53 protein-coding genes (2 of these 53 only partly in view) are annotated in these 57,671 nt (G+C 62.0%); 27 read left to right on the plus strand and 26 right to left on the minus strand.

Annotated features, from left to right (window positions below; genetic code table 11):
• On the minus strand, positions 1–383 hold the 5' portion of the coding sequence (locus DYST_RS07485) for a LacI family DNA-binding transcriptional regulator (RefSeq protein ID WP_239951057.1). 694 nt of this gene lie to the left of the window's left edge; only the first 383 of its 1,077 coding nucleotides appear in the window; it begins with the start codon at positions 381–383; its stop codon lies off the left edge, out of view.
• A 443-nt stretch (positions 384–826) separates the two neighbouring features.
• On the opposite strand from DYST_RS07485, the gene DYST_RS07490 reads away from it, so the two are divergent.
• From DYST_RS07490 to DYST_RS07525, 8 genes are all read left to right on the plus strand, one after another.
• Positions 827–2,023, plus strand: coding sequence for a Gfo/Idh/MocA family protein (locus DYST_RS07490; protein ID WP_239951059.1), 1,197 nt, complete (start codon positions 827–829; stop codon positions 2,021–2,023).
• On the plus strand, positions 2,020–3,237 hold the full coding sequence (locus DYST_RS07495) for an MFS transporter (protein ID WP_239951060.1): 1,218 nt from the start codon (positions 2,020–2,022) through the stop codon (positions 3,235–3,237). The genes DYST_RS07490 and DYST_RS07495 overlap by 4 nt, the downstream gene beginning before the upstream one ends.
• 46 nt (positions 3,238–3,283) lie before the next feature.
• Positions 3,284–4,159: a sugar phosphate isomerase/epimerase family protein gene (locus DYST_RS07500; RefSeq protein WP_102302339.1), complete on the plus strand. Its 876-nt coding sequence runs from the start codon at positions 3,284–3,286 to the stop codon at positions 4,157–4,159.
• A gap of 46 nt (positions 4,160–4,205) precedes the next feature.
• On the plus strand, positions 4,206–5,897 hold the full coding sequence (locus tag DYST_RS07505; protein ID WP_239951062.1) for a GMC oxidoreductase: 1,692 nt from the start codon (positions 4,206–4,208) through the stop codon (positions 5,895–5,897).
• A 9-nt stretch (positions 5,898–5,906) separates the two neighbouring features.
• Positions 5,907–6,500: a gluconate 2-dehydrogenase subunit 3 family protein gene (locus tag DYST_RS07510; RefSeq protein WP_102302341.1), complete on the plus strand. Its 594-nt coding sequence runs from the start codon at positions 5,907–5,909 to the stop codon at positions 6,498–6,500.
• Positions 6,501–6,746: 246 nt separating this feature from the next.
• Positions 6,747–7,802 carry a sugar phosphate isomerase/epimerase family protein gene (locus DYST_RS07515; protein ID WP_102302342.1) on the plus strand — a complete coding sequence of 352 codons (1,056 nt, stop codon included), beginning with the start codon at positions 6,747–6,749 and terminating at the stop codon, positions 7,800–7,802.
• A gap of 42 nt (positions 7,803–7,844) precedes the next feature.
• Positions 7,845–8,747, plus strand: coding sequence for a hydroxypyruvate isomerase family protein (locus tag DYST_RS07520; protein ID WP_239951064.1), 903 nt, complete (start codon positions 7,845–7,847; stop codon positions 8,745–8,747).
• 19 nt (positions 8,748–8,766) lie between these two features.
• Entirely contained in the window at positions 8,767–9,552 is a 786-nt protein-coding gene (locus tag DYST_RS07525; RefSeq protein WP_239951065.1) for a 3-keto-disaccharide hydrolase, read from the plus strand.
• Positions 9,553–9,801: 249 nt separating this feature from the next.
• Here DYST_RS07525 and DYST_RS07530 read toward each other — a convergent pair whose 3' ends face one another.
• Positions 9,802–10,035 (minus strand): GDCCVxC domain-containing (seleno)protein, encoded by a 234-nt coding sequence (locus DYST_RS07530; RefSeq protein ID WP_102302345.1) that lies wholly within the window; start codon positions 10,033–10,035, stop codon positions 9,802–9,804.
• Here DYST_RS07530 and DYST_RS07535 point away from each other — a divergent pair.
• The 3 genes from DYST_RS07535 to DYST_RS07545 all read left to right on the plus strand — a co-directional run bounded on the left by DYST_RS07535 (position 9,925) and on the right by DYST_RS07545 (position 15,105).
• Positions 9,925–11,382: a GGDEF domain-containing protein gene (locus tag DYST_RS07535; protein ID WP_239951068.1), complete on the plus strand. Its 1,458-nt coding sequence runs from the start codon at positions 9,925–9,927 to the stop codon at positions 11,380–11,382. The genes DYST_RS07530 and DYST_RS07535 overlap by 111 nt on opposite strands.
• A gap of 249 nt (positions 11,383–11,631) precedes the next feature.
• A complete protein-coding gene (locus DYST_RS07540; RefSeq protein WP_239951070.1) occupies positions 11,632–13,002 on the plus strand; it encodes a phenylacetate--CoA ligase family protein in 1,371 nt (456 codons plus the stop codon).
• A gap of 126 nt (positions 13,003–13,128) precedes the next feature.
• Positions 13,129–15,105: an oleate hydratase gene (locus tag DYST_RS07545; RefSeq protein WP_239951072.1), complete on the plus strand. Its 1,977-nt coding sequence runs from the start codon at positions 13,129–13,131 to the stop codon at positions 15,103–15,105.
• A gap of 68 nt (positions 15,106–15,173) precedes the next feature.
• On the opposite strand, the gene DYST_RS07550 is transcribed toward DYST_RS07545, so the two are convergent.
• Positions 15,174–15,584, minus strand: coding sequence for a hypothetical protein (locus DYST_RS07550; protein ID WP_239951073.1), 411 nt, complete (start codon positions 15,582–15,584; stop codon positions 15,174–15,176).
• A 202-nt stretch (positions 15,585–15,786) separates the two neighbouring features.
• Between DYST_RS07550 and DYST_RS07555 the strand changes: the two genes are divergently transcribed.
• On the plus strand, positions 15,787–17,766 hold the full coding sequence (locus tag DYST_RS07555; protein WP_239951074.1) for a S9 family peptidase: 1,980 nt from the start codon (positions 15,787–15,789) through the stop codon (positions 17,764–17,766).
• Between the two features lie 41 nt (positions 17,767–17,807).
• Here the strand turns inward: DYST_RS07555 and DYST_RS07560 are convergent, their stop codons facing one another.
• The 6 genes from DYST_RS07560 to DYST_RS07585 all read right to left on the minus strand — a co-directional run bounded on the left by DYST_RS07560 (position 17,808) and on the right by DYST_RS07585 (position 26,448).
• Positions 17,808–18,395 (minus strand): hypothetical protein, encoded by a 588-nt coding sequence (locus DYST_RS07560; protein WP_239951075.1) that lies wholly within the window; start codon positions 18,393–18,395, stop codon positions 17,808–17,810.
• 99 nt (positions 18,396–18,494) lie between these two features.
• Positions 18,495–20,648, minus strand: coding sequence for a putative bifunctional diguanylate cyclase/phosphodiesterase (locus tag DYST_RS07565; RefSeq protein WP_239952086.1), 2,154 nt, complete (start codon positions 20,646–20,648; stop codon positions 18,495–18,497).
• Between the two features lie 423 nt (positions 20,649–21,071).
• Positions 21,072–23,324 (minus strand): catalase/peroxidase HPI, encoded by a 2,253-nt coding sequence (katG, locus tag DYST_RS07570; protein ID WP_239951076.1) that lies wholly within the window; start codon positions 23,322–23,324, stop codon positions 21,072–21,074.
• A 425-nt stretch (positions 23,325–23,749) separates the two neighbouring features.
• Positions 23,750–24,136 carry a hypothetical protein gene (locus DYST_RS07575; protein WP_239951077.1) on the minus strand — a complete coding sequence of 129 codons (387 nt, stop codon included), beginning with the start codon at positions 24,134–24,136 and terminating at the stop codon, positions 23,750–23,752.
• Positions 24,126–24,692 (minus strand): hypothetical protein, encoded by a 567-nt coding sequence (locus DYST_RS07580; protein WP_239951078.1) that lies wholly within the window; start codon positions 24,690–24,692, stop codon positions 24,126–24,128. Before DYST_RS07580 ends, DYST_RS07575 begins: the two co-directional genes overlap by 11 nt.
• A gap of 295 nt (positions 24,693–24,987) precedes the next feature.
• Positions 24,988–26,448, minus strand: a complete 1,461-nt coding sequence (locus DYST_RS07585) for a phytoene desaturase family protein (RefSeq protein ID WP_239951079.1) — start codon at positions 26,446–26,448, stop codon at positions 24,988–24,990.
• A 139-nt stretch (positions 26,449–26,587) separates the two neighbouring features.
• Between DYST_RS07585 and DYST_RS07590 the strand changes: the two genes are divergently transcribed.
• The gene (locus DYST_RS07590) at positions 26,588–27,190 is read left to right on the plus strand and encodes a TetR/AcrR family transcriptional regulator (RefSeq protein WP_239951081.1); all 603 of its coding nucleotides are present in this window, start codon (positions 26,588–26,590) and stop codon (positions 27,188–27,190) included.
• A gap of 36 nt (positions 27,191–27,226) precedes the next feature.
• On the opposite strand, the gene DYST_RS07595 is transcribed toward DYST_RS07590, so the two are convergent.
• The 7 genes from DYST_RS07595 to DYST_RS07625 all read right to left on the minus strand — a co-directional run bounded on the left by DYST_RS07595 (position 27,227) and on the right by DYST_RS07625 (position 35,110).
• Complete coding sequence (locus tag DYST_RS07595; protein ID WP_102302354.1) at positions 27,227–28,378, minus strand: hypothetical protein; 1,152 nt, start codon at positions 28,376–28,378, stop codon at positions 27,227–27,229.
• Between the two features lie 151 nt (positions 28,379–28,529).
• Positions 28,530–29,177 (minus strand): DUF2894 domain-containing protein, encoded by a 648-nt coding sequence (locus DYST_RS07600; RefSeq protein ID WP_239951083.1) that lies wholly within the window; start codon positions 29,175–29,177, stop codon positions 28,530–28,532.
• Positions 29,170–29,817, minus strand: coding sequence for an OmpA family protein (locus tag DYST_RS07605; protein ID WP_239951084.1), 648 nt, complete (start codon positions 29,815–29,817; stop codon positions 29,170–29,172). Before DYST_RS07605 ends, DYST_RS07600 begins: the two co-directional genes overlap by 8 nt.
• Positions 29,814–32,189, minus strand: coding sequence for a DUF802 domain-containing protein (locus DYST_RS07610; protein ID WP_239952087.1), 2,376 nt, complete (start codon positions 32,187–32,189; stop codon positions 29,814–29,816). The genes DYST_RS07605 and DYST_RS07610 overlap by 4 nt, the downstream gene beginning before the upstream one ends.
• 37 nt (positions 32,190–32,226) lie before the next feature.
• Positions 32,227–32,934 carry a DUF3348 domain-containing protein gene (locus DYST_RS07615; RefSeq protein WP_239951086.1) on the minus strand — a complete coding sequence of 236 codons (708 nt, stop codon included), beginning with the start codon at positions 32,932–32,934 and terminating at the stop codon, positions 32,227–32,229.
• A gap of 76 nt (positions 32,935–33,010) precedes the next feature.
• Positions 33,011–33,886, minus strand: coding sequence for a LysR substrate-binding domain-containing protein (locus DYST_RS07620; protein WP_239951088.1), 876 nt, complete (start codon positions 33,884–33,886; stop codon positions 33,011–33,013).
• Positions 33,887–34,288: 402 nt separating this feature from the next.
• Entirely contained in the window at positions 34,289–35,110 is an 822-nt protein-coding gene (locus tag DYST_RS07625; protein WP_239951090.1) for a helix-turn-helix domain-containing protein, read from the minus strand.
• A gap of 398 nt (positions 35,111–35,508) precedes the next feature.
• Here DYST_RS07625 and DYST_RS07630 point away from each other — a divergent pair, with 398 nt between their 5' ends.
• On the plus strand, positions 35,509–35,892 hold the full coding sequence (locus tag DYST_RS07630) for a hypothetical protein (RefSeq protein WP_102302361.1): 384 nt from the start codon (positions 35,509–35,511) through the stop codon (positions 35,890–35,892).
• Between the two features lie 72 nt (positions 35,893–35,964).
• Here the strand turns inward: DYST_RS07630 and DYST_RS07635 are convergent, their stop codons facing one another.
• Positions 35,965–36,138, minus strand: a complete 174-nt coding sequence (locus DYST_RS07635; RefSeq protein ID WP_239951092.1) for a hypothetical protein — start codon at positions 36,136–36,138, stop codon at positions 35,965–35,967.
• On the opposite strand from DYST_RS07635, the gene DYST_RS07640 reads away from it, so the two are divergent.
• From DYST_RS07640 to DYST_RS07660, 5 genes are all read left to right on the plus strand, one after another.
• On the plus strand, positions 36,137–36,985 hold the full coding sequence (locus DYST_RS07640; protein WP_239951094.1) for a hypothetical protein: 849 nt from the start codon (positions 36,137–36,139) through the stop codon (positions 36,983–36,985). The two genes, DYST_RS07635 and DYST_RS07640, sit on opposite strands and share 2 nt — an antisense overlap.
• 366 nt (positions 36,986–37,351) lie before the next feature.
• A complete protein-coding gene (locus DYST_RS07645) occupies positions 37,352–37,804 on the plus strand; it encodes a fasciclin domain-containing protein (RefSeq protein ID WP_239951095.1) in 453 nt (150 codons plus the stop codon).
• 1,052 nt (positions 37,805–38,856) lie between these two features.
• Positions 38,857–39,114, plus strand: coding sequence for a hypothetical protein (locus DYST_RS07650; RefSeq protein WP_102302365.1), 258 nt, complete (start codon positions 38,857–38,859; stop codon positions 39,112–39,114).
• A 106-nt stretch (positions 39,115–39,220) separates the two neighbouring features.
• Entirely contained in the window at positions 39,221–39,442 is a 222-nt protein-coding gene (locus DYST_RS07655; protein ID WP_102302366.1) for a hypothetical protein, read from the plus strand.
• Positions 39,443–40,260: 818 nt separating this feature from the next.
• The gene (locus DYST_RS07660) at positions 40,261–40,455 is read left to right on the plus strand and encodes a hypothetical protein (protein WP_239951097.1); all 195 of its coding nucleotides are present in this window, start codon (positions 40,261–40,263) and stop codon (positions 40,453–40,455) included.
• A gap of 122 nt (positions 40,456–40,577) precedes the next feature.
• On the opposite strand, the gene DYST_RS07665 is transcribed toward DYST_RS07660, so the two are convergent.
• Positions 40,578–41,423: a VOC family protein gene (locus DYST_RS07665; protein ID WP_239951099.1), complete on the minus strand. Its 846-nt coding sequence runs from the start codon at positions 41,421–41,423 to the stop codon at positions 40,578–40,580.
• 329 nt (positions 41,424–41,752) lie between these two features.
• On the opposite strand from DYST_RS07665, the gene DYST_RS07670 reads away from it, so the two are divergent.
• Together DYST_RS07670 and DYST_RS07675 are read left to right on the plus strand one after the other, a co-directional pair.
• Positions 41,753–43,711: a M61 family metallopeptidase gene (locus DYST_RS07670; RefSeq protein ID WP_239951101.1), complete on the plus strand. Its 1,959-nt coding sequence runs from the start codon at positions 41,753–41,755 to the stop codon at positions 43,709–43,711.
• A 215-nt stretch (positions 43,712–43,926) separates the two neighbouring features.
• Entirely contained in the window at positions 43,927–44,754 is an 828-nt protein-coding gene (locus DYST_RS07675; RefSeq protein WP_239951103.1) for a GAF domain-containing protein, read from the plus strand.
• Here the strand turns inward: DYST_RS07675 and DYST_RS07680 are convergent.
• From DYST_RS07680 to msrA, 3 genes are all read right to left on the minus strand, one after another.
• Complete coding sequence (locus DYST_RS07680) at positions 44,751–45,689, minus strand: LysR family transcriptional regulator (RefSeq protein ID WP_239951105.1); 939 nt, start codon at positions 45,687–45,689, stop codon at positions 44,751–44,753. The genes DYST_RS07675 and DYST_RS07680 overlap by 4 nt on opposite strands.
• 118 nt (positions 45,690–45,807) lie before the next feature.
• The gene (locus tag DYST_RS07685; protein WP_239951106.1) at positions 45,808–46,581 is read right to left on the minus strand and encodes an SDR family oxidoreductase; all 774 of its coding nucleotides are present in this window, start codon (positions 46,579–46,581) and stop codon (positions 45,808–45,810) included.
• Between the two features lie 180 nt (positions 46,582–46,761).
• A complete protein-coding gene (msrA, locus tag DYST_RS07690) occupies positions 46,762–47,280 on the minus strand; it encodes a peptide-methionine (S)-S-oxide reductase MsrA (RefSeq protein WP_239951108.1) in 519 nt (172 codons plus the stop codon).
• 420 nt (positions 47,281–47,700) lie between these two features.
• Between msrA and DYST_RS07695 the strand changes: the two genes are divergently transcribed.
• Positions 47,701–48,162: a hypothetical protein gene (locus tag DYST_RS07695; protein ID WP_102302372.1), complete on the plus strand. Its 462-nt coding sequence runs from the start codon at positions 47,701–47,703 to the stop codon at positions 48,160–48,162.
• Between the two features lie 163 nt (positions 48,163–48,325).
• Here DYST_RS07695 and DYST_RS07700 read toward each other — a convergent pair whose 3' ends face one another.
• Positions 48,326–49,243, minus strand: a complete 918-nt coding sequence (locus tag DYST_RS07700) for a JmjC domain-containing protein (RefSeq protein ID WP_239951109.1) — start codon at positions 49,241–49,243, stop codon at positions 48,326–48,328.
• Positions 49,244–49,417: 174 nt separating this feature from the next.
• On the opposite strand from DYST_RS07700, the gene DYST_RS07705 reads away from it, so the two are divergent.
• The 4 genes from DYST_RS07705 (at position 49,418) to DYST_RS07720 (ending at position 53,392) form a co-directional block, all read left to right on the plus strand.
• On the plus strand, positions 49,418–49,801 hold the full coding sequence (locus tag DYST_RS07705) for a lysozyme inhibitor LprI family protein (RefSeq protein ID WP_239951111.1): 384 nt from the start codon (positions 49,418–49,420) through the stop codon (positions 49,799–49,801).
• A gap of 177 nt (positions 49,802–49,978) precedes the next feature.
• Positions 49,979–50,671: an alpha/beta hydrolase gene (locus DYST_RS07710; protein WP_239951112.1), complete on the plus strand. Its 693-nt coding sequence runs from the start codon at positions 49,979–49,981 to the stop codon at positions 50,669–50,671.
• A 363-nt stretch (positions 50,672–51,034) separates the two neighbouring features.
• Complete coding sequence (locus DYST_RS07715; protein WP_239951114.1) at positions 51,035–52,042, plus strand: hypothetical protein; 1,008 nt, start codon at positions 51,035–51,037, stop codon at positions 52,040–52,042.
• Positions 52,043–52,414: 372 nt separating this feature from the next.
• The gene (locus tag DYST_RS07720) at positions 52,415–53,392 is read left to right on the plus strand and encodes a GGDEF domain-containing protein (RefSeq protein ID WP_343214863.1); all 978 of its coding nucleotides are present in this window, start codon (positions 52,415–52,417) and stop codon (positions 53,390–53,392) included.
• A gap of 117 nt (positions 53,393–53,509) precedes the next feature.
• Here the strand turns inward: DYST_RS07720 and DYST_RS07725 are convergent, their stop codons facing one another.
• Complete coding sequence (locus tag DYST_RS07725) at positions 53,510–53,764, minus strand: hypothetical protein (RefSeq protein ID WP_239951117.1); 255 nt, start codon at positions 53,762–53,764, stop codon at positions 53,510–53,512.
• A gap of 525 nt (positions 53,765–54,289) precedes the next feature.
• Here DYST_RS07725 and DYST_RS07730 point away from each other — a divergent pair.
• Positions 54,290–55,669, plus strand: coding sequence for an Hsp70 family protein (locus DYST_RS07730; RefSeq protein ID WP_239951119.1), 1,380 nt, complete (start codon positions 54,290–54,292; stop codon positions 55,667–55,669).
• Positions 55,670–55,754: 85 nt separating this feature from the next.
• On the opposite strand, the gene DYST_RS07735 is transcribed toward DYST_RS07730, so the two are convergent.
• The 3 genes from DYST_RS07735 to DYST_RS07745 all read right to left on the minus strand — a co-directional run.
• Positions 55,755–56,891, minus strand: coding sequence for an SRPBCC domain-containing protein (locus DYST_RS07735; RefSeq protein WP_239951121.1), 1,137 nt, complete (start codon positions 56,889–56,891; stop codon positions 55,755–55,757).
• Positions 56,888–57,271, minus strand: a complete 384-nt coding sequence (locus DYST_RS07740) for an ArsR/SmtB family transcription factor (RefSeq protein ID WP_239951123.1) — start codon at positions 57,269–57,271, stop codon at positions 56,888–56,890. Before DYST_RS07740 ends, DYST_RS07735 begins: the two co-directional genes overlap by 4 nt.
• 87 nt (positions 57,272–57,358) lie before the next feature.
• On the minus strand, positions 57,359–57,671 hold the 3' portion of the coding sequence (locus DYST_RS07745) for a glycosyltransferase family 4 protein (protein WP_239951125.1). Its footprint extends 800 nt past the window's final position; 313 of the gene's 1,113 nt are visible here — the last part of the coding sequence; the start codon falls outside the window, past its right edge — the gene reads right to left on this strand; the stop codon is at positions 57,359–57,361.

A 57,671-nucleotide genomic window follows, 5' to 3' on the forward strand; every position in this document is an offset into this window, starting at 1 on the left:
ACCAGACTGCCCTGCGTTTCGCCCAGCAGCACGGAATAGCCACTCTCGTGCGCCACCTGCTCGATGCCGCGAATCACCTCGGAGAAGAACGGGTTGGCGATGTCGGGCAGCAGCGCGATGATCAGGCGCGTGCGTGCCGTGCGCAGGTTGCGGGCCAGGGCGTTGGGCGTGTATCCCAGCCGCTTCACCACTTCATGAATGTGCTGGCGCGTGGTCTCGCTGACAATCTCCGGCCGTTGTAGCGCACGCGAAACGGTAGCGACCGATACGTTGGCGGCGGCGGCGATCTCCTTCACCGTCCGGACGCGCGCCGGCTGCGCCGCCGGGGTGGACGGTTTGCCCTTGGTACCCGGTCGTTTGCGCCTGGATCCGTCCCCACTCACGGGCTCACGCCTCCCTCTTTGCTGCATTGCTCACGACCATACCACTGGCCTTGGGGCCGGCAAGCACGCGAATAGCGCAGCCATCCCAGCGACCATTCCCTCGCGCATTGGTGCGATGCAATGTAATGGATTACATGAAATCGTTGCGCAGGCATTTGGGCATCTGTTACATATTTCGCCCAGTTTATAGCAGCAAGCCATCCGGAAGTGGCAACAACGCTCCCGGACTCGATGTGGATACCCAGTATCCATAAGGATGTAATCGAATACATTTCCGATTGCACCCATACACCGGGAGGGGACATGGCAAGCCAGAGGACATCGACAGACATTCGAGCGCCATCGGGCGCTGCGCCCCTGCGTGCGCAGCGAACTGATCGCGAATACGAACGGATAGGCGCTCCCGAATCACCCTCATGGTGTTGCGTCATGGGGGCGCCTTGATGAAGCGGCTTGGCATGGGCCTCATCGGCCCGGGCTTTATCGCCACGCATCACATCGATGCCGTGCGCCGCCTGGGTGACGTGGACGTGATCGGCGTCGCCGCTTCCAGCCATGACTCCGCCAAGAAGCGAGCCCGCGAACTGAACGCCGGGCACGCCTATGCCAGCTATGTGGAACTGCTCGCCGACCCGGCCGTGCAGGTGGTGCACAACACCACGCCCAACCATCTGCATAGAGAAATCTCGCTGGCAGCCTTGCGCGCCGGCAAGCACGTGATCTCGGACAAGCCGCTCGCCAGCAGCGCGGAGGAGAGCCGCGAGCTCGTCGAAGCCGCGCGTGCTGCCGGCGTGGCACACGTAGTTACCTTCAACTACCGCGGGCATGCACTGGTGCAACAGGCGCGCGCGATGATCGCCAAAGGCAAACTAGGCGCACCTGTGTTTGTGCATGGCCGATACCTGCAGGATTGGCTGACCGACGAACGGGCTTACACCTGGCGACTCGATCCCAAGTTGGGCGGCGCAAGTTCTGCGCTCGGCGATATCGGATCGCACTGGTGTGACCTCGCCGAGCACGTCACCGGTTCGCGCATCACCGCGGTGCTCGCTGACCTGCATACCGTCGTGCCGATCCGTCAGGCGCCCGCTACGTCGGCAAAAGCATTCGCCAAGCGAGGCAAAGCCGCCGCGCAACGCGAAATCGCGATCACCAGCGAGGATCTTGCCAGCGTGCTGCTGCGCTTCGACAACGGCGCGCGCGGCTGCCTCATCGTTGGCCAGGTACTGCCCGGCCACAAGAACGACCTGCGGCTGGAAGTGAATGGCCGACTTGCCTCCGTGGCATGGCAACAGGAGCAACCGAACGCACTGTGGGTCGGCCACCACGCACAGGCGAACACCCTGCTGGAACGGGACCCTGCCCTGCTGGATCCGTCCGCTCGCAGCTACGCCCACCTGCCCGCCGGCCACCCGGAAGCCTGGGCCGACGCCTTCCGCAACCTGATCGCCGACGCCTACACGTGGATACGCCAGGGCGGATCGCCGGAAACGCGCCCACCAGCCCTGCCCACGTTCGAAGACGGCTACCGCAACAGCCTTGTGATCGACGCCATGCTCCGCAGCCATGCGGCGGGCGGCATCTGGCAGGCCGTCGATGACGGTCACGAGCCACCACGCAAAAAGGGGAAACGGGGATGAAGTGGCGCCTTCGCTTGATGATGTTGTTCGAATACGCCATCTGGGGCGCCTGGTACGTCACCGTTAGCACCTGGCTGGGTAAGACACTGCACTTCAGCGGCCAGGAGATCGGCGCGGTCGCAGGTACCACCGCCATCGGCGCATTGATCTCGCCACTGTTCGTCGGTCTGCTGGCCGATCGCCTGTTCGATACACGCGGCGTGCTCGCCGTGCTGCACATCCTCGGTGCCGTGCTGCTGGTGGTCGCCGCACAGCAGCATACGTTTGCGGTGATCTATGCGGTGCTGCTGGTCTACAGCCTCTGCTACATGCCGACACTGGCGCTGACCACCTCGCTTGCCATGCGGCACATCAGCGATCCGCGCGAGGAATTCGGCGCCATCCGCGTATTCGGCACGCTGGGCTGGATCGTGGTCGGCCTTGCCGTGGGCACCTGGGGCGTGGAAGCCACCGCGTCGCCGCTGCTGTTGGCCGCTGCTTTGTCGGTAGTCATGGCCGTGTACTGCCTCAGTCTGCCTGCAACGCCGCCGTTGGCGCGCAATCAGCGCTTTGAACTGCGCCATGCACTTCCGCTGGAATCGCTGCACTTGCTGCGCGACCGGTCGATGGCGGTGTTCGCCCTCGCCTCGTTCCTGATCTGCATTCCGCTGCAGTTCTACTACGCATTCACCAACTTGTTCCTCAACGAGATCGGCGTCGTCAACGCCGCCGGCAAGATGACTGGCGGGCAGATGTCGGAGTTGTTCTGCATGCTGCTCATCCCGTGGTTCTTCCGTCGCCTGGGCGTGAAGTACATGCTGGCCGTCGGCATGCTGGCGTGGGTAGTGCGCTACGCCATGTTCGCTTTCGGTGGCACCGATCAGCTGATGTGGATGCTGTGGCTCGGCATCATCCTGCACGGCATCTGCTTCGACTTTTTCTTCGTCGTCGGCCAGATCTACATCGACCGCGAAGCACCGTCCGCGCTGCGTGCCGCCACGCAAGGGCTGATCACCTTTCTCACCTACGGCCTGGGCATGTTCGTCGGCTCGTGGCTATCGGGTTGGGTGGTGGATGTGAATTCCAGCACCGTCGCGCAAGGCATCGTCGTGCACGACTGGCATGCCATCTGGTTGATCGCCGGCGGATGCGCCGCCGTCGTCCTCGTTCTGTTTGTACTGCTGTTCAAGGATCGCCGGGCGGAGGCGAGCAGCCCCGTCGCCACCACCGCCTGATCCATCACCTTCAACGCCTCCACCTGGACACCCGGGAGAAATATTCATGTTGACCCGTAGGCAGTTCCTGGCTCGATCCGCTCTACTCGGTGGCGCTGCGTGGCTTGCCGCCAACGCACCCGGCCGACTTCTTGCCGCCGCGGCACAAAAGCCGCTCGGTATCCAGCTCTACATGGTGCTCAAGGCCTATCAGGATGACCCGATGGGCACGCTCAAGACGCTCAAGGCCATCGGCTATGCCGAGATCGAAGCCATTATCACCTCCACCGCACAGACGCTGCGTGACCAGCTGAAGGAGGCGGGCCTTGCCTGCCCCAGCCTGCACTTCGATAGCCTGGGTATCGACCCCGGTATCGAAGCTGCCCATGTGCTGGGCACGCAGTATTTCGTCAGCAGCATGCTGCCGTCCTTCATGGCGAAGATGAAAGGCGGCAAGGGCGAGGCCACCTACACGCTCGACGACGCCAAGCGCACCGCGGCATTCGCCAACCAGATCGGCGAGAAGGCGAAGCAAGCCGGCCTGCAGTACGCGTATCACAACCATCATAAGGAATTCACCGATGTCGGCCAGGGACAGACGTTCTACGACGTGCTGCTCAAGGAAACCGACGCCAACCTTGTGAAGTTCGAACTCGACTGCGGTTGGGTTCACGCGGGCGGCAAGAACCCCGCCGACTATTTCAACGCGAACCCGGGCCGCATCCCGCTGATGCACGCCAAGGATTTCCTGCCCTCCCCTGCACCCAACGATTATCCCGGCGCCGAACTTGGTCGCGGCACGGTGGACTACAAGCCGATCATGGCGGCGGCGGAACGTGCCGGCCTCAAGCACTGCTTCGTCGAGCAGGAAGGCCCCTTCAGCCGCGTGAGCCAGCTAGAGGCCGCGCGCATCGACTACGCCTACCTGCGTCCGCTGCGTTGAGCAGCGTCTCCCCCACTCACCGATAACCTTGCTTCAAGGGATCATGATGGAAAAGAACACATACGATGCCATTGTCGTCGGCACTGGCGTCAGCGGCGGATGGGCAGCCAAAGAGCTCACCGAAAAAGGACTCAAGACGCTAGTGCTCGATCGCGGCCGCATGGTCAAGCACGGCGACTACCCCACCGCCATGAAGGCACCGTGGGAGCTTCCCTACGCGGATGAGCCGACGCGCGAAGATGTGGCGCGCCACCCGGTTCACACGCGCCCCTCGTTCTACGGCATCACGCAGTCGACCAAGCATTGGTTTGTCGATGATCTCGATAATCCGTATGTGGAAACCAAGCCGTTCGACTGGTTTCGCGGTTACCACGTCGGCGGCCGTTCGCTCATGTGGGGACGCCAGAGCTACCGGCTCAGCGAAATGGACCTGGAAGCGAATGGCAAGGAAGGTGTGGGTGTGGATTGGCCCATTCGCTACGCCGATCTCTCACCCTGGTACGACTACGTCGAAAATTTCATCGGCGTGAGTGGATCCATCGAACATATGGCGCAGCTTCCGGACGGCCAGTTTCTGCCGCCGATGGAACTCAACTGCGTGGAGACGGAATTCAGCGGTCGGCTGGCTGACAAGTTCAACCGCAAGCTCATCATCGGCCGCACCGCCAACCTTTCCGGGCCGCTCAAGCACGACCAGAGCCCGCAGCGCGCCACCTGCCAATACCGCAACTTGTGCATGCGCGGCTGCCCCTTCGGCGCGTACTTCAGCAGCAACTCGTCGACGCTGCCCTCGGCCGAGCGCACAGGCAACATGACCATCGTGCCCAACGCGATCGTCTACGAAATGATCTACGACAACGCCAAGGGCAAGGCGACCGGCGTGCGCGTGCTCGACGCCGAAACCGGCAAGCAGACGGAATACTTCGCGCGTGTGATCTTCCTATGCGCGTCGACCTTCGGCACCACGCACATCCTGCTGAATTCCGTCTCCAGCCGCTTCCCCAACGGCTTTGGCAACGACAGCGGCGAAGTCGGCCACAACATCATGGATCACCTGTTCGGTGGTGGCGTGTCGGCATCGGTCGAAGGCCACGAGGATCGCTACTACACCGGCCGGCGCCCCAACGGCTTCTACATCCCGCGCTACCGCAATATCGGCTCGAACACGCGCCCCTACCTGCGTGGCTTCGGCTATCAGGGCAGCGCCAGCCGCCGCAACTGGACGCGACTGGTCGACGAGCCGCTGCTCGGTGACGACCTGAAGCGTGCGGCGGAAGATCCAGGCCCGTGGCGACTGGGCATGTCGGGCTTCGGCGAGATGCTGCCCTCACACGAGAACTACGTGAAGCTGGATCGCGACCGCAAGGATATTCACGGCCTGCCGATACTCAACTTCAACGTAGAGCACAAGCAGAACGAAATCCTGATGCGCAAGGACATCATCGAGGATGCCGTCGAGATGATGACCGCCGCCGGCTACAGCGACGTGCAGTCGTACCAGATCGAGGCCAACGTGGGCGCCGCCATCCACGAGATGGGTACGGCGCGCATGGGCCGCGATCCGAAGACCTCGGTGCTCAACGGCTGGAACCAGATGCATGCCTGCAAGAACGTCTTCATCACCGACGGTTCGTGCATGACATCCTCCGCCTGCCAGAACCCGTCGCTCACCTACATGGCCCTGACCGCCCGCGCGGCCAGCCACGCCGTGGACGAACTCAAGCGCGGCAACATCTGAGGACATGCCATGAATCGTCGCGAATGGTTGAAATGCGTTTCTGCACTGGCCGTGGGCGTGGTGGCTGCGCCCTCGCTACTCGCCGCCTTCGATGCACACGCCGCCGCCCAGGCCGCTATTGGCTCCACGCCGCAGTTCTTCACCTCGCCACAAGGTGATCTGCTGGCCGCCGTGGTCGACATCATCCTGCCCCGAGGCAAGACGCCGGGTGCGATCGACGCAGGCGTTCCCGCCTTCATCGACCAGATGTTCAAGGACGTCTATACGCCCGCCGAGCAGCAGCGCTATCTGGGTTCGCTGGCCGCGTTCGACCGTGCCGGTGGCAAGCCCTTCCTCCAGCTGGACGATGCGCAACGCAAGGCGCTAGTGACGAAACTACATCGCGAGGCATTGGCGCACCCCGGCGACAACGAGGCAACCTCGGCCGCCAACTTCGTCATGATGACCAAGAAGCTGACCATGATGGGTTTCTTCTTGTCCGAGCCTGGCTGCACACAGGTGTTGCAGTATTCGGCCGTACCCGGCGGCTACCAGGCGGACGTCCCGCTGTCGAAGGCAGGCAACGGCAAAGCCTGGGCCGTCGAAACTGTGTTGACGCTTTAATTCATGAGCCCAAGAGCCTTTTCAAAACCTGGCTTGAGCGCTCGCTGCCCTCACCGTCATTCCGGCGCAGGCCGGAATCCAGTGACAGACGCAAACGGTTGTCGTGTGACGTCAAAGCGTATGGCTCTTCCGCGAAAGCCGAACTACGACGCTACTGGATTCCGGCCTGCGCCGGAATGACGGTGAGCATGAGACGTCCAGGCGAGATTTCGAACGAGGCCTAAAGCGAAGACAAGGACATTATCCATGAAGACCCTCAAGGGCCCCGGCATCTTCCTCGCCCAGTACGCGGGTGATGAAGCACCGTTCAATACACTGCCCGATATCGCCCGCTGGGCGTCGTCGCTGGGCTTCGTCGGCGTGCAGATTCCCTCGAACGATGCACGCCTGTTCGATCTCGCGCAGGCGGCGGCGAGCAAGACCTACTGCGACGATATCGCCGGCATGCTCGCGGAACACGGCCTTGCGGTGACGGAATTGTCCACACACCTGCAAGGACAACTGGTGGCGTCGCATCCCGCGTATGACCGCCTGTTCGACGGCTTCGCGCCACCCGCGCTTCGCGGCAACGTAGAAGCGCGACAGGCCTGGGCGGTGGAACAGCTCAAACTTGCGGCGACCGCCAGCAAGCACCTGGGACTCTCGGCACACGCCACGTTCTCCGGTGCACTAGCGTGGCACCTTTTCTATCCGTGGCCACAGCGCCCGGCAGGATTGATCGACGAGGCCTTCGCCGAACTGGGCCGTCGCTGGCGTCCGATCCTCGATGCCTTCGACGATGCTGGTGTGGACGTCTGTTTCGAACTGCATCCAGGCGAAGACCTGCACGATGGCGCCACCTTCGAACGATTCCTCGACGCTGTCGATCACCATCCACGCGCCAACATCCTGTACGACCCCAGCCATATGGTCCTGCAGCAGATGGACTATCTGGCTTTCATCGACATCTACCACGAACGCATCCGCGCCTTCCACGTGAAGGACGCCGAGTTCCGCCCCAACGGACGCGCTGGCGTGTACGGCGGTTACCAGAGCTGGGTTGATCGTCCTGGGCGTTTCCGTTCGCTGGGTGATGGGCAGATCGATTTCGGCGCAGTGTTCAGCAAGTTCGCGCAGTACGACTACCCGGGTTGGGCCGTGCTCGAATGGGAGTGCGCCCTGAAAGACCCGCAGGTGGGCGCGCAGGAAGGTGCCGCATTCATCCGCCAGCACATCATCAAGGTTACCGATCACGCGTTCGATGATTTCGTCGCCACCAAGACGGACCCGAACTTCAACCGCCAGCTACTGGGACTCAAATAGCCCCATGCATCACTACCCGCTTGCGCAGGAGACGCCCAGGCCATGACCGATCACTCCCTCGGCCTCTCCCGCCGCGCCGCGCTCGGCCGTATCGCCGCACTGGCGGTGTTGGGTGCGGCGTCGCCGCTAGCCTTCGCCGGAACAACAGCTGGCAACGGCGTATCGCCAACGTTGCCAGCAGGACGCCTCCGGCAATCACTGAGCCGCTGGACCTCCGATGCGCCACTGCCCGACCTATGCAAACGCCTCAAAACCATTGGCTTTGCTGGTGTTGACCTGCTGCACACGGATGAGTGGTCGGTAGTCAGCGACCACGGCCTGGCGGTATCGATGGGCTATCCGAGCCGCCGCGACAATTTCATCGCCATGGGCTTCAACGACCCGGCCAACCACGCAGTGCTGTTGAAGGAGTTGGAAACCACCATCCCGCTCGCGAAACAAGCCGGCGTGAACAACCTGATCACCATGTTCGGCAACCGCAAGAATGGCATCGACGAACAGCAGGCCATCGCAAACTGCGTGGCAGGCCTCTCGAAGATTGCGCCTTACGCTGCGGAGAATGGCATCACCCTCTGTGTGGAACTGCTCAACAGCAAGGTGGACCATCACGGCTACCAGGGCGACAGCACGGCATTCGGCGTCGCGGTCATGAAGGGCATCAACTCGCCGCACGTGAAGCTGCTCTACGACATCTATCACATGCAGATCATGGAAGGTGATGTCATCCGCACCATCCGCGACAACATCGCCTGGATCGGCCACTTCCACACCGGCGGCGTGCCCGGCCGCCACGAGATCGACGGCACGCAGGAACTCAACTACCACGCCGTCGCCAAGGCCATCGCCGATCTGAACTACAACGGGTTCATCGCGCATGAATTCGAACCCGCGGGGCCCGATCCGTTCGCTTCCTTCGCGGATGCGGTGCGGATCTGCACGGTCTGAACTTCTAACGAGAACACCCATGACACAGCGACTCAACGCCGCCATCCTGCTTGCACTCGCCACGCTCGTCACGTCTGCCGCGTGGGCGCAGACGGCCGAGCCCACCGATCCCAAGGCCACCGAACAATGGGAGCCCGTACCCAAAACGGTGACACCAGGAAAACAGGACGACGCCCCGCCTTCGGATGCCATCGTGTTGTTCAACGGCCACGACCTCAGCCAGTGGGAAACCGCCAAGGACCGTTCACCGGCGCGCTGGAACGTGCACGACGGCGTGGTGACGGTGGACAAGGCCACGGGCAACATCCAGACCAAGCAGCATTTCAGGAACTATCAATTGCACCTGGAATGGCGCGTGCCCAAAGACATCACTGGCGAAGGTCAAGCGCGCGGCAACAGCGGCCTGTTCCTGGCATCCACCGGGCCGGGCGACGAAGGCTACGAGATCCAGATCCTCGATTCGTACAACAACAAGACCTACGTCAACGGACAGGCCGCCAGCATCTACAAACAGTCCGCGCCACTGGTGAACGCCATGCGGCCGCCCGGCGAATGGCAGACCTACGACGTGGTGTGGACCGCACCGGTATTCGGCGCCGATGGCGCACTCAAGTCACCGGGCTACGTCACCCTGTTCCACAACGGCCTGCTGGTGCAGAACCACACCCAGCTCACGGGCGAGACGTTCTACATCGGCAAGCCGAAGTACAAGGCGCATGCGGACGCAGCCATCAAGCTGCAGGCTCACGGCGACCCGTCGCCTGCGATCAGCTTCCGCAATATCTGGGTGCGGCCGCTCGATTGAGCGGTCTTGCCTCAGCAATCAGGCCAGCAGTCGCCAGATCAGAATGCAGGCAATGAGAAATAGCCCGACGTATTGCGCCTTCCTGTTGCGCGTGGTTCCGGAAGCCGCCCCTAGCGTCATGACCAACGCCAGCCACATCGGTACGCAATGATCCACACCCACACTCCCTGATCCATTCTTCCATCATCGGAGATTCCACTCCGATCCGTGTGCCGCCGGTTAGATAACCGGTGGCCCATCACGCCGCTTTCAGTGCCCGCAGCAGGACCGCCCTTGCTGCTGGATCGGCGGGCATGGCACCGAGCCGTACGAGCAGAACACGCAGCAGTCGCCTTCCTTGGGCTTCAGCAACGCGCCGCACGCGGCGCATTCATGGAAAAACACGCAGGCGTTGGTTGGCATGACTTCCATGCTCTGGTGATCGCACTGGGGGCATGTGAGCCGCGACTCCAGCACCAGCGTCCTGACATCCGTACTCGCCATGTTCCATGCCCCTTTCCTGATCTTACGGTCAGCCGTGGCCCATCCAGCCACGGCAGTCACGGGACATCCCTACTGACGCCATCGCCCCGAAACGTAGGGATTTATACTCAGGCCCAGGGCGGCAACGTCGCCACTGTCTGGTCGGGGAACACCGTGGAATGGATTGCAAGGCTGGCCCACGCCGGCACCCTGCTGATCGTCAACGCCTTGCTGGCAGGCCTTTCCTCGGCGATTTTCCTGACCCTCTACGCCACCGGCCCAAAGGGGCGGCGCCTGCATGGCGTGCTGCTCTGGGGTCTCAGCTATGCCGCCTTCGCCGTCGGCTTCGCGGTCCTGATCCTGCCCGGCTTCCACATCGACTTTGCTTACCTCCAGCTGACGGGCAACCTGATCATCGACGTCGGCGCCGTGCTGACGTTGCTCGGCGTCACCGCCTACCTGGAGCTGCCCCGGCGCCGGCTATGGGTGCTGGTGCCCGTTGCCCTGCTCGCGATAGTGGAGATCGGCAGCGTCATCGCCGGAGGCGAGAACTTGCGACTCATGGTGATACTGGGCAACGCACTGACCGCCCTGCTCACCATCGCCACCGGCGATGCCTTGTGGCATTGCGTGGACAAACCGCGGCGCGCTGTAGCACGCGTCGCTGCCGCCTTCCATTTTCTGTGGGCCATCATGTTGCTCCTGCGCGGCGCGTGGTGGTGGTTTCATCCATTTGCCGATGTCACCGAAGATCCGACGTCGACCTTCGGCCTGCTCTCGCGCCTCATCCTGACCTGGGTGATCACGCCGAGTTTCTTGTGGATGCTTACCCGCGAACTCGATGCAGAACTGATCCGCCAGGCACATCAGGATCCATTGACGGGTGTGCCCAACCGCCGCGTTATCTGGGAACAAGGCGAACGCATGGCCGCTCAGGTGGACCGACAAGAAACGAGCATGGCCGTGCTGATGATCGACGTGGATCACTTCAAGGCGATCAACGACCGCTGGGGACATGACGGCGGCGACCAGGTGCTGGTAGCCATCGCGCAAACACTGCAACGATATGTGCGCGACGAAGATCTGCTGGCACGCGTCGGCGGCGAGGAGTTTATGGTGCTGATACGCCACGGCGATGAAGCCACCGTGGGCGAGATCGCGGAAAGACTGCGCAGGGCCATCGAAAGCCACCCCATCGCCCTGCCATCCGGCGAAGCGCTGAACTGCACGGCCAGCATCGGCTACTGCCTGTTGCCACGCGGACAGGGCCATTGGCGCGATATCGTAATTTCTGCCGATCAAGCGCTTTATGCCGCGAAGCGGCAAGGACGAAACCGCGTCGTCGGATCACGACGTCAGCCCACCTGATCCCGGCCGGCGCATTCCGTAAAACGGCGGCGATCGTTGCAACGGCGCGCTTTTGGACGTCCATCTCTATCCACTTATATAGAACTTTTTTCCGATGCCCGAGGACAGCTCGGTGCAAGCGTTGTGCTATGCAACGGGCAGATAATCGATCGAGTGCAAGACGCGAGATCGCATATAAGAACTTGCGTTTTCTCAGGGGCGTTGTTGAAGGAAATCGACCGGCGACCAGAACACGGGAGGCGCGCAGTCATGAGCCTTTGGTACGAAACAACCTTTCGACGGGTGTTGTTTCCCGCCTATGAATCCGGCCTTCGCCACCGCGACACGCTGTCGTGGCTGGATCGTTACGAGCACGATCAGTGGCTGTCGCCCGAGCAGATGGCGCAACTGCAATGGACGCGCCTCAAGCAGTTACTGGAGCACTGCCATCGCGAGGTGCCCTACTACCAGAAGCAATGGCGCGAGCTTGGCGTCACGCCAAGCGACATTCGCACCATGGATGATTTCGCGCGACTGCCGCTGCTCACCAAAGCAGACATCCGCGCGAATCTGGACGATCTGAAAGCCGTTTCACTGCGCGATCAACTGCTCTACAAGGCCACCGGCGGCTCTACCGGCGAGCCCATGCGCTTTGGCTACACACGCGAAAGCAACAACCGGCGCCATGCCGTGATGTGGCGCGGCTACGGCTGGGCGGGTGCACCGCTGGGTGCGCGCAGTCTGTTGCTATGGGGAGCCGGCGTCGGCAACCCGCCGTGGCGGCAGCGTGTAAAGGATCACCTCTATCACGCCGCATTCTCTCGTCGCGTCATCAATAGCTTCCACATGACCGAAGCGAACATGGCCGAGTTCGCCGATGCCATCGATGCCTTCCGGCCGCGCGTGTTGCTCGGCTACACCGGGCCGCTGATTCGTCTCGCGCAATGGATGCTCGACACCGGACGCCATGTGTATCGCCCACAGTCTTTCATTTCCTGCGGCGAGGCGCTTCACGAATTCCAGCGCGAGATCATCGAGAAAGCATTCGGCTGTCCCGCATTCAATACCTACGGATGCCGCGAGTTTATGCTGGTAGCTTCCGAGTGCGAGCGACACGAAGGCTTGCACGTCAACAGCGATCACCTGTTGGTGGAGTTGCCCAAGACGCCCGATGCGCCGCCGGATGGCGAGACGGGCGAAGTGGTGGTCACCGACCTGTCCAACTACGGCATGCCGTTCATCCGCTACGCCACCACCGACCTCGCCACGCCCGCGCACCACACGTGCAGTTGCGGCCGGGGATTACCGCTGATCAAGCAGGTGGACGGCCGTGTGCTCGACGCCATCCACACGCCGGATGGTCGCGTGCTTCCAGGCATGTTCTTGCCGTTCCTGTTCAAGGAAACCAAGGGCGTGAGTCGCTACCAAGTGGTGCAGCGGCAGTTGGATCGTCTGGATATATCCATCGTGCGCGGCGCCGAATTCAATGACGATTCACTGGCGTTCATCCGCCACGAAATCCACAAAGTGCTGGGTGACAGTCTGCAATTGCACTGTCATTTCGTGGACACGATTCCGCTGACCAGCAGCGGCAAGACGCGGCTGACCATCTCGGAACTGGCCAACCACATCACCCACTGAGGCGCGCAGCGAACCGCGCCCCTGCGGCAATCGACCCGAGCCTATTTCACGGCGATTTTCCTGTGCGTCCGCGAAGCTCTTGGTTTTGGCGACGTTTTGTTGCCTTTGCGACCAAGGAGCCAGGCCGTGACCCACGACAACACCCCGACTGCCGACACCCAGAGCTTCGAGCATGAGCCCGATGCCTCCCACGGCTACTGGCACAACCGCCCGGAGAACGCCCTGCCGCCGCCGGACATGATGGGTGCCTACATGCGCAACAAGACGCTGCCCGGGGCGGGTATCGAGCAGCGCAAGGCGATCATCATCGGTAGCGGCATCGCCGGCCTTGCCGCTGCGTTCTACCTGATCCGCGATGGCCGCATGCCTGCCGGCAACATCACCATCATCGAGAGCATGGATATCGAAGGTGGCTCGCTGGATGGTTCGGGCAACCCGCAGGACGGCTACATCGTCCGTGGCGGCCGCGAGATGAACTGGAACTACGACAGCCTATGGGACATGTTCCAGGACGTGCCAGCGCTCGAATTGCCCGAAGGCTACAGCGTGCTGGACGAGTACCGCTTGGTCAACGACAACGACCCGAATTATTCCAAAGCCCGCCTGATGCACAAGCAGGGCCAGATCAAGGATTTCTCCACCTTCGGCCTGAACCGCGCGCAGCAGTGGGAATTGATCCGGTTGATGCTGAAGCCCAAGGAAGAACTCGACGACATCACCATCGAGGACTATTTCAGCGAAGGTTTCCTGCAAAGCAACTTCTGGTTCTTCTGGCGTTCGATGTTCGCCTTCGAGAACTGGCAGAGCCTGCTGGAGATGAAGCTGTACATGCACCGCTTCCTGGATGCGATCGACGGCCTGAACGACATGTCTGCCCTGGTGTTTCCCAAGTACAACCAGTTCGACAGTTTCGTGCGCCCCCTCATCACCATGCTGCGCAAGCAGGGGGTGCAGGTGCAGTTCAATACACGCGTGCATGATCTCGACATGGCGGTCGATGACGAGCGTCGCACGGTCACCGGCATCCGCTGCACCATCGACGGCAAGGACACCACGCTTCCCGTCGCCGATGGTGACCTGGTGTTTGCGCTGACCGGCTCCATGACCGAAGGCACGGCCTACGGCGACATGAATACCGTGCCTGTGCTCGAACGCGGCCTCCACGATCCCGGCGCGGACAGCGACTGGGGCCTCTGGCTCAACCTCGCCAAGAAATCACCGGTATTCGGTAAGCCACTCAAGTTCTGCGGTGACGTCGAGCGCTCGATGTGGGAGTCGGCAACGCTGACGCTCAAGCCCTCGCCCCTGGCCGACAAGATCAGGGAGCTTTCCGTCAACGATCCCTACTCGGGCAAGACCCCCACGGGTGGCGTCATCACATTCACGGATTCGAACTGGGTACTCAGCTTTACCGTCAATCGTCAGCCGCACTTCCCCGATCAGCCCAAGGACGTACTGGTGGTCTGGGTCTATGCCCTGCTGATGGACAAGGAAGGCAACTACGTGAAAAAGCCCATGCCGGCGTGCACGGGACGCGAAGTGCTGGCCGAGCTTTGCTATCACCTGGGCATCATCGATCAGCTCGATGCGGTGGCCGCCAACTCCAAAGTGCGACTTGCGCTGATGCCTTACATCACCGCGCAGTTCATGCCGCGCGCAGCGGGCGACAGGCCTCACGTGGTGCCAGCGGGCTGCACCAATCTCGGCCTGCTGGGGCAGTTTGTCGAAACCCACAACGATGTGATCTTCACTATGGAGAGTTCGGTAAGAACGGCCCGAGTCGCCGTCTACACCCTGCTGAATCTGCGCAAGCAGGTGCCTGACCTCAGCCCCACGCAGTACGACATACGCAACCTGATCAAAGCGGCGCGCACGCTTAACAACAACGAGCCATTCATCGGCGAGCGACTGCTGCACCGGGTGCTCGGCAAGTCGTACTTCGCGCACGTGCTGCCGCCCTTGCCCAAGTCGGAAAAATCCAAGCAACGCGAATTGCTGGAAGACGAACTCGGCAACCTGTTCGGCAAGGGCAGTCAGGTGTTGCGCAACGCATCGGACTGGCTGGAACGCTTCGGCGACAACCTGCGCAAGAAGTCGGGCTAAGGCTCTGAGGGAAAACGCGGTCATGGTAGTGCGCTGACGTTATCGCCAGCGCACTACAGTCGTCGCATTCACTCTTTCGAAAGCAGAAACCTGCTGATGCGCCGCCGCAGTTCCCGATCATCGATCGCCCTGGCTTCATCGTCGGCCGACACCGCATACTCGCGTGCCTGCGCATCATCGCCAAGACGCTTGTGACGTTCGGCCAGCGAGAATTGGATGGATGCGCGATAGGCCCGTGCCTCGTCTCCCACCGCCAGCTTTAACGCCCGTTGATACAGGGAAACCGCCGCACCATCGTCCATGGTGAAATCAGCCAGCGTTTCCCACAGAAACGGATGTTCATACCCGCCAAGGCTCTGCTCCTCGCAATAGTCGTGGAGATCCTTGTAGGTGGTGGCATATCGGTCCGGTTCGCTTTCGTTCGCGAGCTCCGTCGCGAAGCCCATGACGTGATCCCAGACTTCCGGCTTGATGTCCATCGCTTTCGCTCCCTGCCTATCGTAAGTGCCTCGGCTCCAGGTGCAACGACCCAGGTCGAGCTGCACATCATCTCAGGAAACGAACACAGCCCCATAGCAGGACACCAGAAAACGGTGGGCTTTAAACCTTCTGTCCGCGAGCCACATCAGACGCCCAGGGTTGGCCCATCCACACGGATAGGGCCCTACGGGAGGAAAGACTATGGCGCGTTGCCGAGGGGTGATTCTCTTTGCGTGGCTGAGCGCGGCATCTGCCGTATTGCACGCCCAGCCACCACTTCACGTGGTGCAACCATCCGATATCGTGGCACTCGCGCAGGTGAGCAAAGCGCAGCCATCGCCGGATGGAAGCCAGATCGCTTACGAAGTGGACACCGATGCCGGTTCCACCATCTGGCTAGTGGGAAGCGATGGCGCGCACGCCGCCCGAGCGTTGGTATCCGGCGAAGGCTCGCCGAACTCGCCGGCATGGTCACCGGACGGCGCATCACTGGCTTTCCTTTCTCAAGCACCCGTGGCTGCCGATTCTCACCAAGCCGGTTCGAACGGTTCTGCCGCAGCAACATCGGGGCAGCAGCTCTGGCTGGCATCGCCTGGCAGCGGAAAGTCGGAACCGCTCACTCGCCTGCCTCTGCGCATCAGCGGCTTTCGATGGTCGCACGACGGACGACGCATTGCGTTCCTGAGCAAAGGCGGCGACGTGCCGCAACAGTCACCAGAACACGACGAACACGTGCTTGACCGGCCGCAGCCCAACAGCCGCCTGTGGATCTATGACGTCGACACTCGGCAAGCGCATCCACTCACTCAACCAGACATGCATATCGTGGCTTTCGACTGGTCGCCGGATGATGCGCACCTCGTCGCATCCAGCTCGCCCACGTCACGTACCAACGATGTGGAAAACGTGTTGTCCGTCGTTACCATCGATGCATCATCGGGCGCCGTCGAACGGCGGATTCCTGGCGGTTTAAGCAGACGCAAGGTGCTGTGGTCTCCCGACGGCCATCGACTTGCCTACTTTCGATTGGCACCGACGACAGATGTCGGCTTTCTCGTGATGTACGACCTGCGCACCGCAACGGAGCAAGTCGTCGCCGACACCCGGCAGGCGACCTTTGAAGACATGGAATGGGGCAACGACGGCGACGCGTTGTTCGGTCTTTCCCTGCAGGGGACGCGTTATTCGATCGCGCGTATCAATGCAGCGTCTGGCCAGACGGTGAGCTCGCAGCCCCTGCAGGGCGCTGTCGAAAAAATCGCGATCAGCCACGACGGTCGCACATTCGCCTATGTCCAAGAAACATCGTCACATCCCGGCGAAATTTATGTGGCTCGCCATGGTCGTGAGCGCCAGCTCACCGTCACCAACCCCCAAGTGAAAACGTGGTTGCTGGGAACGCAGCGTGAGATCCGGTGGACCGCGCGCAGTGATGGCCGAACAGTAACCGCCGTGCTGCTCTTGCCGCCCCACTACGACCCGCGCAAGCGCTATAAAACCGTCGTGCATTTGCACGGTGGTCCGACCAGTGGCTGGGATCAAGGGTTTCACGGTTCGTGGTACGACTGGGGTGTCATCCTGGCATCGCATGGATACGTGGTGCTGCTACCGAACCCCCGAGGCTCCGATGGTGCCGGTACCGCGTTCGGCATGGCTAACGACCGCGATTGGGGCCACGCCGAATTCCAGGACATCATGGATGGCGTCGATCAGGTCGTCGCTGACGGCATCGCCGATCCGGAACGGATGGGCGTTGGCGGCTGGAGCTATGGCGGATATCTGACCGCATGGGTGGCTACCCACACGAACCGATTCAAGGCAGCCGTTGCCGGAGCGGCGATGACAGATCTGTTCGGCATGGCGACCACCACGGATATCGCCCCGGATTTTCTCAACCGCTACTTCGGACCGCTCGCAGCCAACGCGGCCAACTACGACGCGCATTCTCCCGCCCGCTATCTGCGTGATTGCCAAACGCCCGTACTGGTCGTGGGTGGCGAAGACGACGCGCGCGTGCCGTTTTCCCAAGGGATGGCGATGTATCGCGGGCTGCGCTTTCTAGGAAAGGAAACCCAGATGGTGCTGTATCCGCGAGAACCGCATTTCTTCGGCGAACCCGCGCATCAACGCGATTCGCTGGAGCGCATGCTCGCCTGGTACGACGCTCATCTCGGGCCCTGAACCTTCTTGGCGTCGGCTCACATGGGAGAAGCGCCGTCCACCTATGTATAGGTGGACGGCAGGCCCTCGCGTCGACAAATTTCCCGAACAAGAACATCGGACAGGTCAGCGCCATCGCGCTCATGCGATTCGATGATCGGAATGGCCCACTCGCCGCCAGCCAACTGGAAGTTGCGCGTCCACTCTGGCCACGCCAACAGCTCGTCGACCGTGTAGCGCTTCGATCCGCCCATCTCGGCGTGCCCGCCGGCGATGGACTCGCCAACGTCAAATAGCGCGTGGCGGAACGGAAACAGGTAAACGCAATAAACGTGGTGGGTCGGATGCACGTCGGTGGGCGCCTGGTTTTTGTAGCTCAGGCGGAGCACCTGTCCCTCGAGCTTCTCCCGCGCCAGCGGTTGCGAGTGACGGTAAAGATAGTCCGCGGAAAGTTCACCCATGTCGGGCCAAATGACGGCGTGCTCTGTATGAGTGAAGTTCTTGAACTTGTTTGGATACGCCAGCTGCGGCCAGTTCATCTCTTCTCGCGCGATACGTGACTCGAACAGCCGGTACTCCTCTGGATCGAACTGGATGACCAGTCGCCAGTTTTCATTGGGTACGACTCGTTTGATTCGCGGTGCGTCCATGCGGAATGAGCCTTGGATGTATCCGCGTATTTGAACAGTCCCGCTGCTGGAGCGAAAGCATGGCTCGCTTCCGCGCGCAGCCTGCACACGGGCCGCCCCTTATGGGGTGCTGGTTCCCGGCGTATCGGGGTGAAAGTCGTCGCCGGGAGGAAACGGTGCGCCACGCGACATCCATGTCTCGAACTGTTCGACCGTCATGGGCGGGCCGATATACCAGCCTTGCGCGCAATCGCAGCCTGCGTCACGCAGAAAATCCCATTGCGCCACGTTCTCCACGCCTTCCGCGAGCACCCGCATATTCATGTTGCGGGCCATGGCGACAATGGTGGACGTGAGGGTGATGGCCCTGGCGTCATCCGGCAATCCGATCAGGAAGCTGCGGTCGATCTTCAGGATTTGAATCGGGAAGCGGTTGAGATACGCCAGCGACGAATAGCCGGTGCCGAAGTCGTCGATGGCGAAGCTGAGCCCTAGCGCGCGCAGCCGCGAAAGCACATCCGACACGGCAGGCCCATGCTGAAGCAGACTGCCCTCGGTGATCTCCAGTTCGAGCAGTTGCGGAGGAAGGCCGGACGCGCCCAACGCGTCGGAAACCTGTTCATAGAGATTGACGCTGCCGAACTGTCGCGGTGAAAGGTTCACCGCCATATGCAAACCCGACCAGCCGCGCCGGACCCATCCGGCCGCCCGATGACAGGCTTCCTGCAACACCCAATCCCCAATCGCCCCGATCAGTCCCGCTTCTTCGGCATAGGGGATGAAACGGTCCGGTGAAACCAGGCCAAAGGTATCGCTCCGCCAACGCAACAGCGCTTCGACGCCCACCACCCTACCCGTACGCAATTCAACCTGCGGCTGATAGAGCAGCGTGAACTCGTCGCGCTGGAGCGCACGGCGCAATCCCTCGCCAAGGTCGAGCAAGCCCTGTGCCTCGCTGGTCAGCGACGCACTGTAGAAGCGAAAGCGCGCCCGCCCCTCGCGTTTGGCCAACCCCAACGCCGCATCGGCGTGCTTGAGCAGCGTGGCGCCGTCGTCGCCATCGTGCGGCCAGGTGCTAATGCCGATGCTGGCACTGACGAAGATGTTCCTGCCCTGCCATGCAAAACCTTTGGCGATGACTCGCTGCATGCGTTCAGCAGCAGCCGTGATGGCGGTGGTATCCAGTGTCCCAAGCAAGGTAACAGCAAGGATGTCGCCATCGAGCCGCGCCACGGTGTGCGTCTGCTCGATACCGGAAAGACGATCCGCCATGTCTTTGATCAACTGATCGCCCACCTCATGTCCCACGCTTTCATTGACGCGCTTGAAATGGTCCAGGCCGATCAGGAACAGCGCCAGGCGCGCCCCCTCTCTCTGCCTGATCGCATGATCGATGCGGTCAACGAGCAGCGCACGGTTGGGCAATCGCGTGAGCGGATCGTGGTAGGCGAGAAAACCCAGGTCCTTGGTGCGGCGCTCCACCGCTCGGCGCAGGGCGAGCACCCAGATGGCAAGCGCAATACCCGCCGCGCCTGCAACAGCTAGCGCATAGGCGAAGATCTGCGTGTACGGTGTGAAGTTGACGGGATTCCCCATCCATTTGCGCCGAAGCGCGTCGCGCTCTTCGCTGGTGATGAGCCGCATGCCGTTGTCGACCAGCGCAAGGGTGGCAAGATTGCCCTTGCGTACGCCCCGATGGAACTCGCTCGAATAGAACTCGAATGCGTGGCTGAAATCCGCACCCGCGCTATTTTTGTAGAGGTAGTAGTTGGCGGGATAGTCATCCATGCACAGGATACGGACGTCGCGCTGGTGCACGGCGTCGATCATCGCGTTGTAATCGCGATACAGCTTTAGTGCGGTGATCCCATGCTGCTTCAGGTGCTCAATACAGGCGTCGCCACGCTCCACGCCGACCTCGAAGCCGCGTAGTGCATCCACGTCGTCAATACCGGAGATGGACGTATCGACATAGATGCCCACGGTCACCTTCGCGTAGGGCGCGGAGAAGTCATAGAGCGGCTCCCGTTCCGGCGTCCGGAACAGCATATCGATCACGTCGGCCTGCCCGTCCAACAGCATGTGCTGGGCATTGGCCCAATCCGTTGGAACAAGTTCCACGTGGATGCCGGTCTTCTGCTCCCACAGCTTCCATTCGTCCACCAGGTAACCGCGGGGCTGATGGTCGGGCCCGATGAACAGATAGGGCGGGTAGTTGTTGTCGCTGACGACACGAAGCGTTGCCGGCGCTGCGTGCAAGGCAGCGACCGCCACGACTGCCAACAGAAGTGCCAGCCACGCTCTAAGCACTCATTCGCCCTCTTGTCGCAAGCTGACACCCGCTTGCTCCCTGCGGCTGCCAGGCCATGCCTGATTTGGTCCGGGCCTGTCCTAGTGGCATGTGCGACAGGTCACGGAGGCTATCGACGAGTACCGCCGCGTCGAGGCTAATCCTTTGACCCGTGAATGCCGCATGTATGAAGCGGGGCCACCATGGTCGGCCCTGCTCGCCCCCTGACGCCTGTCTTTGCGTATCGGCGGTTCCTGTCGATTATTGAGTGTCCGCCTCGATCACACGGCGGGGCGGCGGCGTCACTTGCATAGGGAAAAAGAAAACCGCCCCATCCAAACGGATGGGGCGGTTTCAGTACGGCTTGCGAAGCGTGGCTCTTCCTGGGGGAAGGCCCACGCTATACATCAGGCCAGATCGAAGCGGTCGAGGTTCATCACCTTGACCCAGGCGGCGACGAAGTCGCGGACGAACTTGTCTTTGCCGTCCACACTTGCGTAGACCTCGCCCAGGGAACGCAACTGCGCGTTCGCACCGAACACCAGGTCCACCCGCGTGGCGGTCCACTTCTTCTTGCCGCTCTTGCGGTCGACACCTTCGAACACTTCACGCGACACCGGCTTCCACTCGGTACCCATGTCGAGCAAGTGGCGGAAGAAGTCGTTGGTCAGCGTCTCCGGCTTGTCGGTCAGCACGCCATGCGCTTCCTTGCCGGTGTGTGCATTCAGCACGCGCAGGCCACCGACGAGCACCGTCATCTCCGGCGCGGTCAGGCTCAACAGTTGCGCCTTGTCGACCAGCAACACTTCACCGGGGACGCTGAACTCGCCCTTCAAGAAGTTGCGGAAGCCGTCGGCGACAGGCTCCAGCATGCCGATGGACTCCACGTCGGTCTGTGCCTGCGAGGCATCCATACGGCCCGGCGCGAACGGCACGCTAACGTTGTGGCCTGCGTTCTTCGCTGCCTGCTCGACACTCGCACTACCGGCCAGCACGATCAGGTCCGCCAGCGAGATCTTCTTGCCGCCGGATGCTGACTTGTTGAAGTCGTTCTGGATGCCTTCCAGCACCTTCAGCGCCTTGGCGAGTTCATCGGGCTCATTGACCTTCCAGTCCTTCTGCGGCGCGAGGCGAATGCGTGCGCCGTTGGCGCCGCCACGCTTGTCGCCACCACGGAAGGTGGATGCCGAAGCCCACGCCGTCTTCACTAGCTGTGCCACCGAGAGACCCGAAGAAAGGATCTTCTGCTTGAGCGAGGCCACGTCCTTGTCGTCCACCAACGGATGGTCGACCGCTGGGATGGGGTCCTGCCAGATCAGTTGTTCCTTCGGTACTTCCGGACCGAGGTAACGCGCGCGCGGCCCCATGTCGCGATGGGTCAGCTTGAACCACGCACGTGCGAAGGCATCGGCGAACTGGTCGGGATGCTCCATGAAGTTACGCGAGATCTTTTCGAAACCCGGATCGACGCGCAGCGAAAGATCGGTGGTCAACATGGTCGGCCGCTGCTTCTTCGACGGATCGAATGCGTGCGGAATGGTCGCTTCGCCACCCTTGGCGACCCATTGGTTGGCGCCAGCCGGGCTCTTGGTCAGTTCCCACTCGTGGTTGAACAGGTTCTGGAAGAAGCCCATGCCCCACTTCGTGGGCGTGCTGGTCCAGGTGACTTCCAGACCACTGGTGATAGCGTCGGCGCCGACGCCGGTGCCGAAGCTGCTCTTCCAGCCGATGCCCTGAAGCTCGATGCCGGCAGCTTCCGGTTCCGGCCCCACGTGAGTGGCGGGGCCCGCGCCGTGCGTCTTGCCGAAGGTGTGGCCACCGGCGATCAGCGCCACGGTTTCCTCGTCGCTCATGGCCATGCGGCCGAAGGTGTCGCGGATGTCCTTTGCTGCGGCGAGCGGATCAGGATGACCATCCGGACCTTCCGGATTCACATAGATCAGGCCCATCTGCACGGCGGCCAGCGGGTTCTCCAGGTTGCGCCCCTTGTCGGTGCGACTGGTCTCGCTGCCATGCAATTCTTTCTCGGCAACGACTACGCCTTCCTTCTCATGTCCGGGCGTGCCCTTGCCATAGCGGATATCACCACCCAGCCAGGTGGTTTCCTTGCCCCAGTACACGTCCAGGTCCGGCTCCCAGGTGTCTTCGCGGCCACCGGCGAAACCGAAGGTCTTGAAGCCCATGGTCTCCAGCGCGACGTTGCCGGCGAGGATCATCAGGTCCGCCCAGGAGATCTTCTGGCCGTACTTCTGCTTGATGGGCCACAACAGGCGGCGCGCCTTGTCCAGGCTGACGTTGTCGGGCCAACTGTTCAGCGGAGCGAAGCGCTGCTGACCACGCCCACCGCCGCCACGGCCATCGCCGACGCGATAGGTACCGGCGCTGTGCCAGGCCATGCGGATGAACAAGCCGCCGTAATGACCGAAGTCAGCAGGCCACCAATCCTGCGAGTCGGTCATCAATGCGGCCAGGTCTTTCTTCAGGCCGGCGTAATCGAGGCTCTTGAATGCCTCGGCGTAATTGAACTTCTGATCCAGCGGGTTGGTTCGGCTGGAGTGCTGGGCCAGCAGGTCGAGCCTTAACTGGTTGGGCCACCAGTCCCGGTTGGTCGTACCGCTGCCGGCAGCGTGGGGAAACGGGCACTTTGCTTCGTTGGACATGCGCTTTCTCCTTGGGAGACTTGATCCACTACGGGTACGACGATGGCTTGAGGGTTCCATGACACACCGACGTTACCGCCGGACCATCTGCAGGCGACCCATACCGCGATGCGCCGCAAGCGGACATCGGTGGGGTACTGGTCGTATTCGATGGCGAATGTCGTGGCGTGCATGGGACCCGTGTGGCTCGCATCGACAAACCTTTCCTTACGGAATGTACGCAAGGGCGGTGGGCAAGAGAATTTGATTCTTGCAATGCCTGTGATAGACGGGGGCTATGACATCGCGTGTATCGCCGCCCTGCCAGATGGACAACGCGGCGGCCTTTTCCAAAGCCTTCACAACACGCACACATGCCTTCGACAAAGCGCACCTATTACGTCAACCGGGGTGAAGGCTGCGTGGTGCGTGTTGAGCGGCGGCTATCAGGCCGATAACCAATGCGCAGGCGCCCCGCCCGGCCGTAGCTCTGTCGCCATGCGCTTGAGCCTGCGGCGCAACCCGGGCGAGCCGCACAGCAGGTAATGGGAGTCGTCTGTCAGGTTGCACAGGGCCTGGACCTGGAACTTGCCCTGCTCACGGTTACCGATCGCAAGGATGCGGTCACCGTTTTGGAGGAACAGCCGATCAGGCCAGCGGGCAGACAAGTACAAGGTGATCGCCGGCTCACTCAGGTCGATCTCGATGTCGTTGAAGTAGCGGGTGCCCCGATAGGGCACGCCATCCACCAGGCCCATCTCGCGATCGACGCCGATGGTGTGGTCGCGCACTTTCGTGATCACGCCGATAACGCTGTCCAGTTCAGCCGCCATGCGCACGTGCCCCAACTATAGACTGGTAATCCCGATGGGCACGGAAACGGGCCGGGCGAAGCATCCGCACGACCTCCGCCAGGCCAAACAGCGCCATGGCCACACAAAGAAGCGTGATGACCATCACCACGAGGATCACGGGCAGTGACATGACAAACGCGCTCGTCGGCCATTGATTGACCCACGACCAACCGAAATACATCGCCGTCACCAGCGCGGCCGCCAGCAGGGCAATGAGCATGAATATGCCTATCCGCTTCAGTGGCTCGATGGGCTCCAGTGCCTCGCCGGAATCGTGCAGACGAAGCCAGAACAGGCGATGGCGCCCGTTGGCGACAAAGGGGGCCGCGGTTACCCGCACGGGTAACTGCGCATGGCGCAACACTGCGCCCGCGCGCTTGCTGTCATTGAAATCACTGGCTTGGCAGAAATACCAACGTCCATCGATGCGCAGGCGATACAACCTTTCCTGCTCACCCGAACGTCCCCGCACGAGATTGCCTTCGAGGCGTTCGAGCTGCCCTTCCATGATGCGCTGTGTGCCGTCCTTGTTCATCCACCACTCGTCCCTGACCTGCCTCAACCGGGATCATGCTAATGGGATCCAGCTGAATCCGCTCAGTGTGTTGGAGCTCGTTTACGATCGTGCTTGAGCGCCGTTTTTCCTCAGCGTCATTCCGGCGCAGGCCGGAATCCAGTGGCCTCCACGTCCGGTCTTCGCGAAGGGTTTCACGGCATATGGCCGACTGTGGCGACCATCCAGCGTAATCGCTACTGGATTCCGGCCTGCGCCGGAATGACGCTGAGGGGATCGAGCCACACGGAGATTGTAAACAGGCCCTTGGTCAACATCAGCGATCACTCATCATCACACCGGCCGTCTGCAAACCCGAATACAGGGCCGCAGGCACGCCAAAGCCGGGGAACGTGGTCTGGCCGGCGAGATACAAACCCGACAGCGGCGTGCGATGCGCAAAGTAAGCATTCGGGTTGGCGCCGGGTGCCACGCCATAGAGGGCGCCTTCGTAAAGATGCCGCTCGTGTTCGAATGTCTGCGGATCGAGCGTGCGCACCGTATCGACCTCCAGCGTCGGTAGGAACCCACGCAACGCCGCCAGATGTTTTTCCAGCGCATCCTCCGTCATGGACGGCGTCCATTCGCTGGCGTGCTGGATACCGGACACCGGCGCATACAGTTCGAGCACGCCCTTCCCCTCCGGAGCCAGGCCGGTCAACACCTGGCTGGGCGACGTCCAGGAGAGCCAACGCGGCACTTGCTCCGCGACCTGATGCATCACGCCCTGTTGCCTCATATCCGGCACGTGGTTGACGATGAAGGCGCTGGAGGCCGGCGCGCAGCGGCCACCCAATTGCACGGCGATGGCTCGATGCGACAGCGGCGCACGGCGCGCTGTCCGTTGCATGGCGCGTGGAACAGCGTCCGGCGACAGCAACCGATTGACCACGCTAAATCCCGCGCAGGTCGCGACGACCTCCTGCGCGGGAAGATGTTCGCCATTCGCCAACACCACGCCACTCACGCGCCCGCCCGACACGTCGATGCGCGTGACCTCGCAACCACAACGCACCGGTACACCCGCCGTTTGCAGCGCGCGATGCAACGCATCGGTGATGGCCCCCATACCGCCTCGCGGCAGATGAAACCCTTCTTCCAGCAAGGCCAGCAGACCGATCAACTGGGACGCCGGCAATCGATCCGGCGGCGTGCCGGTGTAGAGCAGGATGGAGGCTACCGCCGCCTGCAATGCAGGATCAGGAAAATAACCAGCGATGGCACGGTCCACCCGGCCGCCAAGCCGCGGAAGATAGCGCCAAAGCTGGCCAAGCGTTCGCGGCAACGAAGGCTCGAACGGCAGGACACCATCGAGCAGACGGCGATAGATGGGACGCCAGTCGAGCTGCAGCTTGCGCAGGCCTTCACGCAGTAGCGCAGTGCGAGCTGCCGCATCATCACCCTCGACACGCGCCGTCTCGATGCTGCCCAGATGTACGATGGTGCCATCGTCCAGATGCGTTTCGTGCGGATGATCAATGGCGACGAGCGGCACCTCCACATCGAAGTTCAGCCCAAGCTCCCCGAACGCCCGTCGTAGCAGCGAAGGCACCGCCACATAGACCGCACCATTGTTGAACGTGTAGCCATCCATCCGGGTGGTTGAGCAACAGCCACCAGGCTGATCCGAAGCTTCCAGCACCATCACTTCCCGGCCCGCGCGGGCCAACGCTAGAGCGGCAGAAAGGCCGGATAGGCCCGCGCCAATCACGATGATGGGAGCGTTGCTACGTGGCATAGCGGAATCTCGCAAATGTAGGGTCAAGGGACAGCCTGCGGGATCGGCCGGCCGCCGTGCCCGCGGCACCGTGATATCCTGTCGCCAATCAAAATTGAACAATGATCAATTTTGAACATTGTTCAATATCAAGGCCAACATGTCCACACCCAGCCACCCGCCACGCAAACGTGAACGCACCCGCGATCATCTCGGTACGGTGGCATGGGCGCTGTTCGAGCAGTTCGGTTACGAAGCCGTCACCATGGAACAGATCGCTGCCGAGGCGGGCGTGGCGCGTGGCACGCTGTATAACCACTTCCCCGTGAAGGAGGCCGCGCTCGCACTCGCCCTGCACGAGCAACTGGCAAGTGATCTCAGTCCCTTGATGCACAAGGTCATGGCGCGGCGGAGCCTGCAGACGCGACTCGCTGGGATACTGGATGCCTCGGCACAATGGTGGGAGGCGCATCGCGACTATGCCGCACCGTACATCCGCTATCGATTCCAGGCGCTCGGCGACGGGCAGCAGGGGCAAAGCGACTCCGACATGTTGGCGGTGTACGCATCGTTGATCGAACAAGCACAAGCAAAGGGCGAGATTCGCGACGATATCGCCCCGCCCTTGCTAGCCAGTCATCTGCATTTTCTCTATCTGGGCGCCGTGTTGCGCTGGCTGGAAAACAACCGCCTCAGCCTGCGTCATGAGCTGGCACAGGTGTTGGCGTTCTTCATGGCGGCGGCCATGGCATCGGGGCGCTGAGTTTCGCTTGAGTGCTTTCGCCGCGCAGGCGTTCACTCAGTCATCGACAGCCTTCCACTGCCAAGTCCGCGACGCCATGTCGAACTCGCCGTTACGCATCGATGTATGGTCGGTGCCGGAGTCCTTGGTGATGAAGGCACTGATCGATGTTGCGTAGACCGACAAGGTGACGGAATCGCCCTCCAGCACCGTACCGGCTACGTCCAACCGGGCACCCTTGGGCAATTCGAAACGCACATACTCGTTGTCGTCCATGTCGTGGGCGCGCAAGCGTGCGGCACTGATCCCATGGCCGTTGTAGATAGCATCGATAGTCGAACCCGCGGGTATGTGTACGCCGGCCACCTCGACATCTTCTGCCAGCATGCCGTCGCCCACGCTCACGTCGCCGTCGTGCTCGCGATACACCGAAAGGTCGCGCCCTACTCCCAACGGATAACCGGCCACGCGCTGCGCCACCGCGGGCGTACAGCTGAGGTCCCCGTGATAGCTGAACACCCCTTTGGCGCATCGCACGCCGAGCGCCAACCAGTCATGCGGCGCATCGCCAATGATGTCCACATCACCGATGCGGTAGGTGCTGAACTCGAATGTTGCATCCGTCCCCGCCGGCAAGGCGAGTTCGCCGACCACGTGATCGGCAGCCAAGGTGCAGTCCACCGTTTCCTTCTCAGACGAAGTATCGAACCCTTGCTTGAACTTGGCTGCCGCGCACGGCAGGCCGTGAATGGCCGTGGGCCGCGTCAGTACACCCTCGGACACATAGCGGGTCGGGTTGTCTCCACCAGTGACCGCGATCGAGAAATCACCGCGGATGGGCAACCCCAACAGCATGGTTTCCACTGGAAGCGTTCCGCCGCTCACATCATGTGGCTCCCAAGTGGACTGCACGACCGTTGATCCCGCCGGGAAATGCAGGTCGTCGTAGACCTTGGGCGACGACAGGTGATGCGTGTAATGCTGGACCACAGCCTCGCTGTAGGCCTGCTCGATGTCGCGGTGGTTGAACAGCAGCAACAGTTGGAGCGCCACAAAGAGGACGCAACATGGCAGGCCGTAACGCCAGAAACGACCATGCCGAATGGAACGCTTGATGCCCAGCAAGGCCAGAATGATCGTCGCGGGAATGGTTACCAGCAGGGCTAACAACGCGAAGACGACGAGGTTCGACAACGACAGTGGGACCACGGCAATTCCTTGGCAAATGTCGGTATGCCAGCGAAACAGCCTGCTGGCGAAGCCATGCCATCCGGCACCGGCCCAGCATATCAAGCTGCCCCGGTTAAGCGGCAGCGCCGTTGGCCGGGCTGGAGGGGAAAGCGCCGAGCGTGCGGCGACCTTACTCCTTGCGCGTGCGTGCCTTAGCCCGTGTGCGCTTGCCCGGGGACGCCGCCTGCGGCGCATCCTTCGCGACGAACGATGCGTTGCCGTTCATCTGCTCGATCCACGACAGGTCGTCGATATAAGCCAGAAAGTGCTGCAGGTAGCCGGGTGACAGCTCGCGCATCAAAGCGATGGTGCGATGGACGAGCGCACGCGAATTGAGTGGACCGGCGTTCTCCGGCGCATCTTCCATCGATTGGCGAAGCTGGCTCTCCGTGCGCACCGACGACCAGATCTTGCGGAACTCACCCAGCAGTTCCATCTCAGGCATGGCGGATGTCGCTGGCTCGGTAGCAGGCTTCTCGTTGCGTGACGCCGCCATGCGGGCGAGCTGATCGATCAGTTCACCGAAAGGACCTCGCTCCGCGATGTCGGATACCGCATCGTTGCTGGCACTCACCGCCGAAGGAATGAGATCGGCGGCATACGCGTCGATCAAGACGGCCAAGCGTGCGTCCAGCAGTCCGCGTGCTTCACCATCGATCCGGGCGGCACGCTTCTCCAGCGCATCCATGAAATGGAACCGGATGGGATCGAGACGATCTGCCTGTCGCGCGCGCCAAGCATCGAGCGTCGCGCGTGCGCTGGGCGTTCCGTCAGTCATGAGACGCTACGGCCGTATTCGACGGCCGCGGCACAGGCGCGATCTCCACGCGACGGTTCTTTGCGCGCCCATCCTCGTTTTCGTTTGAACTCACTGGCTGCTCCGCGCCGAAGGCGGCAGCGAAGACGGAAGAAGCAGGCACGCCTTCAGTAATCAGCGTACGGGTAACCGTGAGCGCGCGCTCGGCGGACAACTCCAGGTTGTCGGCGAAGTGACGATTGCCGTCACGCACTTGCTGGTCGTCGGTGAAGCCGCTCACCATCAGAATTTCATCGCGGGACTTGAGGTAATCCGTCAGCGGCCCAGCCAGGCTTTTCAGCAGCTCGCGCCCTTCCGGTTGCAACTGGTCGGAATTGAGCGCGAACAGCACGTTGCCGCGAATACCGATGCGCCCATCGACCAGCGTCACGCGGCCGGCCGCCAGCGGCGCGGCCAGCGCCTGCTCCAGCGTCTTGCGGCGCTGTGCTTCAGCCTGGTGTTGCTTCACCTCTTCGTCGAGCCGGTTGGACAACTGCAGTTGCACGCCGATCACGCCGACCAGAATCAGCACGAACGCGCCCAGCAGTACCGACATCAAGTCGCCGAACGCGGCCCAGATCGGCGCGGTCGATTCCGCTTCGACCTCGAACTCGTCACTCATGCGTTTTCAGCCCCGGCCGTTGCGCGCTGATCGGCAATCTGCCGCAGGTCTTCGATCACCTGCTTCTGCGAAAGCATGCTGAGGTCGACCACTTCACGCGCCTGGGCCACGTAGTACGCCAGTTGCTCGTCGCTACGCGCCAACGTCTTGTCCAACGCGTCGGCGATGTGCTGCAGGCGTTCCATCAGCGCTTCGTTCGACTGGCCGTACAACTGCACCGACACCCCAAAAGCTTCGCCAAGGCTGGCCACTTCCACCGCGCTGCCCGTGACCTGCGCCGCCACCGTACCGAGCTTGCCGGTTTCGGCTTGGATATGGTCGGTGAAGCGGGTGCTCACGCGATCGAGCAGGTCGGCCGAGGTGGCGACCAGCGCATCGACCGCTTCACGCTGTTCCGTCGACGCGTGGTTCACAGCGTCAAGCAGGGTTTCCAGTGTGGCGAGCAGACGGCTGCGCTCTTCCAGCATCGCCGTGTCGCGCACCATGCTGTCGGAAAGCTTCTGGCGCAGCTCGGCGACGACGTCGGCGGCCGCCTTCGGCGCTTCCGACGCAGCCTGCACGAGGCGGGAGATCTCTGCGATGGTTTCGCTGGCGTGCGTCTGTGCCTGTGCGGAGATGTCGCCGGCGGTCTTGGCCAACGTGTCGCAGATGTCCTGCTGACGGCGGGTGGCGTGTTCGCCCACCTGCTCCCATTGCTGGCCCAGGGTGGCGGTCATCGATTCGAACGATGTCGTCCACGTCGCCAATCGCTGCTCGTCGCGCGACTCCAGCGCTGTCTGCAACTCCGCATGCGAGGCCTGCACGACGCGCACCAGCGACGACGCCTGCGCTTCGAAGGATGCCGTAGCCGTGGCCAATGCTTTTTCGTTGCGGGCCGCCAAGCCGTCGTTCGCTGCAGCCTGCTGCGACAGTGCGTTGTTCCATGCCGTTGCCGCGTGGCCGGCCGAGGCATCCAGGCGTGCAGCGACACTGTCCAACAGGCCGGTCGAACGCTGCTCGAAGGTTTCGCCGAAGCGCTCCAGCGACTGGCGCAGATCGCCGGCCATGGATTCGTTGGAGCGGCGATGTTCGTCCAGCGCCTTGCTCCAGAGTTCCGCCACCGTTGCGGTACTGGTCTCGAAGCCGGTGGACAGGCCATCCAATTGCTCGCGTACGGCCTGCGTGACGGATGCATGCAACGTGGCCGCTTCGCGCGCGAGCCCAGCCATCGTCGCCTCTACCACCGGTTGCAACAAGGCGCCGGAAGCGCGCGCGCTTTCGGTGACGCTGTCCTTCAACGACTGCTCCACCGACGTAGCGAGATGCGTATAGGTCGCCTCGGCCCGCGCATGGAAGGCTTCGTGACTGGCGAGCTGCTGCTCGGTCGCGGTCAGGTTCTGCTGCCACAGGGCGCCGGACACGCGTGCACTTTCGGCCACGCTGTCCTTCAACGACTGCTCCACTGAGGAGGCGAGCTGCGTGTACGCGGCCTCGGTGCGGGTGTGGAACGCGCCATGGCTGGCGAGCTGGTGCTCGTTGGCGGCCAAGCCTTGCTGCAGCATGGAGGTGGCAGCGCGCGCGCTTTCGGCCACGCTCTCCTTCAAGGATTGCTGCACGGAGGCGGCAAGATGCGTATAGGCCGCTTCGGTGCGCGCGTGGAACGCTTCCTGACCCGCGAGCTGGCGCTCGTTCGTCACGGTGCCATGTTGTTCGAGGGCGATCATCAGCGCCTGCAGGCGATCGACCAGGGTCGGCATCAGCGCCGTCTGCTGTTGCAGGAGCTTGAATGCTTCGTCGCGCTGGTGCGCCTGCGAATGCACGCGCAAGCTGGTGGCAATCCTGGCGTCCAGTTGCTGCACGGCGTGCAGGCGCTCGCGCCGGCACAGTGCGGAAAGCAGGCCGAGCATGGCCGATGTCGCCACGCCCGCAATCGAAGTGCCGAACGCAAAGCCCAGGCCCTTGACCGGCGCGGCGAGCGAACCGCGAATAGCTTGCAGGTCAGTCGCGCTTTCCAGCGCGAGGCCGGTGCCGCGCAAGGTCGCCATCATGCCGAGCAGCGTGCCCAGCATGCCCAGCAGCACGAGCAGGCCGACCAGATACGGCGTCAAGGCTGGCGCGGGCATGGCCACGCGCTCGCCTTCCACGCGCAGGCGCACGGCGTGACGCAGGCTGGGATGCAAGCGGGCAAGCCAATCGCCCAGGCCTTCCGGCGCCACAGGGGCATCCACCAGGGCATGCGTCAGCGTGGCGGTTGCCTGCCGGTAGCGGTGCAGCTCCAGCGCGCCGGCCACGTAACAGGCACCGATCACCGCCGCGATCGCCGCACCCAGCGGGTTCGAACCGATGTAGCCCACGCCGATCCAGCACACGGCCACCAGGCCCACAGCGAACACAGCAAGATTAAGCAGATTCTTCAACGTCACTTCTCGGTTAGCGGGTGCGAAGGGCTGCCAGCAGGCCTTCGACCGGTTGAAAACGAACATCCAGTTCAGCGAGCAAAACGCTCTGCACGTCCTTGCGAAAACCATCGAGCCAGGGAGCAGGCGTTGCGGATGCCGCCTCCCCTTCCGCCGCTTCGGACGGCGCGCTCTGGCGCAACCGCTCGAAGTGCTCGCCCAGCAACGCCGGCACAGCCGCCAGCAACATCTGCTCGCGCGGACTCAGTGCGAGCTCCATGACGGCATCTACGCTGGCAAGCCCCGCCAGCTCGTTCGACTGCCGGGCCAACATGTCGCGTAGCCGCCCGCGCAAATGGCCGGTGGCCGCCTGCATGCGCCGCTGCAGGGTGAGGTAGCGCTGGCGGAACACCGCGTAGTCGTCCCCCACGTTGTCGCTGCCCGCCCCATCCGCACCGATGGCCAGGACCGGATCACCGGTAATGGCCTGCACCAACGAGGCGCGCAGGCGAGTGCACTCCGCCTCTTCCTCGCTGCTGAAGGCCGGGCCGCCCGCGTCGTCCACGGATGGCCGGCCGTCCAGCGCCGTAGACAGTGCAATGGCATGCGTCCAGTCGAGCCAGTGGCTCAACCGGTCCGGCAGCGATTGCCTGGAGGCGGGTACGTCGCGATCCGTCAGGCGAGCGAGCAAGCGGATGAACGTCGGGCCACGAACCGCCGTCCGCTGAAGGGCTTGCACCATACGTCTGGCTTAGAAAAAAGGAGTGATTTTACACGTTGGGCATGTAAGCCGCTGAACGCTGGGAAGACCGGTGCGTTCAGGGCGTGAGATGTGCCCGCGCCTGATCCATCACGGCCTGCCGCAGCTGCGCCAGCGCGGGCGTGGCCTCGCTGCCGCTGGCGTGCAGGCAGACGTCGACGCCAGGCAACGGGGGTAATCCATGGCGCCCGTCCAGCCGCATCAGCTGGGGTGGCACACCAGCCGTGGTCCGCAGGGTGATGCCCAGCCCCGCGGCCACCCCTGCCCACAGGCTCTGCAGGCTGCCGGTCACGTAGGCCACCCGCCACGACAGATGCGCCTTGTCCAGCGCATCCACGCCCGCCCGGCGGAAGAAGCACGGCGAGTGGTAAAGGGCGAGATCGAGCGGTGCGTCAGCCCGCAGCACCTCGTCCACACCGGCCGGCCCCAGCCATGTCATGGGCAGGGTCACCACATGCTCCGCATCCGCGCGCTGTGCATAGCCCATCACCAGGACCAGATCGAGCTCGCCGCGGTCCAGCCTTTCGAGCAGGGCCCCGTTGCGATCGACCGAAATATCGACCTGTACCGCCGGGTGGGCCTTCTTGAATTGGCCTAGCGCGGCGGGCAGCCAGGATTCGGCGAAATCGCCGGGCAAGCCAAAGCGCACCGTGCCTGCCAACGAGGCGCCCCGCACCGCGTGCACGGCTTCGTCGTTCAGTTCCAGCAGGCGGCGGGCATAGGAGTGCACCGTGTCGCCGGCCTCGGTGAGCACGATGCGGCGCCCTTGCTTGCGGAACAGCGGCTGGCCCAACTGCGCCTCCAACTTGCGCATCTGCTGGCTGACCGCGGATTGCGACCGCCCCACCCGCTCCGCCGCGCGGTTCAGGCTGCCCAGTTGCAGGATCGCAAGCAGGGATCGCAGCGCATCCATATCCAGATTGGGTAAGGTCATTATGCAGTTTTTCTAATAGGTATGTCTCGAATTATCACATTTTATCAAGTGTTTGAGCTCCCTAACATCGATCAGCTCGACGCCCGGCCTATCTAAGGAACCTCAGCGCATGCACGTCTCTCGTCTTCGCCAGGCCATCGCAGCGTGGTTTCTCGTCTAAGGGCGTGCTGGTGTTCCGGATCGAAGGAGCCTCTTACCCGAATGGGGAGGGACAGGCGCAGAGCCGGCAATACGAACTCAAGGGTGACGAGTTGAGCTACCGCGTGCCGGCGCGGCCCGATGGCAACGTGCCGCTGTCGGTGTGGGTCGCATCGGCCCGCCGTGAGTTGCGTGCGCTGATCGATTCTCTCGTCGAGAAACGCAACGCGTGGACAGCCGCCGCAAAGCAACGACGCAATCCAGTTAGCCAACGGCGGCTTGCCTTCCCACGCCCTGTTTCGCCAGTTCCATGCACACCGCCGCCGTAGGGTCATCCGCAGGGAAGGCGCATTCAATGCGCACTTCATCCAGCGTCACATTGCGCGGCGTCGCGAACGTGGTAATGGTCTCGAAGAAACTCAGCTCGCCTCGCGGGCTGCGGAACGTCATGGTGAGGATGGATGACGGCGCAACGGTGACATCGCGATGCCGCCATGCGTGCGGTACCTCCGGATAGCGCAACACCTCATCCAGCAGTGCCTGTGCCTTTTCGTCCCTGGGCGAGGCAGCGATTTCCTGGTGCAAGTGGTGGAGGAACTTCACCGCCACCTCCTCCCAGTTCACGATGGCCGAGCGAATGTCCTCCGGGTCGAACACTTGACGCAGGATGTTGTCGTGCCGCGGTGGACGCCCGCCCATGACGAGCTGATTGATGCGTACGGCGGCGTCGTTGATCCTCAAGACGTCCCAGTGACGGTTCACCACGAACGCGGGATATGGCTCCTGCTGAGCGACGATCAGGTCGATCGCGCGCTGCATCATCTGTAGCGAAGGCGTATCGAGCGGCGTCTCCGGGTACTGCGGCGCATAGCCTGCAGCGACCATCAGCGCATTGCGTTCGCGCAGCGGCATACCCAGCACGTCGGCCAGCCGCACCAGCACGCCGCGGCTGGCCTGTGCCTTGCCCGTCTCAATGCAGCTCAGGTGTCGCGCGGAGATATCCGCCTGCAACGCCAGCTCGAACTGGCTGAAGCGCAACGACGCACGCCACTCACGCAAAAGCTTTCCGATCGGTGGATGAGACATGGCAACCCGCTGGCAGAGATGGGAAACACGGCGCACACAACGTGGGCACCATGCACCCGAAACCGCCGCCGCGCCCGTGCCGTCAGTCGGGGGCCCTGCCCTTACCCGGCTGCGGACTCCGGGCAGGCTCAACATGCATCCTGGCGAGCCGTGAAAAGCCCAAGCAATACGCGAGCCGCAATGCCGGAGGGCGTGCAGAGGGCGGCGGATCAGGTCCGCGCATTTTTCTGCGACAATTCCTGCGCAATAGCATCGCACTGCTGCGATGTTTCATTGGCCAGGGATTGGCACGTCTTCTCCATGCAGTCAGGGAGACATGCGCGCTGATCATCATGCACGCCGGATATAGGGGCGTGTTTCGTTTCTCGATGTCCGTACTCATGACTAGATGGAGAGCAATGATGTTACTTCGCAATACGTCGCCGACCTTGTCCGGCGCCACGCTCGGCTTGGCGCTTGGCTTCCTCATCAACGCGGTGACACCGTCGATTGCACATGCTGACGCTCCGCTGTCGTCAGCCACCAACCAATACGTCGACATGTGCATGAATCAGGCGACCAGTATCCCCGCGCCCTATGGTGAAGCCGATTTGAAAGGAAACCCCGGACTGGGTGACTACTGCAAGTGTTTCGGCGCCAAGTTTGCGGAGCGTGCGGTGGCGTCGGTGCAGAGCGGCGGCAAGTCCACCTCATCGCTGGATGACACCGTGAAGGAAGAGCAAGCCATGCGTAACAGCTGCCGCAAACAAGTTGGCTTGCCGTTGCTCAAGTTCAAACCCTGATGGTTGAAAAGAGACGCCTGTTGATGTGCCTGCAGAACGGACCTCGCTGAGTGGTCCTGTTATGGGCTTGCATCAACCGAAAGCATTCGCTTCTCGCGTCATGACTATCTGATCAAACTTGCTGGAATGTCGACAACGTCCGGCTGCAACAGCACGACGTTGATCGATCGCACAAGCGGCAACCATTGGCTTGCCTTCCCAAATCAAACCATGCCGCCCTGTTTCTTCATAAGGAAGATGATTCATGCCATTGAATGGTTTTGTTGTAACGCGACATGTGCAGGTTCTTCCGATCGTAGCCGCCTGCTGCCTGACGCTGGCGGCATGCAGTAGCTCGGGCTCGTCAACAGATGGCCAGGCCGCCGCCACATCTGCAACCACAAGCAACAGTGCAACCGGTACTAGCTATGAAGTGGTCTTGATCGACCGCCCGACTCCCGCCGATGGCATGCTCCATGTGATGGGGGATATGGCCTACAAGCTCTGTGTGGTCGCTGCCGAGTCACTGCATGTACCGCTCAAGCCCTACCCACACATGCCTGACGATTACATCACTCAGCGCACCACCTATATTTCCGACGGCCACTCCTGGATGAAAAAGACGGAGTCGGTCTACAAGGTCGACCTTGACAATCTAGCTGCTGAAAAGGGCTGCGAGATCAAGGTCGTGCCGGACAAATCCTTTGACGTCGTCATCGAGCACGACGGTAAGCAGATCAACGTGAGTGGGCATGAGGACGGCACGACATCCGTGGACTCGTCAGACGACGATCTAAGCGCATTCAATGCCAAGAATCCGATCGAGATCAATGATCGCTATACAGACAAGCGCACCGTGGCTGGTGTCAATCTGCGATGCCTGCCCAAGTCCAGTCCGGTGATCAGCTCGAAGGTCGCCATCGATATGTGCGTCTATGAGAAAGATGGCATCGTGACGACTTCGGACAAGAAGTCGATCGTGCTGTATCAAAACGTTGATCCCCTCAACGCTAATCTGATAGCTCCCTATACGATGATTACCGAGGTGAGGTCATTGAAGCTTGGCGCGGCTATCGACCCTAGCGTGTTCAAGACGGAAACCTATACCAAGTAATCGCCCTGAATAGTTTTTGGGGGCGAGCAGAAAAGCTGCACATCATTTGATTGAAGCGAGATGGATTGGAAAGAGGCCGGTAGTTCCCTATCGGCCTCTTTCCATGTCAGATCGCCCATTGAACGGCATGTTGCACGTTCGCACTGCCATCCGTTCATAGCTACATCCCGCGCCGCATCACCATCACGTAACAACTACAAGCGCATCCTGCCAGAGCGCCAGGATAGAAAGTCTCCTCCTTGGCAGGCGTCTCAGCCACGCGGTCCTTTTCCTAACGCCATCTGAGTACTTCTCCGATCTGCATCGGAGTTGCGGATTCGTCCGCTCTGGATCCGTGTCGCGGATCCTCACTGAAGGCAAATACTCATGTCCAACAACGATTCCAACGTTTCTAACGCTGGTAACAAGAACCTTGTCGATACAGCGGCAGCCAATGGCCGCTTTCATACGCTTGGCAAAGCGCTTGCCGCGGCAGACCTTACCAACGTTCTGAAGGGTGCCGGCCCATACACCGTCTTTGCTCCGACGGATGAAGCTTTCGAGAAGCTGCCCAAAGACACACTAAACAACTGGCTTAAGCCGGAGAACAAAGCTGAGTTGATCTCCGTGCTGAAATATCACGTTATGCCAGGTCGCGCGTCAGGCGCAGATGTCGAGAAGCTCACTGAGCCCAAGATGATGCAAGGTCAGACGGCGGCAGTCACCAAGGATGGCGACAAGCTCCGCATTGGCGGAGCCACCATCACGCAGAAGGACATTACGTCCAGCAATGGCGTCATCCATGCGATCGACACGGTGAACGTGCCGACCAAGCAGTAACTGGAAAAGGTTTGTGGTGGGGTAAACCCCACCACAGAACTTGCCAAAGCATCTGCAGGAATTGATTACCGCGCAGTTGCCCACGCCGAATGCGGTGGTTAGCTCGATCACGGTGCAGGTAGATCAGTGGGACATCCGGCTGGCCGATCTGGCCTGAAAACAGGCGCACATATCAGTAAGGCACCAAACCTAAGGTGATACTTATGGCTGACCATTTCAGATCTCTATTCCGAGCCCCGTGGCTAACTGCGCTCATGCTGTACCTCGGCGATTTGTTCGATCACATGTTCAGCGAACCGTACACTCGGACCAGTTTGATCATGTCCCAAAGGCATCAACTTTCTGTGGCCATGGAATCCGCACGAAAGCTCAGGCGAGGCGGCGGCCGATGATCATCGGTGCTTCTGCAAGGCTCAGGTGCTTCTTCAGGTCGATCCGCAGGAGCGGGTATCAACCTGCGCCGTCCATTGAAGAGCTATACGTCTTGCGACATGACCAGCCGACACAGTCAACTTGGTTATGGCGAAGATTTGTTCGCGCTCTTACGAAAGCCGTACGGCGGTAGAACACATGGCCCTGACAAGATCACAGCTTGTCGACGCGTTGCTAGCCCTGGATGCAGAGCTACTGGGGCTCGAGGCCGGTGGCGTGCAGGAGGAGGCTGTTCAAATGGTGCTTGAGCAGGCGGTGCATTTATCGACGCGGAGCGTTGATAAACGAGATCGTCTCTGGTGGTGGGGTCAGCTTTACGCCGTTATGGATCATCGTGCCGCGCGACTCATGTCGTCATCGGCCGCGTTAGCGTCGACCTGAGAAGAGGCTCAGCGTCAGGGGCATGCCCTTTCGCGACGTTGGTCTCGGTCACCATGGATGTGTTTTAGACATCGATACCCATGAGCGCCGCCGCAATCATCGTCTCGCTCGTCCACGATGCAGGGCGTGCGGCATTGGCCATCGCTCAGGCCGGTTCACACGGCGGATATCAAGACCATCACGGCCCTGTTCCTCTTGTTGGCGTACAGTAAAGCAAGTCAGTGAATCTGGAGCTCGCTATGCCTATCCGTGTCGGGCTGCAGCAGGACGACGTCAACTACCTGTTCTCGCTCAGCTACGGCGAGCTACTGAACATACCGTTGGTCAGCGCCGATAGGCTGCTGGCCGAGCATTTGATAGAGGCCGTTGGAATGCTCGATGGCGCGGCAGTGACCGGCCGGAAGCTCTACAACGTGGACATTACCCGCAGGGGGCGCCTTATGGTGACGGCCGTTCTTCGTGGGCACAACAGCCGGTTCATCGCACCACCTTCGTAGTTGGCGGTAGCAACATGTCACGCCCTATATAACGTTGGCATACCCTCTCTTCGCTGGTCATCCGATCCACAACTCGACGTTCCACGCCGCCATCAGTAACGCACTCATGTCTAAGTTCCATCGCCGCAACCATGAACAGATCCAGCTCAATCGCCTGGTGGTCCAACTTCCGCGCTTGCAACAAGAGTTCCCCGATCCGGCGGATTTCTGGTCTGCCTTCGCTGGACTGGCTGACTTGATCGTCGATGCGGCTGGACCTGACGACCACGACTGGGTTGCCTGCCAGATCAACGCCATGCTGGAAGCTCGCGGGTTGCTGGTCCACTAACCTTTCGACTGGATCCTCTCAGGAATCAAGCCCCATCAGCGCGGCTTGGCTGGAGTCGCTTGAGAAGTTTGTTCTCATGAAGGCGGCCGGATCACATAGTTCTCCGGTGGAGTGGCACGCAGCAGGTAGGTGACGAAGTAATCCCACATGCGCCGGGTGTAATAGGCGTCGGTGCGGGTGGGCGTGGTTACACATGTGCCGCCGCGCCAGAACTTTACCAAACACGCACGGTCCCATCTCCGTCGTAGTGCACCTGAAGGGCGCCCGATCTATCTCGTCTGCGCACAGTGCATGAAGGACTCTGCCAAAGGGAGTTCGATGATGGGATGGAGGGCGTGAAGTCCAGGGACCTTACCGTGTCGGCGCGCCGGATCGCCGCCATAGTCGTGGCCATCGGCTTTCATCTCATCCTGCTGATCGGACTACTGAGACCGATAGCCCCTCGCATGGATACGACCCCGGAGATGGAGAGTAGTGAGGCGGTACTCAAAGTACGATTCGTTTCGTTGACGCGACTGACGCCCACGCCACCGGCATCGCCTACGTCTCAGAAGACATCGGTGAAAGAGAAGATCCCGCCACCCGTCCAGCGCGCAACGCATGTTGCGGTACGGCCTCCTGCAACAGGCTCTACTGGCGTGCCATCTCCGCCCGTAGCCGATACGCCTGCCACACCTGATCAGTACACCAACGGTCAAACCACCTCGGGAGATGGCGGATTCCGCGACCGGATACTCAACGCCCGACACTCCCAAGGCATTCATGGCGTACCTGGATCCGATAGGCGAGTCGCGCCTGGCATTGAGTTGACCGATCCCATGAACCAAGGCATTGGCTCAGTCATGCGCAACGCGCAACGTCTGTTTGGCGTTACGAATCACCACTGTATCGACGTCGACGTGTGGCAACACCTCACCCCGGACGAATTGAAAGAGCGACACCTCACGGCGGCTGACGTAGAAAAGGAATCGCAAAAGTACAACTGCAACAGACCGCTAGGGCTCAACTTCTAGAGCTATTCTGACCGACAAGGTCCGGTCGCCGGTCACGCCCGCTGCACGTTAGCGACTACCACCAGTTGCCGCTCAAGCTGCTCCGGCTGATGTTCGATCTCGCTGCATCCATACGACTCGTTCTACCGGTCTGCGACTGAACAAGGCGAGCTGCCCGGCTGGCTTGCATGGAATTCGATGGACAAGCCGAGGTCGTCCTGTGTGGGGGCGAGGAAGGATTCGCCAGACACGCCTTCATAGGTCGGCAGTTTGTGCTCGTAGCCGCGCTCGACCCATCGTTGGGCGCGGCCGAGATCAATCACTCCCAGGCTCACACCCAGAATCCGCGGGCCGCCGCTCGCCATGGTCTGTGCCGCGATACCCGCACCATCGGGCTGGAGCGCCAACAGCGCCGTTGGGCCGACCGGCACGCAGAATCCCTTCGCGCCGATCGAGGGCACCTTTACCGGCACCGCATGGGCGTAGCCCATTTTCTCCAGTTGCTTGCGATCAGCATCGGCATCGCCCGATACCAACCAGATCGACGACAGCTCGCGGGCTCCGTTCGGGTGCTCACGTGTTACTCGATAGTCATCGGCGTTGCCAGGGTCGAACTGGTCGGGCGCGTAGTCGGCAGCGTAATCAATGAAGAAGGTATTGCTCGACAACGGCGCGCGGTCGAATGCGAACAGGCGCCAACCGGGTTTCGCGCTGTCAGGGCCAGAAAAGAATGGCGTGACTGCGTAATGCAGCGCCTGCAGCGATTGATGAATCACATCGAGCGACGAGGAGCGAAAACCAAAACTTCGCGAACCCGGCCCACCTTTCAGCGCTTGCTGATCTTCCTTCATGCCTGGATCAAACGTGGGATCAGGCCGGGTGACGCCGAGCAGTTCGATAAAACTGCTGTCCGAAAACCGGATATATCGATTGGCCACACCGCTGGGATCGTGCCCGGGCCGCACCTGGAAGCCGAGCTTGACCGACATGATCGATGTGACTTGGTCGATCCCACGCCCCCATAGCAGGATGTGGTCGAGTCGTGTGGTTGAGGCTGCGGGCGCAGATGTCGAAGCCTGCGCAGCGCCCAGGCACAACAGCCAAGCCGAAACGAACAGAGTCAGGCGCATCGTCTTCTCGCGTAGGGACATAGGCGGAGCATGCGCATGCCGCCAGAGGCGATCAATGACCTCGGAGGTCATGACGCCTAGGTGGCGGCACCAGCTCGATTCGGGCGGCAATACCGCACCCGCCCTAGCGTTGCGGGCCACCGGTGGTGTTAAGTAGCGCCCCTGTCCCCTTGCTCGCCGGAGCGCCCATGTCCCGTGTCACCACCACCGTTTCCGCAGCGTTCCTGCGTCGCAAATTTTCGCGCCTGGCGATTGCCGTTGCCATGACGCTCGCGGCCGGCGCGGCCGTTGCACAGCAGGCGTACACGGACAATGTGCCGCCGCCGCAGGACACGAAGTACCCCGGCACAGTGACGCTGCACGTCGATGCCAGCGACACGGTGCAGGGCATCTTCCGCGTCCGCGAAATCATTCCGGTCAAGCCCGGCGCGTTGACGTTGCTCTATCCCCAATGGATTCCCGGCGACCACTCGCCCACCGGCCCCATCAATATGCTGGCCGGCCTCAAGCTCACGGCCAATGGCAAGGCGCTGGCGTGGAAGCGTGATAAGTACAACGTGTACGCCTTCCACCTCGACGTGCCCGACGGTGTGTCGTCCATCGATGCGGAGTTCCAGTACCTGTCCGGCCGCACGGATGCTGATGGCTTCGAGATCACCGATCGCATGATGGACATGGAGTGGAGCAAGGTATCGCTCTACCCCGCCGGCTACTACACGCGTGGTATCACCTACGCACCCAGCATGACGCTGCCGCACGGCTGGCAGCTCGGCACCGCACTGGAAACCGCGTCGCAATCGGGCGATACCGTCACCTTCAAGCCGGTGACGTTCAACAACCTGGTCGATTCGCCGGTCTACGCGGGCCAATATTTCAAACGTGTGGATTTGAACCCGGGTGGCGCTGCGCCGGTGTATCTGGATGTCGTTGCGGATGCGCCGAAATATCTGGAGATCACGCCCGACCAACTGAAGGCGCACCGCGCCCTGGTGACCCAGGCGACGAAGCTGTTCGGCTCGCACCACTACGATCACTACGACTTTTTGTTCTCGCTGTCCGACCAATTGGCCGGCAACGGCACCGAGCACCATCAATCCAGCGAGAACGGCCTGGACGCCGACTACTTCACCAGTTGGAAGGAAGCCGCGCCCGGCCGCGACTTGCTCGCACACGAATACACGCACTCGTGGAACGGCAAGTTCCGCCGTCCCGCTGATCTGTGGACGCCCAACTTCAATGTGCCGATGGGCGACTCGCTGCTGTGGGTCTATGAAGGGCAGACGGAGTACTGGGGCTTCGTGCTGACCGCACGCTCGGGCATGTGGTCGGCGCAGGAATTCCGCGACGCGCTGGCCATGACGGCCGCCAACTACGACCGCAACCGTCCTGGCTTCCAGTGGCGCACGCTGGAAGACACCACCAATGACCCGACCGCCGCCCACCGCTCCGGCCTGCCCTACCGCAGCTGGCAGATGAGCGAGGAGTATTACAGCGGTGGCCAGATGATGTGGCTGGAAGTGGACGCGAAGTTGCGCGCGCTGACGCACGACAAGCGGTCGCTCGATGATTTCGCGCAGGCGTTCTTCGGCGTCGACAACGGCAGCTACGTCACCAAAACCTATACCTTCGACGATGTGGTGACCGCGCTCAACGGCGTCGCCCCCTACGATTGGGCGGGCTTCCTGCACGATCATGTCGACGTGCTGAATCCTCCGCTGCAGGACGGCCTGGCCGCGACCGGCTGGAAGCTGGTCTACACCGACAAGCCCAGCGACTACGAGGAGCAGTACAACGGCCGCTCGCAGCCGTCTCGCCACCTATACAACTTCACCTGGTCGATCGGCCTGACCATGAACGACAAGGGTCAGATCAACGACGTGCGCTGGGGTGGACCCGCCTTCAAGGCCGGCGTGAGCACCGGTGCGACGGTGATGGCGGTGAACGGTCAGGATTACTCCAAGGACGTGCTGACGGATGCGATTGCCGCCGCCAAGAACAACAAGGCGCCCATCCAACTGCTGCTGAAGTACCAAGGCGGTGTGCGCACGATATCGGTCGACTACCACGAGGGCCTGCAGTATCCGCATCTGGTGCGCGTGGAAGGCACGCCGGATTACCTCAGCGAGATCATCGCACCGCGCAAGTAAGCCTCGCGATAGCTTGCGTCGTGCCCAACGAGCCTGACATCCGTTGGGCGCGACGCCGGATCGGTGGGGCGGCGATCCTTTGTGACGGACATGTGCCCCGGACCCGCCGGGTTGACGCATACTGGCCACATCGCGAGTGCCGGGGAGACACCGCCATGCCCTTATCTGACCCGTCCACACGCTATGGCTGGCCACCTGCCGTCGCGGGGTTTGACATGCCCTCCCCGACCCATGCGGGTGGCGATGACGCCGAGCCGACCATGCTCGCCCTGCTGAATGGGCGGCCCGACCATTTCTGGATGGAGGCCTTCGCCTCTGAAGTGGACGATTTCAAATCGCAGCACCGGCTGAGAGACATGCGCCTGGATACGCGCGGCGTCGTGGTGTGCGGAACGGTGTCGCAGTTGCGCAGCCTCACCACCGAACTGCGCAATTTCGTCCATCGCGTGTCCCGCATCAGTCTGCAACGGCGAGTCATGGAGCGGCTCACCTTGGGTGGCGTTTCTGGCGCGACCGCCGCCGAGAACACCGCCGCCAGACACGATGTCGACCTCGTCGCGCATATGCCAGCCATCGCCGCGATCCTCGAGGAAGTGTCTCGCTCGACCGGCATGCGCTTTGCCACGCTCGCCCGCGTATCTGATACACGCTGGACGGCTTGCGCCGTGTACGACACCATCGATTTCGGCCTCCGCGCAGGAGAAGACCTGGCGTTGGAAACCACTATCTGCAACGAAATCCGCGAGCATGGACACACGGTGGTGTTCAACCACGCAAGCACGCACCCCCGTTTCGCCAATCACCCGACGCCGGCGCTGTACGGCTTCGAGGCGTACATCTCCGTTCCCATCTACATGGCGGATGGACGCTTCTTCGGCACGCTGTGCGCGGTGGATCCGCAGCCCCGCGAACTGGATCAGGCCACCGTGCAGATCCTCGAGCGATTCGCGCGTGCCATCGGCTTGGAGCTGGACCGGGCGGAGTTACTTTCCGTGCAGGACGACGACGACCTGGACGACGCGTCTTCTGTAACGGCGGTCTAGGTCTTCGCCACGCTGATAGGCGTCAGCTCGGCACTGTCCAAGTGGGGTTGTATCAGCGCCTCGAACCATTCGCTGAAGGCGCTGACGCGCGGCGATCGCTGACGGCGGTGCGGATAGAGCAGCGAGATGGGCATGGGCGGTGCGCGGAAATCCGGCATCACTTCCACCAGCTCACCGCTATCGAGCAGGTCTTTCACGTCGTAACGCGGAATCTGGATCAAGCCGATCCCGGCGAGGCAGCAGGCGATGTAGCTCTCGGCGTTCTGCACCACCACGGGGCTTGGCACGCGCAGATGGTGCAACTTGCCCATCTGCAGGTATTCCCAAGGCTGCTCCCTGCCCGCTACGCCTGCTGCATAGCCCACCAGCGCGTGGCCGCGCACCAGGTCGTCGGGCTGCTGCGGAACACCCTGCCTGCGCAGGTACTGCGGGCTGGCGCAATTCACCAAAGCGACATGGCCAAGTGGTCGCACGACGAGGCTGCTGTTGTGCAGATCACCCACCCGCACCGCGCAATCCACGCCTTCCTGCACCAGATCGACGGTGCGATCGGTCGAGCCGAGCCCCAGTTGCAACTGCGGGTGCTTGCGAAGCAGGCCGGGTAGCGCGGGAATGATCAGCCGACGCGCAATGCGGCTGGGCACGTCCACGTTGAGCCGCCCCACTACCGCCTGCTGACGGGTGAGAAACAGTGAGTCGATATCGTCCACGTCGCCCAGCAAGGTACGCACGCGTTCCAGCAATTGTTCGCCGTCCACGGTGAGCTGGACGCGCCGCGTCGTGCGATGCAGGAGGCGCGCACCCAGCTTCGCCTCCAGATCCTGGATGGCCGCCGATACCGTGGTGCGCGGGAGATCCAACGCCTGGGATGCCTTGATAAAGCTTCCCAAGTCGGCGACTCGGGTGAATATGCGGAACTGTTGGAGTTTGTCCATCGCGGAACCCACCGGCCTGTAACGTTCCTGCGGCCATCTTCCATGCTTGCGGCCCTAAGGAACAACCGGGCCAGCCGGCGATGCGCTGGCTGGCTTTCGGCCGCGTCCCGATGAAGCCTCACTTGGTCGTATAGCCACCATTGATGAGGATGGTCTGTCCGGTCATCCACCATCCATCACTCACCAGATGGCGGATGAAAGGCACCACGTCTTGGATGTCGGTCAGGCCCGTCTTGGAGAAACCCGACAACGCTGCTGCCGTCTTGTGATAAGCCACCGCATCTGTCCCTTCGGCGGGATAGAAGAACGGTGTATCCATGGGCCCGGGGCCCACGGCGTTTACCGAAATGCCACGCGCACCGAACTCCTTGGACGCTGCACGGGTGAAATGCTCCACCGGAGCCTTCGTACCCGCATAGGCGGCATAGAACGGTGTAAACGCCCCGAGCAACGACGTCACCAACGTGACGATCTTGCCGTTGTCGTTGACGTGCCTGCCCGCCTCCTTCAGGAAGAAGAACGCGGACTTCGCGTTGACCGCCGTCATCTCGTCGTACTCCGCCTCGGTGATCTCCACCAGGGGCTTCTTGAGCACCTTGCCCACGGTATTGATGGCGATGTCGGGCCGCCCCACGGCGGCAACGGTATCCGCAAACAGTTTTTCCACTGCCCCTGCCGTCGTCAGGTTCGCCTGGAATGCGGCGGCCTTCGCACCAGCCGCCTGGATGGCCGCCACCGTTTCCTGCGCGGCCGCCTCGGTGGCCGCGCTGTTGTAATGGATGACTACGGCCTTCGCACCTTGTCGCGCGAGGTCGCGGGCGATGAGCCCGCCGAGATTCTTCGCGCCACCCGCAATCAGCGCGACTTTGCCTTTAATCGAATGATCCGCCATGAACGTGTCCTCCTATCCGTCAGGAGAACCAGTCTCAGGCGCGCGACAGCGGGCGATCAGCCGGCACAATCGGGATGATTCGTCCCGAAATCCGGTCTAATCAGTCGCGCAAACGGTCTTATCCATGATGGGAGCGCGCAGCGTGCGCTCCCACAGGAAAGAGCTAGCCTGCGGCTAATATCACGCCACGTGGCTGCTGCGCCTCGGCAACGTCCAGTCCGGCCGCGGGAAGTGGCAGGTGTAGCCGTTGGGGAAGCGCTCCAGGTAGTCCTGATGCTCCGGCTCCGCCTCCCAGAATGGGCCGGCAGGCGCCACTTCCGTCACCACCTTGCCGGGCCACAAGCCCGATGCGTCCACGTCGGCAATGGTGTCTTCAGCGACGCGCTTCTGTTCGTCGTCGAAATAGAAAATCGCCGAGCGATAGCTCATGCCGATGTCATTGCCCTGGCGATTCTTGGTGCTCGGGTCATGGATCTGGAAAAAGAACTCCAGGATCTGCCGATAACTGATCACGGCGGGATCGAACACGATCTCGATCGCCTCCGAATGCGTGCCATGGTTGCGATACGTCGCGTTGGGCACATCGCCGCCCGAGTAACCCACCCGCGTGGCCAGCACGCCGGGATAGCGTCGCAGTAGATCCTGCATACCCCAGAAGCAGCCGCCAGCCAGGATCGCCGTTTCGGTTTTCGTGCTCATGTGTTGATCCTTCCCATCGGTGAGAGTCGTGTGGCAGGGCGCGGAATCGGGTGGGCAGCAGTCGCCGGTTTCGGCATCGCACTGCACGGAAGCATCCCCTGCTGACCCGTTGAATGTGGTGCTGTCCCGCCGGCTTCTCAAGACGCTAGGCCGCAAGGAATGGCGCCCCTTGGCGGGTTGGCGCCCTGCGCCTGCGGGCGACACACCACCGAAACGTCCATCTTGCGCAAAGACAGCACGGGCGCGACCTAAGGGGCGCCCAGGCCACGCTAAGCCTGCACTAAGCGCTGGATTACGAAATTTTTCCCTGAAGCCAAACGGCCGGCAACGGCCGCATGGACATGGGACGAATCGCAAAAAATTTCAGGGGGCATTAAGCCCCGCGGCCCGAGCATCAGCACCAACCCAAGGAGGTAAGTGATGAACAGTTTCGCGATCGGCAAACGCATGTTGCTCGGCCTGGCGCTGGCGGCATCCGTCGGCGCGCCGATGGTGGCCTCCGCACATGATGGCTGGCATGACGATGGACGCCATGGCGGCTGGGATCGCGGCGGTTGGCATGGCGGCGACCGCGGTGGCTGGCGCGGCGACCGTGGCGACTGGCACGGTGGCTATCGCGACGGTGGCTATCGCGACCGTGGCCACTGGAGTGGCGGCAGGTGGATCGCCGGCGCCATCGTCGTCGGCGCGGTCGCCGGCATCGTTTCACAGGCCATGGCACCGCCCCCGCCGCCGACCTACTACTACCCGCAGCAACCGACGGTGGTGTACCGCCAGCCAACGACGGTGATCTATCAAGACGCGCCGGTGGTGGTGCAGCAACCGGGCACGGTGATCTACCAGCAGGCGCCTGCCGGCTACCAGAACGACGACGGTTACTGAGGCTGCCACTTCACCCATGCAACAGAAGCCCGGCAACCGCCGGGCTTTTGCTTTTCTGTCGACCCGTCCACGTGCCAAACAGCAAGGAATAACGCCGCACGTTCCTCCGCCGCGGATAAGGTGCGCGCACTCATCTATGCCTTATGGGTGACGCAACAATGCATCAGTCTGCCACTGCGTACGCGCTTTTCTGGCGCAACGACGGGCAAGCCGGTGGATGCGCACCTGGCCCACGGCACACCACAATGGCCGACGCAGCGGCAAATGCCGCCTGGTCGAAGACACGGCTCTTGCCGTAGTCCGGCGGCGTCATGCCCAGTTTGTAGAGCATTTCGCGCATCACATGCACGCGCGCGTTCCGGCGCGTGGCATCGGTGTTGTAGGTGAAGCTGATCGTCGTCGACGACTCCTTGCTTGTCTCCACCATGTGCGGGCTGGTCAGCGGCATATACACGCCCATGCCCGGGCCAAGCTCGAACACGTGGGCCCGCGCGCGAAATTCCTCGCTCCACAAAGTACGGCTCAGGTCGTGGCGGAAGTGGAAACAGTCCCGCGCACGGTCGCTGCACACCTGTGTGTCTTCCGCATCCCACACGTAGACGGTTTTGGTGCCGCGCACTTGCAGCAGAAAGACGTGGCTGCGATCGATGTGGAACGGCGTGGCCGTGTTGGGCGATGCCGAGAAGATCCAGCCCGCCCGGTAATAAACCCCCGGGTCCTTGCGCTCAATCATCGGCTGCATGGAGTTGATCACCGCGCCGACCAGTTCGCGGTACGTCGGATCGGCCTGAATATGACGAAGCAGCACCCATGCCTTTGCACTGCTGATGTCCTTCAGCGAATCCACGGCAGACTTGGATGTAGGAAAGAGATTGGACGCATCATCAAAATCCGTCCCGGCCGTCGCGTCGCTGCTGAACGCGTACCAGAGTTTGGTGCCGCGGCAACGCTTGCCCAACTCCACCAGCTGCTCCGTCTGCAACAGCGGATGCTCGGTCAATCGATGCCTGAACGGCTGGATCCGCCATGGATCAAAGGCGTCCCAATCCAAGTCGATTACCGACGTGGTCTTATCGCTCATACAATCCCTCAAGGTGGCGAACCAGCGCGTCCTGCGCGCCCCAACAAACCCTGTTGACCAAACTTATACGCCGCGTTTTTCACCTGAAGCAGACGTCTGGAAGGCATACGCCGTGAAAGAAAATACGGCGCTTTTTCCCTGCGTGTGAACGACGAAAAAGCTTGCTCCTGGCGAATGTTTTCGCGCCGCATCGATGGATGCCCGGCGAAGAGAGAAAGCCACCGCCACACCGCGAGATTCCAGCCCCAGGAGCGTCCGCGAATCACGGCATTTATCGCCATCGCCGCCTGTCTCACCACCGAACGCGCTGCGCAGGACGGACGACTCAATACCACCTACAAGGCCCTGCTCGGCAAACTGCAGGGTGAGGCGAAGGACGATCTGGTTACCGCCGAACGGGCGTGGCTGGATTTCCACAACAAGAGCGACAGTTTCGAAAGTGCTCTCTACAGCGACGGAAGGGTCGCTGATCTCGAAGTCACGCAGAACGAAGTCTTTCGCCTTTGCGAACGCGCGAACACGCTGGAAAGATACCTATCCATCGCTAACGATCTGTAAAAGTGACGACGCGAAAGACACGATACAAAAAGTCCATCACCAGCTCTCTACGCGCTGTAGTGGAGAGTGCGCGGACATTCGAATCGCATACGACGATCCAGGCAATGCGGGGCTAGCCTGCCATTCATGGGATGACCATCTGTCGATTTTCAGCGGCGCTGACATCAGGAGTACATCATGAGCAACAAGCCTGCGATCGTATTGGTACACGGTTTCTGGGGCGGTGCGGCCCATTGGGCAAAAGTCATCGTCGAACTCAAGCGCCTGGGTTACGACAAGCTCCATGCCGTCGAAGTGCCTCTAACCTCCCTGGCGGAGGACGCGGAGCGCACACGTAAGATGGTTGCGCAGATCCAAGGGCCCGTCGTACTGGTCGGGCACTCGTATGGCGGCGCGGTCCTCAGCGAAGCCGGAAACCTGCCCAACGTCAGCGCGCTCGTCTTCATTGCAGCCTTCGCCCCTGACGCAGGCGAAAGCCCAGGCGGCATCACCCAGGAGAAGCTACCTGAGGCCGCGCCCAACCTGGCCCCCGATAGCGACGGATATCTATGGCTGAAGGCGGACAAGTTCCATGACAGTTTCTGTCAGGACCTCACCGCCGATGAAGGCCTGGTGATGGCAGTGACACAGAAGGCGCCGCTGGCCAGCACATTCGGCGACGCCATCTCCGATCCGGCATGGAGACACAAACCGTCCTGGTATCAGATCTCCAATCATGACCGGATGATCCATCCTGATAACCAAAGGCGCATGTCCAGCCGCATGGGCGCTCGCAAGGTGATTGCCCTCGACGCAAGCCACGCATCACTGGCCTCCAAACCCGTCGAAGTGGCAGCGTTTATCAGCGAGGCAGCATCAACGGCGAGCTGACGCCTGGTTGCTAGTCATACACATGCCCATCGTGCGGTAGGCCGCGTATCGCGAACGAGGATGGGCACGCAGCTTGAGATCCTGCCTCGGCGCGGCCTCCGGGGCAGGATGCTTGAACCGGCGCTCAGGCACTTTCGCAAGCCCCTTCCCGATACGGAAGACCGTCGATCTCCCTGCATGGCTCGCCAGTCATGCGTCAAAGCTTCATCCCGTCGAAGCCAATCCAACCGCTGCTAGACTCCCTGCTTCATAGCGCGGTGGGGCCTGCATCGCCTGCAGCACGGGATGCCGCTGCCGCAAGGTCGGGTGCTCGAGCCAGCACAGTCACAAGGACGCGCTTCTTCAACACGCCAAGGATGTCGAGTGGCCTACTCCCTACGCCGCTTTTTGCAAACCGTCGCCGTTGCCTCAGCGTTGCTGCTCGCTGGCTGCATTCCTCCGTTCGTCTATCCGCATGTCAACACATCCAGCTTCGACACGGCGTTTATCCTCCCCGCGCCGAACGAAGGGCCCTGGCTGCGCCTGGATAATGGCCTCGACCTTTACGCCTGGCAGAACTGCTATGTCTATGTGCTGCGCCGCGATCCCTGCGATGGCGTGAGCCTGGTCGCCGTGCCCAGCGGCGCGACGATGGACTGGATGCGCCTGCTCAAGTCGCAACACCCGGACGCCATCGTTTCAGACCAACGCGTAGACGTCGTCCGCCCACTTTCCGCACATAGCAGCACGCCTGATCGACTGATCGGCTTGTTCCGGCGTTACGAGGGCTCACCTGCCAAGGACGACGACATCCTGCTCGGACGCCAGGACAGCGTGGACAAGTACGGCCTCGCCGCCAGCGGCGCTGTATCGGTGGCCCTGCGGCACAGCGATATCTGGCACGACATGACCGCATCCGGCGCTCAAACCGGCGATATCCAACTGGTGGTGTACGACGACCAGCGCACCTGGATCTTCGCCCAACCGATCGGGGCACAGGACACTGCCAACCTCTACACACCGGCGAAGCTGTTTCATTTCGACGGGAACGCTGACGAACTGCTGCAACGCCCGATGATGCTGTACTTCGATGATGGCGCATCCCGAGACCAAGCCCGCCGTGTTGTCGCCGACGATGAGGCTGCAGCCATCGGCTATCGCATCGCCTTCGCGAATATGCCGTTGCCGCAGGCCATCTTTACGCTCGATACCAATACCTTCCAGCGTCCGGTAGTACGCCAACGCCAGCCCACCCTGCTTTGCCACTACAGCGAAAGCGAATTCCACGCATCCATGTTCGACGACTACCAGCGTCGGCTGCCCGAGTTGAAGAAGTGCGCACCGTTTACCGATGAGGCGTTACGCGAGATCGAACGGAAACAGAAGCACTGACCGCTCGTCATGGGCGTAGCCTGGCCCGGATAGACATTCGCGAATCGACTACCCCGTGACGGCAAACCCCCCTATGCCGGCCCGGTGCAGACATTGCCGTACGGCGTCGCTGCCTGCCCTTCCGCGTAAGGCGAAGTCCCCCGCCCCACGCCCGGGGTTCGCCTAGTAACCGGCGATAGGCCTCAGTTCGAGGCTGATGGCATCCATCTTGCTGCTCATGCGGTGTCAGATCGATTTCCGCGCCTTGAGACACGCATGCATCACCCGTTCGCCAAGCAGCAGCGCGCCGACGATCCGAACCATCGGCACGAGTACATGCACTATCTGGCTCAACGCATGGCTCCGGCGATCCATGCGCTAACGTTGTTGGCCGTGGTCGCCTATCCGCTGGCGGCGGGCGGGCGCGCGCTTGTCAGCGCTTCACCCGTACCCCTGCCGCTACGCCTTGCGCCTACCATCCCATTGGCCGTGTTGGCCCTGGTCACTCGCCGGGAACGGCGACCGATACCGCTCAGCCTTCTCGCGCTGGCGTGCGTGCTGATCTTGGAAATCGGCATCAATCTGAACGGCATCGGGCAAGTGCCGGGACAGCGCCTGGTGCTGCCGGGCTTGCTCTTGCCCGTGGCGTCATCGGTCATTTGGATTGGTCGCTGGGATTTCATCGCCGCGATGCTGCTGTGTGCGCTCGGCCCGCTGCCGATGCTGCTGATGGGATCCGTCAACGGGATACCGGTGTTCCAGTACGCCGTCTACATGACGATCGCCATTTCTGTAGCGGCGGTGCTACGTGCCTTTATCACCCGTACCCTGTTCGAACAGTTCCGACTGGAAAAGCAACTGAGGGAACAAGCCCATACCGATGGGCTGACCGGACTACTGCAACGCAACCGCTTTCTTGAGCTGGCCCGCTTTGCGTTGGAAGACATCTATCTACGGCGGATTCCGGGCGCGGTGCTCTACCTGGATGCCGACCACTTCAAGCAACTCAACGATGCGTTCGGTCATGCTGCCGGTGATGAAGTGCTGATCAAGCTGGCTGACGGCCTGCGCTCACAGATGCGCGATTCGGATCTGGCTGGAAGAGTTGGCGGTGAGGAATTTGTCATGCTTCTTCCCGGCGCCACGCTTCAGCACGCCTATGCGCGGGCTGAGCAACTGCGCGAGACCATGCGCTCCGTGCACCGGCCTGATCGACAACTCACGATTAGTATCGGCATCGCGCAGTGCAACCGGGCCGGCGAAAGTATCGAGAGCCTGATCTCTCGCGCCGATAAGGCGATGCGCCAGGCCAAGGACAACGGCCGCAATCAGGTGGTCATCGACCATTTTGCAGCGAAGCAGCATGGGTGAGCCGCCCGCTAGGCATGCGCTGCGTTTACTTTGTTTGATAGTTGAGTGCGCTCCTGGCACCCCAATTCCTTAAGGTGCACCGTCAATCCTTCGGGACGGCCACCTTACAGCCCGACGCTACGGCACCACCGCCAGCGGCTGCCCCGTGGCTTCGAGGTGACGAATGTCCTTGCTGCCCCGCGCGCGCGCGGCGAGGCCGGCATCTTCGGGAAAGTAGCTCGCTGATGGATCGACGGCCGCCGCGGCGTGCACAACGTATAGCGGCTCCTCCAGCGCGTGGGAACCGACCCATGCCAGCGGAGCGGCCATAACGAGCGCGGCCATCAACCAGTTCAACCCCGAACGGTTTTTTCCATCGTCGGAACGCAGCATATCGGTCGCCTCCATAGGATGTCAGCGCGATTACACGATTTCTTTCCACCGTTGAAGCCCGCACCGATAGATACACCATCGATGCGTGGAACCGCCCGGCCCGTTCCGGCACGGATGTATGGACAACACAGATACTCCGGCAACGCTACGCACAGATGACGGGCGACAACCGCGAAGCGAATCGTTCGCACAGGAATGCGAGACACCCTGAGAACAGACGTCTATTCGTGAAGCAATACCGTCCTCACAACCCTAAAAGCTTCTCTGCGGCCTCAAAGGGGGAGAGTCTCCCGGCCGGCTCCGCGTTACCGCTCTTTTCTGCTCCTGCGCCCAGGCGGCGGGGCAAAGGTGAGGCCGGTCACGCCTTCGCGCCCCAAAACACGTCGCGGACCTATCTGGGACGCCATGGGGCCCGCCTGGGCCATGATTCTCACGGTTCGGAACGTCGGCGCCCCAACGCTCCAGGCATGGCGGCCCAAGACCTGAGATAATGGCCGATTGCTCCTTCGCGCGTGGCCTTTTTTTATGCATATCGGCATCGACTTCGGCACCAGCTATTCCGCAGCGGCCGCCATCATCGACGGCGAACTCACCCTGGTCCGCTTCGGCGAAGCAGAGCAATTCCGCACGGCCGTGTACTTTCCCGAGCTGGTGCCTGACCCCAGCGACTTCGAACTGACGCCCGAACTGGAAGCGCAGTTGGAAACCCATATCCGCTCCGCCCGCACTGAGCTGCGCCGACAGCAGGCCGCAGGCATGACGGTGTCGCGCACAGACGAAGAGCTGCGGCGCGACGCCCTGCGTGTGGTGCGCCGGCAGTGGATGGAGGAACAGGCGCGCGCGGCCACAACCACCGTCGCCAGCTTCCAGCACGCGCTGTTCGGCGAGGAAGCCGTGGAAGGCTACCTGGAGAGCGGCGGCGGCAACCTGATCGAATCGCCCAAGTCGATGTTCGGTTTTCGGCTGGACCCGCAGGTGCGCAAGGTGATCGTGCATATCGCCACGCACATCCTTGAGCACATCCGCCTCACTGCCAGTCGCCAGTTTGGCGAGCCGGTGCGCGGAGCAGTCATCGGCCGCCCGGTGGAATTCCGCAGTTCCATGGGCGCGGCCGGCTCGGACCAAGCGATCGAGATTCTGCGCGAGGCGGCAACCACCGCGGGCTTCGACGAAGTGAGTTTCCTCGAAGAACCCGCTGCGGCGGCGATGCATTATCACAAGAGCCTCGACGAACGGCAGCACGCACTGATCGTGGACATTGGCGGCGGCACCACCGACGTGACGCATGCAGAACTGGGCGGCAACACCATGCCGCTGGTTGCGCGCAACTGGGGCCTGCCCAAGGGTGGTACGGATCTGGACGTGGGCGTAAGCCTGCACAGTTTCATGCCACTAATGGGCAAGGACATCGTGCGTGTGCCGCAGCACCAATTCGTAGAAGCGGCCAGCGTGTACAACCTGCCCAAGCAACGCGAATTCCGCAAACAAAACTATCGCCTTGTCGCTGCACCCTACGGCCCGCGTTTGCGCGCACTGCAGGAACTGGGTGCCACCACACGCCTCAACCAGGCCGCCGAGCGCACCAAGATCATGCTGAGTGGCGCAACGGAACATCGCGCGCGGCTGGACTTCATCGAGCCCGGCCTTGGCGTGGATGCCACGCACGACGACCTGAATTCGGCCATCGAGCCGTTTCTCACCCTGCTGGAACGCACGCTCACCACGGTGCGTGGTGACCTTACCGCCCTGCCCGCCAGCGTATTCCTCACCGGCGGCACCTCACGCTCGCCGCAAGTGAAGGCCCGCGTGCAGGCATGCTTCCCTGAGATCCCGCTGGTGCACGGTGACCCCTCGCTGGGCGTGGTGTCCGGGCTGGCGGTAGCGGCGAACGAGGTTGTGCCGTAACGCATTTCAGCGCGTCGCGGGCCACGACTGAGGCGTAGCAGGAACGGGCAACGCCACGGCGTGCGTTGCCCGCTCCATCTCCACGTCAGGCTGCGCTCGCCTTGCGCAGTGGCGTGACGTTAGACGCATCGCCCTTGCCTTCGAAATCCGGCTCGGCCGACATGAAGCTGGGCCGCGCCTGCATCACCGCCTGTGCGCGTTGCACGTTGGGATACTTGGCGAGCAGGGCCTGGCCTCCCGGCATTTTCGACAACGAATAGAGCAACGGTGCGGCGAAGTAATCCGCAATGCACGGCGTATTGCCTACCAAGTAGTCGCGCGGGCCATAACCCTCATCGAGCGTTGCCAGCAGGCGATCGATATCAGGCATGGCAGCATCGATGATTGCGCGATTCGGCTGTCCGCCTTCGCCCGAAGGGAACATGTACTGCAGTACGCCACGCTTGACGATGGCGTCGTAACCGTAATCGTTCAGCACGCTATACCACTGCTCCGCGCGCGCGCGGGAGGTGACGCCACCCGCGGGAAACACGGCCGGGCCTTGAAAGGCTTCGTCGATGTAGCGCAGGATGGCTCGCGTTTCGTAGAACTCCAGCGGGCCGTCGTACAGCGCAGGGATACGGCCAAACGGATGGATGGCATCGGCTTCAGGCTTGTGTGGTGCTACCGACTTAAGCACGTACGCCACACCCTTCTCCGCCAGCGCAATGCGCACAGCGCGCGTATACGGGCTGATGGGGCTGCCCACCACCACGACGTTGCCGGCTGTGCCTTCCGGATCCAGGTAGTCGACCAGGCGATTGAACACGGATGTCCAACCCTGATGGTGATCGTCGCGCACGGCGGCATCGGGGAAGCCGGTATGGCGCATGTGGAGTTGCGTGCCGCCGTCTTTTTCGGTGAGCGTGACTTCGATGAGCGTGGTGCGTGCAGCCGCGTCACCTTCGCCATCCCATGCCCAGGTATAGGCGAGAAACGACGGGCGCTCGATGACCTGATAAACACCGCCCGAGCCATGCACCACGCCATCCTTGGTCACCATGGTGATGCGATAGCGCCCACCTACGCGTGCGTCGGCGCTCACTTCGCCCACGCTCAGCCCTCGTGGGCAGTGCCAGGCGGCCATGGCGGCCTCATCGGTGAAGGCTTCAAACACCTTTTCGCGCGGCGCGCGGATGTGGCGGGTCATTTCCAGTTCGAACGTTGCGGCTTGGGTGGTCATGGCTTTTTCCTCGGTGCACGTGGTGCGCCGCTTGCAGGTTGCTTTGCCTCGGCGCGATGGGTTCGCTCAACAAACTCGACCAGTCGATCCAGGTTGCCTTCCCAATGACGGCGATACGCTTCTAGCCAATCGTGCGCATCGTGCATGGGCTCGGCACGTAGACGGCAAATACGCCAGCGGGCGTCCACTTCACGCGCGATCAGCCCTGCGCTTTCCAGCACCCGCAGGTGCTTGGAGATGGCCGGCGCGGACATCTCGAACGGCTCGCCCAGTTCACCTACGGTCGCCTCGCCTCTGGCCAGGCGAGTCAGGATGGCGCGCCGCGTGGGGTCCGCCAGCGCGGCAAAGGTGATGGACAGCGGGTCGTCGGTATTTGCCATGCGATCAATTAACCACTTGGTTAATCGAAAGTCAAGTGCTTTCGCGTCGCGACTTTGTGAAGGCGCGGCAACGGTGCCGTAGGTCGCTTAGGTAATGGCGTGATGCAGGTGATGCACGGGCTCGCTGCCGAAGCGCAGCAATCGTTCGAAATCCCGCGCCACGGCCGCGTTGCTGAAATGCTCCATCACGTGGACGCGAGCAGCCATGCCCATGCGCCGGTATACGCCGGGCTTGCACATGGCGAGAATGGCGCCGCGCCACTCGGCGATATTGCCCGGCTCAAGCAAACACCCTGTCATGCCGTCTTCCATGGTTTCCGGCACGCCGCCGATGCGACTACCCAGCACGGGAACACCGCACGCCTGCGCCTCGATCGCCACGCGGCCGAAGGTTTCGAGC

Source organism: Dyella terrae (genome assembly GCF_022394535.1).
GTDB lineage: Bacteria > Pseudomonadota > Gammaproteobacteria > Xanthomonadales > Rhodanobacteraceae > Dyella.

Bases quoted from the DNA above. Each gene is read 5' to 3' on its own strand.
- DYST_RS07490 (WP_239951059.1), top strand. From the start codon at position 827: ATGAAGCGGCTTGGCATGGGCCTCATCGGCCCGGGCTTTATCGCCACG.
- DYST_RS07495 (WP_239951060.1), top strand. From the start codon at position 2,020: ATGAAGTGGCGCCTTCGCTTGATGATGTTGTTCGAATACGCCATCTGG.
- DYST_RS07500 (WP_102302339.1), top strand. From the start codon at position 3,284: ATGTTGACCCGTAGGCAGTTCCTGGCTCGATCCGCTCTACTCGGTGGC.
- DYST_RS07505 (WP_239951062.1), top strand. From the start codon at position 4,206: ATGGAAAAGAACACATACGATGCCATTGTCGTCGGCACTGGCGTCAGC.
- DYST_RS07510 (WP_102302341.1), top strand. From the start codon at position 5,907: ATGAATCGTCGCGAATGGTTGAAATGCGTTTCTGCACTGGCCGTGGGC.
- DYST_RS07515 (WP_102302342.1), top strand. From the start codon at position 6,747: ATGAAGACCCTCAAGGGCCCCGGCATCTTCCTCGCCCAGTACGCGGGT.
- DYST_RS07520 (WP_239951064.1), top strand. From the start codon at position 7,845: ATGACCGATCACTCCCTCGGCCTCTCCCGCCGCGCCGCGCTCGGCCGT.
- DYST_RS07525 (WP_239951065.1), top strand. From the start codon at position 8,767: ATGACACAGCGACTCAACGCCGCCATCCTGCTTGCACTCGCCACGCTC.
- DYST_RS07535 (WP_239951068.1), top strand. From the start codon at position 9,925: ATGGAAAAACACGCAGGCGTTGGTTGGCATGACTTCCATGCTCTGGTG.
- DYST_RS07530 (WP_102302345.1), bottom strand. From the start codon at position 10,035: ATGGCGAGTACGGATGTCAGGACGCTGGTGCTGGAGTCGCGGCTCACA.
- DYST_RS07540 (WP_239951070.1), top strand. From the start codon at position 11,632: ATGAGCCTTTGGTACGAAACAACCTTTCGACGGGTGTTGTTTCCCGCC.
- DYST_RS07550 (WP_239951073.1), bottom strand. From the start codon at position 15,584: ATGGACATCAAGCCGGAAGTCTGGGATCACGTCATGGGCTTCGCGACG.
- DYST_RS07555 (WP_239951074.1), top strand. From the start codon at position 15,787: ATGGCGCGTTGCCGAGGGGTGATTCTCTTTGCGTGGCTGAGCGCGGCA.
- DYST_RS07560 (WP_239951075.1), bottom strand. From the start codon at position 18,395: ATGGACGCACCGCGAATCAAACGAGTCGTACCCAATGAAAACTGGCGA.
- katG (WP_239951076.1), bottom strand. From the start codon at position 23,324: ATGTCCAACGAAGCAAAGTGCCCGTTTCCCCACGCTGCCGGCAGCGGT.
- DYST_RS07575 (WP_239951077.1), bottom strand. From the start codon at position 24,136: ATGGCGGCTGAACTGGACAGCGTTATCGGCGTGATCACGAAAGTGCGC.
- DYST_RS07580 (WP_239951078.1), bottom strand. From the start codon at position 24,692: ATGAACAAGGACGGCACACAGCGCATCATGGAAGGGCAGCTCGAACGC.
- DYST_RS07585 (WP_239951079.1), bottom strand. From the start codon at position 26,448: ATGCCACGTAGCAACGCTCCCATCATCGTGATTGGCGCGGGCCTATCC.
- DYST_RS07590 (WP_239951081.1), top strand. From the start codon at position 26,588: ATGTCCACACCCAGCCACCCGCCACGCAAACGTGAACGCACCCGCGAT.
- DYST_RS07600 (WP_239951083.1), bottom strand. From the start codon at position 29,177: ATGACTGACGGAACGCCCAGCGCACGCGCGACGCTCGATGCTTGGCGC.
- DYST_RS07605 (WP_239951084.1), bottom strand. From the start codon at position 29,817: ATGAGTGACGAGTTCGAGGTCGAAGCGGAATCGACCGCGCCGATCTGG.
- DYST_RS07615 (WP_239951086.1), bottom strand. From the start codon at position 32,934: ATGGTGCAAGCCCTTCAGCGGACGGCGGTTCGTGGCCCGACGTTCATC.
- DYST_RS07620 (WP_239951088.1), bottom strand. From the start codon at position 33,886: ATGACCTTACCCAATCTGGATATGGATGCGCTGCGATCCCTGCTTGCG.
- DYST_RS07625 (WP_239951090.1), bottom strand. From the start codon at position 35,110: ATGTCTCATCCACCGATCGGAAAGCTTTTGCGTGAGTGGCGTGCGTCG.
- DYST_RS07630 (WP_102302361.1), top strand. From the start codon at position 35,509: ATGATGTTACTTCGCAATACGTCGCCGACCTTGTCCGGCGCCACGCTC.
- DYST_RS07640 (WP_239951094.1), top strand. From the start codon at position 36,137: ATGCCATTGAATGGTTTTGTTGTAACGCGACATGTGCAGGTTCTTCCG.
- DYST_RS07635 (WP_239951092.1), bottom strand. From the start codon at position 36,138: ATGAATCATCTTCCTTATGAAGAAACAGGGCGGCATGGTTTGATTTGG.
- DYST_RS07645 (WP_239951095.1), top strand. From the start codon at position 37,352: ATGTCCAACAACGATTCCAACGTTTCTAACGCTGGTAACAAGAACCTT.
- DYST_RS07650 (WP_102302365.1), top strand. From the start codon at position 38,857: ATGCCTATCCGTGTCGGGCTGCAGCAGGACGACGTCAACTACCTGTTC.
- DYST_RS07655 (WP_102302366.1), top strand. From the start codon at position 39,221: ATGTCTAAGTTCCATCGCCGCAACCATGAACAGATCCAGCTCAATCGC.
- DYST_RS07660 (WP_239951097.1), top strand. From the start codon at position 40,261: ATGAACCAAGGCATTGGCTCAGTCATGCGCAACGCGCAACGTCTGTTT.
- DYST_RS07665 (WP_239951099.1), bottom strand. From the start codon at position 41,423: ATGTCGGTCAAGCTCGGCTTCCAGGTGCGGCCCGGGCACGATCCCAGC.
- DYST_RS07670 (WP_239951101.1), top strand. From the start codon at position 41,753: ATGTCCCGTGTCACCACCACCGTTTCCGCAGCGTTCCTGCGTCGCAAA.
- DYST_RS07675 (WP_239951103.1), top strand. From the start codon at position 43,927: ATGCCCTCCCCGACCCATGCGGGTGGCGATGACGCCGAGCCGACCATG.
- DYST_RS07680 (WP_239951105.1), bottom strand. From the start codon at position 45,689: ATGGACAAACTCCAACAGTTCCGCATATTCACCCGAGTCGCCGACTTG.
- DYST_RS07685 (WP_239951106.1), bottom strand. From the start codon at position 46,581: ATGGCGGATCATTCGATTAAAGGCAAAGTCGCGCTGATTGCGGGTGGC.
- msrA (WP_239951108.1), bottom strand. From the start codon at position 47,280: ATGAGCACGAAAACCGAAACGGCGATCCTGGCTGGCGGCTGCTTCTGG.
- DYST_RS07695 (WP_102302372.1), top strand. From the start codon at position 47,701: ATGAACAGTTTCGCGATCGGCAAACGCATGTTGCTCGGCCTGGCGCTG.
- DYST_RS07700 (WP_239951109.1), bottom strand. From the start codon at position 49,243: ATGAGCGATAAGACCACGTCGGTAATCGACTTGGATTGGGACGCCTTT.
- DYST_RS07705 (WP_239951111.1), top strand. From the start codon at position 49,418: ATGTTTTCGCGCCGCATCGATGGATGCCCGGCGAAGAGAGAAAGCCAC.
- DYST_RS07710 (WP_239951112.1), top strand. From the start codon at position 49,979: ATGAGCAACAAGCCTGCGATCGTATTGGTACACGGTTTCTGGGGCGGT.
- DYST_RS07725 (WP_239951117.1), bottom strand. From the start codon at position 53,764: ATGCTGCGTTCCGACGATGGAAAAAACCGTTCGGGGTTGAACTGGTTG.
- DYST_RS07730 (WP_239951119.1), top strand. From the start codon at position 54,290: ATGCATATCGGCATCGACTTCGGCACCAGCTATTCCGCAGCGGCCGCC.
- DYST_RS07735 (WP_239951121.1), bottom strand. From the start codon at position 56,891: ATGACCACCCAAGCCGCAACGTTCGAACTGGAAATGACCCGCCACATC.
- DYST_RS07740 (WP_239951123.1), bottom strand. From the start codon at position 57,271: ATGGCAAATACCGACGACCCGCTGTCCATCACCTTTGCCGCGCTGGCG.